Source organism: Ottowia sp., assembly GCF_047601385.1.
Lineage (GTDB): Bacteria > Pseudomonadota > Gammaproteobacteria > Burkholderiales > Burkholderiaceae_C > Ottowia.
Genome location: NZ_JASGJP010000001.1, coordinates 1,965,015 through 2,019,685 on the forward strand (window position 1 = coordinate 1,965,015; position 54,671 = coordinate 2,019,685).

Genomic DNA, 54,671 nt, shown 5'->3' on the forward strand with positions numbered 1-54,671 from the left:
AGCGACGTCGCTGCCGAACACTTGCACGGGTGAATTTTTTGAATCATTTTGGCTTCCAGCGCCCGTCTGGCAAGCGCCGGCAGCTTCTTTTTTTATAGTATTCCACTGCGCCGCATCGAACGGCCGCAGGCGCTCGAAGGCGAAGCGGCGCTGCCCGCCAGCAGGCAGGCCCAGCACCAGCTGCGCGGCCTCGATGACGATGGTGCCGCTGCCGCAGCAGGGGTCGTACAGCGGCACGTCGGCCACGCGGCGCTCGGCCGGGCGCCACCAGCCGCTGGCGGCCAGCATGGCGGCGGCCAGGGTTTCCTTCAGCGGCGCGTCGCCCTTGTCCTGGCGCCAGCCGCGCTTGAACAGCGGCTCGCCGCTGGTGTCGATGTACAGCGTGGCGTGCGTGGCCGACAGGTGGGCCTGCACGCGCGCGTCGGGCCGCTGGGTGTCGATGCTGGGGCGCACGCCGCCGGCCTGCTGGCGGAAGCGGTCGGCCACCGCGTCCTTGATGCGCAGGGTGGCGAAGTTCAGGCTGCGCAGCGGGCTGGCCTGGGCGGTGACGTCCACGCGGAAGGTCTGGCGGGGGGTGAACCAGCCTTCCCACGGCACATCGGCAGCCAGCCGGTAGAGGTCATGCTCGTCGCGGTACGGCGCTTCGGCCAGCTCGATGAGGACGCGCTGGGCCAGGCGGCTGTAGAGGTTCAGGCGCAACGCCAGCGCCCAGTCGCCGCGCACGCGCACGCCGCCGCGTGCGGTGAGCAGGTCGTCGCCTACCAGGCCGGTGAGGCCGTGCACCTCGTCGGCGAGGAAGGTTTCTACGCCGCCGGCGCAAGGGAGGAACAGGGTGAGTTGTTTTTCGTTGGTCACTCAATCACCTGTCTTGTGTTGGATGCGCTGTTGGCCGGGATGTGCGCCCGGCGGCGCACCTACTTTCTTTGCTTCGCCAAAGAAAGTAGGTCGCCCGCCGGGGCGAATTCCCGGCCAGCGGCACTTCCAACCCAAAGACCATCTCAGGCCGCCGCCCGCCGCAAGCTGGCCACCGGAATGCGCAGCCCCTCCCGGTACTTCGCCACCGTGCGCCGCGCGCAGTCGATCCCCTGCTCCTTCAGCATCTCGGCGATCTGGCTGTCCGACAGCGGCCGCGCCGCGTCCTCGGCCGCGATGAACTGCTTGATGAGCGCACGCACCGCGGTACTGCTGGCGTTGCCCCCCGCCTCGGTGCCGAGCGCGGAGCCGAAGAAGTACTTCAGCTCGAACGTGCCGCGCGGCGTCGCCATGTACTTGGCGGTGGTCACGCGCGAGATGGTGGACTCGTGCACGCCCAGCTCGTCGGCCAGTTCGCGCTGCACCATGGGCCGCATCGCCAGCTCGCCGTGGATGAAGAAGCTGCGCTGCCGCTCGACGATGGCGGTGGCCACGCGCAGGATGGTGTCGAAGCGCTGCTGGATGTTCTTGATGAACCAGCGCGCCTCCTGCAGACGCTGCGACAGCGCCTGGTGGCTCTCGCCACCCCTGCCGCCGCGCAGCGCGTTGGCGTAGAGGTCGTGCACGCGCAGGCGCGGCATCACGTCGGGGTTGAGCTGCACGCGAAAGCGCGTGCCGACGGCACTGACGATGACGTCGGGCACGACGATGTTGCGCTGCACGTCGGCGAAGGGACGGCCGGGCTTGGGGTCGAGCCGGGCGATGGCCTGCATGGCGGCGCGCACGGCTTCCTCGGACTCGCCGATGAGCTGGGCCAGCTTCTTCGCATCGCGCTTGGCCAGCAGCTCGACGGCGCCGTGCTGGGTGCAGACCTTCAGCGCCGTGGCCAGGCGCGCCTGCTCGTCGGCGCCCACGCCGCGCTCGGCCTGGCGGCTTTTCAGTTGCAGCGACAGGCACTCGGCCAGGTTGCGCGCGCCGACGCCAGCGGGCTCCAGCGATTGCAGCAGCTTCAGCGCCATCGTGAAGCGGTGCACCAGCTCTTCCAGCTGCTCCAGGTCGTCGCTCTCGTCGGTCAGGGTGGCGGCCAGCTGCGCCAGCGAGTCCTCCAGGTAGCCGTCGTCGTTGAGCGATTCGATCAGGAAGCGCAGCGCGGCCATGTCCTCGGGCGACAGGCGCAGGGCCAGGGCCTGGCGGTGCAGGTGCTCGGCCAGCGAGGTCTGGCCGCCGCCGCGCTCGCCGGGGTCGAGCTCGTCGTCGCCGTCGGCCGCGCCGGCGCCCCGCGCCGGCGCCTCGCCGCCCCATTCACCGTCGTCGGGCGAAACGTCGACGCTGCCGTCGCCGTCCCAGCTTTCGGCATCGAAATCGGCCTCAGAGCTTGCGGGATCAGCGTCGCCAGCTACGCTTTCAGTAGCGCTCTCGCTGGCGCGGTCGCCTTCGCTGACGCGCGTGTCGGCGCGCGACAGGCCGAACTCCTCGCGCGCGGCGCCGTCGTCGTCGCGCTCCAGGAAAGGGTTGTCGTCGAGCATCTGCTCGATCTCGCTGGCCAGCTCCAGCGTGGACAGCTGCAACAGGCGGATCGACTGCTGGAGCTGCGGCGTCAGGGCCAGGTGCTGCGAGACCCTGAGGGAAAGCCCGGGCTTCATCCGAGCCGCCGCCGGGCCGCCCCAAGGCGGCGAGCGCCCCCCGGGGAGGCCGCCAGCCAAGCGAAGCAGCAGAACGTGGGAGACATGTTCAAAGCCGGAAGTGCTCGCCCAGGTAGACGCGCCGCACGTCCGGGTTGTCCACGATCTGCGCCGGCGTGCCGGCGGCGAGCACACGGCCTTCGTTGATGATGACGGCGTGGTCGCAGATGCCCAGCGTCTCGCGCACGTTGTGGTCGGTGATCAGCACGCCGATGCCCCGCGCCTTGAGGAAGGCGATGATGCGCTGGATCTCGATCACGGCGATGGGATCGATGCCGGCGAACGGCTCGTCCAGCAGGATGAAGCGCGGCTGCGTGGCCAGCGCCCGGGCGATCTCCACGCGCCGCCGCTCGCCGCCCGACAGCGCCGGCGCGGGCGAGTCGCGCAGCTCGTTCACGTGCAGTTGGTCCAGCAGCTCGGTCAGGCGGCGCTCGATCTCGGCCCGTGGCAGCGGGCGGCCGTCCTCACCTTGCTGCAATTCGAGCACGGCGCGCACGTTCTCGGCCACCGTGAGCTTGCGGAAGATCGACGCCTCCTGCGGCAGGTAGGACAGGCCCAGGCGCGAGCGGCGGTGGATCGGCATCTGCGCGATCGGCTGGCCGTCGATGCTGATCTGCCCGGCGTCGGCGCGCACCAGGCCGACGATCATGTAGAACGAGGTGGTCTTGCCGGCGCCGTTGGGGCCGAGCAGCCCGACCACCTCACCGTCGTGCACGTCCAGCGACACGTCGTGCACCACACGGCGGGCGCCGTAGTTCTTGCGCAGGCCGCGCACCTCCAGCCGGCTGGCGCCCTGGCGCGGATCGGCCGGGGCCAGCCCGTTCATGGCAGCCACGGGCACGGCGGCGTTCATGGGGCCGGCCCCGGCCCGGACAGCGCACCGGACGGCCGCAGCGGCACCGGCGCTGACGCGGCTGACGCGGGTGCCGACGCCGGCTTGCGCGGCGCCAGCACCGCCGTCACGCGCCCGCCCGCCGCCGCCGAGGGCGCCCCGGCCGCGCGCGTCGGGCTGTCCACCGTGTACACCTCGGTGAGGTTGTTGTAGACGATCACCGCGCCCTTGACCTCGTCCTGCAGGCTGGCGCCGGCCAGACGGCGCATCTCGGCGCGGCGCAGGAAGCGCACGGTGTCGGTCTTGCCGTCGTATTCGATGGTCTCGCCCTCGCCCTCGATGAACTCGTTCAGGCCCTCGCGCTTCTGGCGGAAGAAGGCGCGCTGGCCGGGCTCGGCGAGCATAGTGCCGAACTGGTTGCCGGCGGCGTCCTGGCGCACCTCCAGCCGCGTGCCGCGCATCACGATGCTGCCCTTGGTCACGACCACGCGGCCGGTGAAGGTGGACAACTGCTTCTGGTCCTCGTAGCGCAGCGCGTCGGACTCGACGTGCATCGGCTGGTCGCGGTCGGCCCGCTCGGCCCAGGCCGGCGCGGCAGCCAGCAGGGCAAGCAGCACCGCAAACAGGGCGCGGCCGGCGGTCGGGGTGACAGGAGGCTTCATGAAGGGCACGCTTTTTGCTTTTATTCCTGAACGATTGTACGTCCTGCCCCACGTGCGCCCACGTGCGAAGGCCCGCCGAAGCGGGCCGTTCGGAAGCGGAGTGGACCCAGCGGATCAACCGCCCTTGCGGGCCTGCTCGATCAGCGTATTGGCGATGCGCAGCATGTTGTCGAAGCCGCTGGCCATCGAGCCGTCGGTGTAGTAGCGGCCGGCGATGCCCAGCGCCGGCGTGCCCTCCACGCCGTAGGCTTCCTGCAACTGCACGGCGCGGCGCAGCTTGCCGGCGACGCCGAAGGACTTGTAGGCCTCCTCGAACTTGGCGCGGTCCACGCCCTGCTCGGCGATCCAGGGGAACAGCACCTCGGGTTTGTCCAGGCGCTTGCGCTCGACCTGCAGGGCGTCGAACACCTTGCCGTGCACGGCGCCGCCGGCCTTGCCCATGGCCTCCAGCGCGTAATAGATGCGCTGCAACGGCTCGAAGCTGCTCTGGAAGCCCACGTGAACCAGGCGCACCGCCACGTCCTTGGGCGCGGTCTTCTTCCAGTTGCCGAAGACGGGCTCGAAGTTGCGGCAGTGCGAGCAGGCGTAGGAGAAGAACTCGAGCACCTCGACCTGCCCGGCCGGCGCCTCGACCGGGGCGCGCTGCTTCAGCTCGATGTAGCCCTTGCCGCCCGGCTGGGCCAGCGCCGGAAGGCCCGGCAGCAGGGTGGCAGCGGCGCCCAGCGCGAATTCACGACGTTTCATGTGACTCTCTCTTAAAAGTACGGCCCGATGGAGCTTGCGCCCGGCGCGAAGTTCCCGCGCCGGAGTGAACGATCAGCGCTGCACGCGCACGAGTGCCGAATCGAAGCCGTTGCCGTCCAGCCGCTCCTTCACGCGGTCGGCGGCGTCCTTGTTCTGGAACGGCCCGACGCGCACGCGGTACACGGTGCGGCCGGCCTGCTCGCGCTCGGTGACGCGTGCCTGCACGCCCATCAGCGACAGACGGGCGCGCTGCGCCTCGGCATCGTCGGTGGTACGGAAGGCACCGGCCTGCACGAAGTAGGTGAACGGATCGGCCGTGGCCGCCGGGGCCGGCGGCTGGCCGCCGGCGCGCGCGGCGGCGAAATCGCCCAGCGGGTCGTTGGACGAGGGCCGGATCTGCACCGCGGTGCCGGGCCGCGCGGTGGCGTCGACGGGCTTCTCGGCGGTGCGCGCGGCGGGTTTGCTGGCGGCGGCGCGCGGCGCCTCGACCTCGGCCGGCGCGGGCACGGCGGCGGAACGGTTGCCGGCCTGGCGGGTTTCGGCCGGCGCCGGGATGGGCGCCGGCTCGGGTGCGGGCGCCACCGCGCCGCCCGCCGCGCCGCCGCCGGCGCGCGCGCCGTTGCGGCCGCGCAGCGGCGCGTTCGGGTCCCAGTCCTTGTTCTTCTCGGCCTCGGCGGCGTCCTGGCCGCTGGTGCGCGTGGCGTTCTTGTTGACGAACGGCACCGGCACCTTGGCCACGTAGATGGCCACCCCCAGCGCCACCGCCAGGCCGACCATCACCCCGAGGATGATGCCCAGGAAGGTGCCGCCGCGCTGCTTGATTCTCGTCATGATGGGAACTGCTACCGCCTTACATCTTGGCCGGGGCCGACACGCCCAGGACCGACAGGCCATTGTGCAATACCCGCGCGGTGGCGGCGACCAGGGCCAGGCGGGCGAGTTTCACGGCCTCGTCGTCCACCAGGATGCGCTCGGCGTCGTAGTAGCTGTGGTAGCTGGCGGCCAGCTCGCGCAGGTAGAAGGTGACGTCGTGCGGCGCGAAGTCCTGCGCCGCCGCCGCCAGCACGTCGGGGTATCTCGCCAGTTGCAGCATCAGCGCCTGGGCGGCGGGCGTGTCCAGCGGCGTCAGGTCCGCGCCGGCCAGGCTGGCGGCGTCGCCGCCCCAGCCGGCCAGCACCGAGCAGATGCGCGCGTGCGCGTACTGCACGTAATACACCGGGTTGTCATTGTTCTTCTGCACGGCCAGGTCGACGTCGAAGGTGTATTCGGTGTCGGGCTTGCGGCTGAGCAGGAAGAAGCGCACGGCGTCGGCGCTGGTCCACTCGATCAGGTCGCGCAGGGTGACGTAGCTGCCGGCGCGCTTGCTGATCTTCACCTCCTGGCCGCCGCGCACCACGCGCACCATGGTGTGCAGCACGTAGTCGGGGTAGCCGGCGGGGATGCCGACGTTCGCCGCCTGCAGGCCGGCGCGCACGCGGGCGATGGTGCCGTGGTGGTCGGTGCCCTGGATGTTGATGGCCTTGGCGTAGCCGCGCTCCCACTTGGCGATGTGGTAGGCCACGTCGGGCACGAAGTAGGTGTAGCCGCCGTCCGACTTGCGCCCGTCCGCCGTGGTCACGGCGGACTTTTTCATGACGCGGTCCTTGTCGTCGCCGTAGTCCGTGGTGCGCAGCCACAGGGCGCCGTCCTGCTCGTAGGTCTTGCCGTTGGCGATGAGGCGCTGCACCGTGGCCTCGACGCGGCCGCTGCTGTACAGGCTCGACTCCAGGTAGTACTCGTCGAACTTCAGGCGGAACGCCTGCAGGTCCTTGTCCTGCTCATGGCGCAGGTAGGCGACGGCGAACTGGCGGACGCCGGCCAGGTCCTCCACGTCACCGCTGGCTGTGAAGGCGCGGTCGTCGGCCTGCACGGTTTTCCTGGCCAGGAAGTCGGCGGCGATGTCCTGGATGTAGTCGCCGTTGTAGGCGGCTTCGGGCCATTCGGCGTCGCCCGGCTTGAAACCCTTGGCGCGCAGCTGCACCGAGGTGGCCAGGGTCTCGATCTGCACGCCGGCGTCGTTGTAATAGAACTCGCGGTGCACCTGCCAGCCCTGGGTGGCGAACAGGTTGCAGAGGGCGTCGCCCAGCGCCGCCTGGCGGCCGTGGCCGACGTGCAGCGGGCCGGTGGGGTTGGCGCTGACGAACTCGACCATCATCCTCTCGCCGCGCGCGGGCCGGCTGCCGTAGCCGGCGCCGCCCGCCAGCACCTCGCGCACCACCTGCTGCTTGGCGGCGGGCTTCAGGCGGATGTTCAGGAAGCCGGGGCCGGCGATCTCGATGGCGCTGACCCACTGCCGGAACGCCGGCGCGGCCTCCAGCGCGGCCTTCAGCTGCTCGCCGAGCTGGCGCGGATTGGCCTTGAGCGGCTTGGCCAGCTGCATGGCGGCGGTGCAGGCCAGGTCGCCGTGGGCGGCCTGCTTGGGGGACTCGAAGGCGGCCCGGGCGCCGGCGCCGGGCGATATCTGGTCCAGCTCGGCCGCCAGCGCGGCGAGCAGGTCGTTCTTGACGGATTGCATCGGCGGATTTTAGGGGCGGCCCCGTCATCGCCCCGCCCGCGGCCGGCGTTATGCTGAGCAGTCCGTGATGACGGGCTACTCCCAAACCCCTCTCGTGCAGGAGCACACCATGAAGACACTGCTTTCCGTGCTGGCCGCCGCCGGCCTCGCGCTCTCCGTCGCCGCCGCCCAGGCGCAGACCCCCGCCGCGGATGCGCCGGCCAAGGCGCCCACGGCCCAGCAAAGCAAGATGAAGACCTGCAACGCCGAGGCGAGCGACAAGAAAGGCGAGGAGCGCAAGGCGTTCATGAAGCAATGCCTGTCGGCCAAGAAAGCCACCCAGCAGGACAAGATGAAGACGTGCAGCGCCGATGCCAAGGCCAAGAGCCTCAAGGGCGACGCACGCAAGAGCTTCATGAAAGGCTGCCTCTCCAACGCGCCGGCAGCCACCTGAACTTGGCTTGCCGCAGCCATCGAGCCCCGCCAGCGCGGGGCTTTTTCGTCGCCGGGCCGCCCCAAGATGAAAAGGCCCCCTCGGGGGGCAGCGGACCACGCGCAGCGGGGGAGCGTGGGGGGACACGCTTCATCGCCGGGCCGCCCCAAGATGAAAAGACCCCCTCAGGAGGCAGCGGACCACGCGCAGCGGGGGGCGTGGGAGCATTTTCATGCACTGGCGTAGCATGGCGCGGTGCGCCGCGTCTTCCCGCTCCTGCTCGCGCTGAGCCTCGTCGCCGGCTGCGCGACCGCGCCTTTGGCGCCCGCCGAGGCCGCGCGCCTGGCCGCTCTGCTGCCCGCCGATGCGCTGCTGCTGGGCGAGCAGCACGACGCGCCCGAACACCAGCAGTTGCAGCGCCGCACCCTCCAATGGCTGGCCGCACGTGACGAACTGGCCGCGCTGGCGATCGAAATGGCCGAGCAGGGCCGCGGCACCGCCGGCCTGCCGCGCGGCGCGAGCGAAGCCGAGGTGCGCGCCGCGCTGGCCTGGCCCGAGCAGGGCTGGCCATGGGAGCGCTACGGCCCGACGGTGATGGCCGCGGTGCGCGCCGGCGTGCCCGTGCTGGGCGCCGACCTGCCGCGCGCGCGCCTGCGCGAGGCCATGGCCGACGCCACGCTGGACGCCCGCCTGCCGCCGGCCGCGCTGCAGGCGCAGGCCGAGCGCATCCGCGAGGGCCACTGCAACGCGCTGCCCGAAGCGCAGATCGCGCCGATGACGCGCGTGCAGATCGCCCGCGACCGCGCCATGGCCGACACCGTGGCCGGCGCGCGCCAGCGCGGCCGCACGGTGCTGCTGGTAGCGGGCAACGGCCACGTGCACCGCACGCTGGGCGTGCCCGCGCACCTGCCGGCGGATTTACAGTCAAAAGTGGTTGTAGCGCGTTCCAGACAAGCGCCGGAAGCTACCGATTCAGGAGCAAAAACCAGCCAGGCCGATGCCGGCGCCGACCTGCTGTGGCCGACGCCGCCGCGCGACTACTGCGCGGCATTCAGGCGCCCTCAATAGCGCCGAGGATCGTTCGGGCGGCGATCGTGGCGGTTGGGCACGCCGTCGCGGTCGCGGTCGCGCCCATGGCGCGGCTGCGCATGACGCGGCTGCGGGTCCCAGCGCGGCGCCTGATAGACCCAGCGATCGCCCTGCGCGGCCCACGCGGGCGCCACGTAGGCGTAGCCGGGCCGCTCGCGCACCCAGTAGCCGCGCGTCCACACGTAGTGGCCGTGGCGCCACTCGTAGTGGCCGGGCGCCCACGCCCAGCCGGGACGCGGGGGCGGCACCACCTCCGCGCGCGGCGGGGGCGGCGGACCGATCTGCACCGAGATGTAGGCCTGCGCCTGCGCGGCCGTGGGCAGGGCCAGGCCCGCCAGGCCGCCTGCCGCCACCGTGGCGGCCAGCAGCGCGGATTTGATCGTTGCGGTGTTCATGCATTGACTCCTTTCAGTGACCAGCGGCGACGAATCCATCATCGGCGCCTTCTGCCAATAGCGGGCGAGGCCGGCGCGAAGTTGACCGAACCGCATGTAAAACCCGGCTTTACAAAGGGCCCTGCCAGGCGCGCCTGCGACAATCGCGCCCGATGCAAGCCACCGACACCCACATTCTGACCCTGTCGTGCCCCGACCAGCGCGGCATCGTGCACGCCGTCTCGGGCTTCCTGCTGGAGCGCGGCGGCAACATCGAGGAAGCGGCGCAGTACAACGACCACGGCACCGGCCTGTTCTTCATGCGCGTGCAGTTCTCCTGCGGCGATCTGAGCGCCGACGCGCTGCGCGCGCAGATCGGCGCGCTGGCCGAGCGCTTTTCCATGCGCTGGCAGCTGCACCAGGCGGCGCAGCCGATGCGCGCGGTGATCTTCGTCAGCAAGGAGGGCCACTGCCTGAACGACCTGCTGTTCCGCTGGAAGAGCGGGCTGCTGCCGCTCGACATCCGCGCCATCGTCAGCAACCACCGCGACTTCTACCAGCTGGCGGCCAGCTACAACGTGCCGTTCCACCACATCGCGGTGACCAAGGCCAACAAGGCGCACGCCGAGGAGCGGCAGCTGGAGATCATCGAGGCCGAGGGCGCCGAGCTGGTGGTGCTGGCGCGCTACATGCAGGTGCTGTCGGACGACATGTGCCAGCGGCTGGCGGGGCGCGCCATCAACATCCACCACAGCTTCCTGCCCAGCTTCAAGGGCGCCAAGCCCTACTACCAGGCGCACGACCGGGGCGTGAAGCTGATCGGCGCCACCGCGCACTACGTGACGGCCGACCTGGACGAAGGCCCCATCATCGAGCAGGACGTGGCGCGCGTCGACCACAGCGCCACCGTGGAGGACCTGACCGCCGTCGGCCGCGACACCGAGAGCCAGGTGCTGGCGCGCGCCGTCAAGTGGCACAGCGAGCACCGCGTGCTGCTGAACGGCCACCGCACGGTGGTGTTCCGCTGAGCCTTCAGCCCCGCGCACCGAAGATCGCCGAGCCCACGCGCACCATCGTGCTGCCGGCGGCCACCGCCGCCTCCAGGTCGGCGCTCATCCCCATCGACAGGGTGTCCAGCCCCAGGCCAGCCGCGTTCAACTGCTCGAAAAGGGCTCTGGCGCTGGCGTGGACTGCGCGGGCAGCTCCGAAATCAGGAGCAGGCTCGGGGATCGTCATCAGCCCGCGCAGGCGCAGCCGGGGCAGCGCGGCGACGGCGCGGGCCAGCGCCAGCGCCTCGGCCGGCGCCACGCCCGACTTGCTGGCGCCGCCGTCGATGTTGACCTGGATGCACACGTTCAGCGACGCCAGGCCCTCAGGCCGCTGGGCCGAGAGGCGCTCGGCAATCTTCAGCCGGTCCACCGTGTGCACCCAATCGAAGTGCTCGGCCACCAGGCGCGTCTTGTTGCTCTGCAGCGGGCCGATGCAGTGCCACGCCAGCGCGGCGCGCAAATCGGCCAGGGCGGCGATCTTCTCCACCCCTTCCTGGACGTAGTTCTCGCCGAAGGCGCGCTGCCCGGCCTCGGCGGCCTGGCGCACGTCGGCGGCTCCGAAGGTCTTGGACACCGCCAGCAGCGTGACATCCTCCACGCCGCGGCCGGCCAGTTGGCAGGCTGTGGCGATACGTGCACGCACGTCTTGGAGCTTGCGGGCGATCGTCGTCATAATGCCCGCAGCGTATCAAACTGAAACGTCGGTTTCACCGTTTACATCCTTCAAGGCTCGCCGTGGACATTACCCAGCTGCTGGCATTCAGCGTCAAGAACAAGGCATCCGATCTGCACCTGTCGGCCGGCCTGCCGCCCATGATCCGCGTGAACGGCGACGTGCGCCGCCTCAACGTGGACCCGCTGGACCACAAGCAGGTGTTCGCGATGCTCTACGACATCATGAACGACACCCAGCGCAAGGTGTACGAGGAAAACCTGGAGGTGGACTTCTCGTTCGAGATCGAGGGCCTGGCGCGCTTTCGCGTCAACGCCTTCAACCAGAACCGCGGCGCCGCCGGCGTGCTGCGCACCATTCCCAGCAAGATCCTGACGCTGGAGCAGCTCGCCTGCCCCAAGATCTTCGCCGACCTGGCGCTCAAGCCGCGCGGGCTGGTGCTGGTCACCGGCCCCACGGGCTCGGGCAAGTCCACCACGCTGGCGGCCATGGTCAACCACCTCAACGAGATGGAATACGGCCACGTGCTGACGGTGGAAGACCCGATCGAGTTCGTGCACGAATCCAAGAAGTGCCTGGTCAACCAGCGCGAGGTGGGCCCCATGACGCACAGCTTCGCCAACGCGCTGCGCTCGGCCCTGCGCGAGGACCCGGACGCCATCCTGGTCGGCGAGATGCGCGACCTGGAGACCATCCGCCTGGCCATGACCGCCGCCGAGACCGGCCACCTCGTGTTCGGCACCCTGCACACCAGCAGCGCCGCCAAGACCATCGACCGCATCATCGACGTCTTCCCGGCCGAGGAGAAGGAGATGGTGCGCGCCATGCTGTCCGAATCCCTCCAGGCCGTGATCTCGCAGACGCTGTGCAAGCTCAAGGACGGCACCGGCCGCGTGGCGGCGCACGAGATCATGCTGGGCACGCCCGCCATCCGCAACCTGATCCGCGAGGCCAAGGTGGCGCAGATGTACTCGTCGATCCAGACCGGCAACAGCATGGGCATGCAGACGCTGGACCAGAACCTGACCGAGCTGGTGCGCCGCAACGTCATCAGCGCCGCCGAGGCCAGGTCGAAGGCCAAGATTCCAGAGAATTTCCCTGGTTAACGCCCGCCAGACAAGCGCCAGCAGCTATAAATTCAGGAGTTCACATGGAACGCGACCAAGCCAGCAAGTTCATCAACGACCTGCTCCGGCTCATGCTCACGCGCAAGGGCAGCGACCTGTTCATCACGGCCGACTTCCCGCCCGCCATCAAGGTGGACGGCAAGATCACCAAGGTCTCGTCGCAGAACCTCACCGCCGCCCACACGCTGGCGCTGGTGCGCGCGGTGATGAACGACAAGCAGGCGGCCGAGTTCGAGCGCACCAAGGAGTGCAACTTCGCCATTTCGCCGGCCGGCATCGGGCGCTTCCGCTGCAACGCCTTCATGCAGCAGGGCCACGTCGGCATGGTGATGCGCGTGATCCCGCAGGAGCTGCCCACCATCGACGGCCTGGGCATGCCCCAGGTGCTGAAGGACGTGGCCATGTCCAAGCGCGGCCTGTCGATCCTGGTGGGCGCCACCGGCTCGGGCAAGTCCACCACGCTGGCGGCCATGGTGGACTGGCGCAACCTCAACAGCCACGGCCACATCATCACGGTGGAAGACCCGGTGGAATTCGTGCACCCGCACAAGAACTGCATCGTCACCCAGCGCGAGGTCGGCCTCGACACCGACGACTGGGAGGCGGCGCTGAAGAACTCGCTGCGCCAGGCGCCCGACGTCATCCTGATGGGCGAAATCCGCGACCGCGAGACCATGGAGCACGCCGTCGCCTTCGCCGAGACCGGCCACCTGTGCCTGGCCACGCTGCACGCCAACTCGGCCAACCAGGCGCTGGACCGCATCATCAACTTCTTCCCCGAGGAGCGGCGCGCCCAGCTGCTGATGGACCTGTCGCTGAACCTGCGCGCCCTGATCTCGCAGCGCCTGATCCCCAAGCAGGACGCCAAGGGCCGCACCGCGGTGGTCGAGGTCATGCTGAACTCGCCGCTGATCGCCGACCTGATCTTCAAGGGCGAGGTGGGCGAGATCAAGGACGTGATGAAGCGCAGCCGCGAGCTGGGCATGCAGACCTTCGACCAGGCGCTGTTCGACGCCTTCGAGGCCAACCTCATCACCTACGAGGACGCGCTGCGCAACGCCGACTCGATGAACGACCTGCGCCTGCAAATCAAGCTGACCAGCAAACGTGCCAAGGACCGCGACCTGGCGGCCGGCACCGAGCACTTGCAGATCGTCTGAGTTCCCTACGGCCCGGGAGCACTGCTCAGCGCGGGGTCGCCGCCGCCAGTCCCGCGAGCATGCCCGCCGTGACCACCACCAGCCCCAGCACGGCCAGGCCCGACGGTTTCTCGCCCAGGAACAGCCAGGCCTGGGCGACGGCAAACACGGGCACGAGCGCGGCGAAGGAGGAGCCCAGCGGCGGCCCCAGCAGCGCCACCGCCTTGCTGTAGAGGTACAGGGCGAGGACGGACACCATCGCCCCTTGATAAAAGGCTTGCGCCAGCACCTCCCCTGGAGGTGCACCCAGCAGGGACAAGCCTTTCACCGCGAAGTACCACGGGCTGTAAGCCAGTGCCGACACCACCGAAACCACCGCGGTGGCGTGCAGCGCGCCCACCGCGAACACCTTGGTCGAAACGGTATAGACCGCCCACAGCACCCCCCCGAACACAAACAGCCCGATCGCGGCGCCGCTTCCCGCCGCGCCGCGCAACTCCGGATACCCGGCCAACGCGATGCCGGCCAGGATGGCGCCTACGGCAGCCCAGCCGCGCTTCGACAAGCGCGTCTTCAGGCAGCACGCGCTCAGCAGGACCGAGCAGGCGATCATGGTCCCCGGCGTCACGATCGCGAACAGGCCCACGGGCGCCCGTGCCAGCCCGTGCGAGACGACCAGCATGTAGGGCGCGCCAATGCCGGCGACCATCAGCACCACCGCCAACGGCCCCAGCCCCGCGAAGCCCGCGCGGAGCACGACAGGCCACAGCAGCGCCCCCGACACGGCGAACCGCAGAAACGTGACGTCGTACATATCCAGCGAGGAGTGCGCGACGCCGAAGCGCGTCATCACCGGAAAGCCGCCCCAGATCAGCGCCGCCGCCAATCCGCAACCGATGCCCAGCCAGCGCGGGCGACGTTCTGTGTTCAACTCAGGCTCCTCTGGATGGCCCGCCGGCGGCGCGGCCACATTCGCACTTACGTTTTCCATCTTTGACAATGATGTCATGTTTGACTGATATGTCAATGATGGGAGGCGCCACGCACCATCCCGAGCGGACATGAAAGGAAGGCATTGGCAGGCGTCAAGCAGTTCGACGAAGAGGCGGCGCTCGCGGCCGCGCTGGAGCTCTTCTGGCGCCAGGGCTTCGCCGCGACCTCGATGCCGGCGCTGGCCCAGGCCACGGGTGTGCAGCGGGGCTCGCTCTACAACGCCTATGGCGACCGGGAAGCGCTCTTCCTGAGGGCCTTCGACCTGTACGCGGCGCGCTTCCTGGAAGCGGCCGCCGCCAGCCTCCAGGGCGACGATGCCGGGCAGATGCTGACCCGGTTCTTCGATGCAGCCGTCGCCAACATGACTACGGGATCACCCTCGCGCGGCTGCCTGACGACCAAGACCGCGACCGATGGCAGCATGGACAGCGAGCGCATCCGGGCGCGGGTACAGGACTTGCTGAACCGTCTTACGGCCCTGGTGGAAGCGGCGCTGCAACGCCCCGCGATCCGCGGGCAACTGGCCTCGGAACCAGCGGAGGCTGCCGCCATCGTCGTCACCTTCACCCGCGGACTTGCCGTGATGGAACGCGTCCACGGCGACCGGGCCGCGCTGCTGCGCACGGCCTACGCCCTGGTACGCCTGCTGATCACAGGCGCCGCGAAGCCACCATCGACGGCGCCCACGGCCCGATCGCGGCGCGCGGCAGGCACCTAGAATGAATGCACGCGCCTTTCGGCAGCGCACGAACACCGTCTCATGAGCACCCCGATCAATCCCCGCAGCTACGACCCCACGCCCGCCCGCCGCGTCGCCTTTCTCGGCCTCGGCGTGATGGGCTACCCCATGGCCGGCCACCTGGCGCTGGCCGGCCACGAGGTCACCGTCTACAACCGCAGCGCTAGCAAATCAGAAGCATTCACCGCACAGCTGGCGGGCGCTGGCAAGGTAAAACGCACCGAAACCCCGGCGCTGGCGGCGGCCGGCGCCGACATCGTGTTCTGCTGCGTCGGCAACGACGACGACCTGCGCTCGGTGGTGCTGGGGAAGCACGGCGCCTTCGCCGGCATGCGGCCCGGCGCGGTGTTCGTGGACCACACCACCGCCTCGGCCAACGTGGCGCGCGAGCTGGATTCGGCGGCGCGCGCGCTGGGCCTGCACTTCATCGACGCGCCCGTCTCCGGCGGCCAGGCCGGCGCGCAGAACGGCCAGCTGACGGTGATGTGCGGCGGCGAGCCGGCGGTGTTCGAGCAGGTGCGGCCGGTGGTGATGGCCTTCGCGCGCGCTGTCACGCTGCTGGGCCCGAGCGGCGCCGGGCAGCTGACCAAGATGGTCAACCAGATCTGCATCGCCGGGCTGGTGCAGGGCCTGTCGGAAGCCATCGCCTTCGGCCAGCGCGCCGGGCTGGACATGGCGCAGGTGCTGGAGGTCATCGGCAAGGGCGCGGCGCAGAGCTGGCAGATGGACAACCGCGGCAAGACCATGGTCGAAGGCAGGTTCGACTTCGGCTTCGCCGTCGACTGGATGCGCAAGGACCTGGGCCTGGTGCTCGACGAGGCCCAGCGCAACGGCGCCCTGCTGCCCGTCACCGCCCTGGTGGACCAGTTCTACGCCGACGTGCAGCGCCACGGCGGCCACCGCTGGGACACCTCCAGCCTGATCACGAGACTGAAGTAGCGTCGCAAACCGCGTTCTGCGCCGCCGGCCCTCATGCGTTGCCGGGGAGCGAGAGAAAGGCTTCTATCCGCGCGCTGGCACCTATCGCCGGCAGCGCGCACAACCTCCACGATTCGGATGGCCGCGGAGCAGGCCATGCCAGCGCACCCGGGAAAGGGGTGGCGCGCAACAGCGCGCAGCGCGTGGAGCCTGGGGGTGAGCCTACTTCACCGGCGGGAGCGTCTGAACCTGTAGGGGTTGCGCCGGCTGCACGATGGTCGGCTGCGTCACCGGGTGGGTGACCACGCCGTCGCCCACGGCCGCGCCGCCGGCGGCGCTGGTGGCCGGGGCCACCGCGGCCGAGCCCGGGGTAACGGCGTCCACGCTGGACACCGGGGCCGGGGCGGCGCTGGTGCCGGTCGGGTCGCTCGGGTGCAGCGCCGCCTGCTCGCTGATGAAGTCGACCACCCGCACCACGCGCTGCACGCCGCCGGTGGTGCGCGCCACCTCGGTGGCCAGCTCGGTCTCGCGCTTCGTCAGGCGGCCCATCAGGTAGACCGTGCCGCGCTCGGTCACCACCTTGATGCTGTTGCCGGGCACGCCGTTGGCGTTGAGCAGGTTGGTCTTGACCTTGCTGGTGAGCAGGGTGTCGTTGGCACGCTGGCCGAAGGTGGAGTCGGGCATCACGGCCAGCTCGTTGACCACGCCCATCACCTCGGGCACGCTGGCCGCCGCCGCCTGCGCGCGCTGGCGGTCCTCGGCCGTGGGCACCTCGCCGGTGAGCAGCACCTTGCGGTAGAAGCTGACGACGGACACGTTGCCGCGCCGGCCGAGCGCGTCCGACACGCGCGAGGCGGCGCGCAGCTCGATGGTCTGGTCGTCCAGCTGCGTCTGCGGGCTGCGCCGGTCGGTGGCCACGATGCCGCCGACGGCGGCGGCGCCGCCGACCACGGCCGCCGCGCAGCCGGCCAGGAGGGTGCCGGCAACGGCCAGCGCGGCGCCCAGGGCGGCCAGACGGTGGTGTTTCTTGTTCATGCGGAACTCTCTTCTTCGCCAAGCAATTGTTGATCGAGGCAGTCGCACAGGCAGTGCAGCACCAGCTGGTGCGCCTCGTGGATGCGGGACGTGCGCTCGTGCGGCACGCACACGTGGACGTCGGTTTCGCGCAGCAGGCGTCCCAGCTCGCCGCCGCCGCGGCCGGTGAGCGCGATCACGCTCATCTCGCGCTCGTGCGCGGCCTGCGCGGCGCGCACCAGGTTCACGGCATTGCCGTTGGACGAGAGGATCAGCAGCGCGTCGCCGCTGCTGCCGAGCGCGCGCACCTGGGCCGCGAAGGCGTCGGCCCACTCGCCCCGGCGGGCCACGGCGGTCAGGGTGGCGGCGTCGGTGCCCAGCGCCAGCGCGGGCAGCTCGGGGCGCGGGCGCTCCACCCCGCCGATCATCAGCGCCGCCAGGTACTGCGCCAGCGCGCCGGAGGCGCCGTTGCCGCAGGCCAGCACCTTGCCACCGCCGGTGACACAGGCCAGCAGCGCCTGCGCGGCCTCGGCCGCGGGCCGGGCCAGGCTCTGCGCCCACTGGTATTTCAGGTCGGCGCTGTCGATGAACTGCTGTTGAATGCGTTGCTCGAACATCGGCGCCGATCATAACCGGGCATGCGCCCTCGCGGTGCAAATTTAGGAGCACGGTTGCCAATTGATGCAGGCTCAGCCGGCATCGGCATCGAAGGCGCCGCGCAGCCACTCTATGCGGTCGCCGTCGATGGCCACCACGTCGAAGCGGCAGGGCGGCGGGCTGCGGTGGCGCAGCAGGTAGTGGCGCGCCGCCAGCACGATGCGGCGCTGCTTGGCGGCGCCCACGCTGGCCGCGGCGCCGCCGCGCGAGGCGTCGGCGCGGGCGCGCACCTCGGCGAACACCAGGGTGCCGTCGGGCTCGCGCAGGATGAGGTCGATCTCGCCGCCGCCGCGCCCCGGCGTCCGATAATTGCGCTCGACGAGCCGCAGCCCCTGCGCCAGCAAATGGGCCAGCGCGGCGTCCTCGGCGGCGTTGCCGCGCACGCGCGTGGTGGCGCTGCCGGGCCAGGAAAATCTCAGCGCGGCCATGCGTGGCGGCGGCTCCATAAAGGCATCTGCATGTCGGTCGCGTCGCCCATCGGCAAACCCTCGTTCGATCCGGCCCTGCAGGCGGCGCGGCAGGCCGCCGGGCCGCAGCATTATCCGGCCGGGGCGCTGTACGTCGTCGCCACGCCGATCGGCAACCTGGCCGACATCACGCTGCGCGCGCTGCACGTGCTGGCGCTTGCCGACGCCATCGCCTGCGAGGACACGCGCCACACCCAGCCGCTGCTGCGCGCCTACGGCATCGACGGCAAACCGCTGCTGGCGCTGCACGAGCACAACGAGGCCGAGGCGGCGCAGGCCGTGATCGAGCGCCTGCGGCGCGGCGAGCGCGTGGCGTGCGTCAGCGACGCCGGCACGCCCGCCGTCAGCGACCCTGGCGCGCGGCTGGTGGCCGCCTGCGCGGCGGCCGGCCTGCGCGTGGTGCCGCTGCCGGGCGCCAGCAGCGTGACGGCGGCCATCAGCGCGGCGGGGCTGGCGGAAGGCAGCTTCGTGTTCGCCGGCTTCCTGCCCGCCAAGGCGGGCGAGCGGCAGGCGGCCGTGGCGGTGCTGGCGCGCGAGCCGCGCGCCGTGGTGCTGCTGGAGGCGCCGCACCGCATCGCCGCCCTGGCCGAGGCGCTGGCGGCGCTGGGCGAGCGCCGCGTCACCGTGGCGCGCGAGCTGACCAAGCAGTTCGAGCAGATCGCCACCCTGCCCTGCGCCGGGCTGCCGGCCTGGCTGGCGGCCGATGCGCAGCGCCAGCGCGGCGAGTTCGCGCTGGTGCTGCACACGGGCAGCGCCGCGCCGCCCGAGGACGAGAGCGACCGCGTGCTGAAGCTGCTGCTGGCCGAGCTGCCGCTGAAAACCGCCGTGCGCCTGGCCGCCGAGCTGACCGGCGCGCCGCGCAACGGCCTGTACGAGCGGGCGCTGGCGCTGAAGGCGGCCGGCAGGCCGCCATGAATCAAATCGGCCTCCAGCGCTTACTGGGCAAGCGCCAGCAGCTATCAATAACATAGCTTCTACCTAGATGCCGCCCCCGCCCGCCATGACTTTCGTCACTTCTCCCGGCGCGGCCTGGCCCCTACCATGCGCCCATGATCCCGCCCGTGCGCCCCGCTGCCGCCAGCCCGCCCCGGCTGCTGGTGGTGGACGACCACGAGCTGGTGCGCCTGGGCCTGGTCACCCTGATCGCCGCCGAGGCCGCCGGCGGCCCGGCGCCCGAGGTGCTGGAAGCCTGCTCGCTGGCGCAGGCCCTGCATCTCTACAGCGTGCATGGCGAGGGCATCGCCCTGGTGCTGCTGGACCTGCACCTGCCGGACGCGCACGGCCTGTCCGGCCTGCGGACTTTCCTGGCCCGGTTTCCGCGCGCGCCCGTGGTGGTGCTGTCGGGCAGCAGCGACCCGGCGCTGATGCGCGAGGCCGTCGCCGCCGGCGCGCGGGACTTCCTCAGCAAATCGAGCCAGCTGGACGAGGTGCTGGCCTACGTGCAGGGGCTGGGCCACTGCGGCGCGGCGCGGCCGGCGCCGGCCGACGGCCGGCTGGTGCAGACGCTGGACGGCGAGCGCCTGCGGCTGACGCAGCGCCAGGCCGAGCTGCTGGACTGCCTGCTCACCGGCCAGTCCAACCGCGAGATCGCCGAGCGCGTGCACCTGGCCGAGGGCACGGTGAAGAACCACGTCTCCGCGCTGCTGCTGCTGTTCGGCGTGCGCTCGCGCGCCCAGCTCATCAGCCGGCTGCGGTGACCAGGGCAGCCCCGCTTGCCTGCGCGTGACGCCCCTGCCCAGGCGCCCGCGCCGTTGGCCGACCGGGTGCTGCAGGCCCAGGTGGCCGCGCTGCTCGGCGGCTACCGCAGCGCCTTCGTGGTCAGCCTGGTGGTGTCCTTCAGCTACGCCGCCGTCTACGGCTGGCTGGCGCGCGATCCGTTGATCTGGGGCTGGCTGGCGCTGCGCCTGGGCTCGATGGCGTTCTACCGCGCGCTGACCGCCGCGGCGACCGCCACGCCCGAGGCCAGCCGCCGCTGGCTGCGCCTGTACCTGTGGGCCTTCCTCTACCACGGCGCGGTGTGGGGCCTGGTGCCGTGGCTGTTCATGCCGGCCGGCGACTTCGTCGCCAGCCTGCTGACCACGCTGCTGCTGACCATGCTGTGTGCCGGCGGCCTGCCCAGCGTGGCGCCGAGCTGGCCGGCGGTGCTGGCCTTCGTGCTGCCGATCATGCTGAGCCTGATCGCCGCGCTGCTGTGGCGCGCCGGCGACCCGCGCGAAGACTTCCTCGCCCTGTGCGCCGTGCTGTACCTGCTGATGGCGCTGCGCACCGGGCGCCAGCACCACCGCCTGCTGACCGAGTCGCTGACCGTGCGCTTCGAGAAGGAAGACCTGGCCGACGAGCTGGCGCGGCAGGCGGCCATCGCCGAGCGCGCCAGCGCCGAGAAGACGCGCTTCTTCGCCGCCGCCAGCCACGACCTGCGCCAGCCGCTGCACGCCATCGGCCTGTTCGGCGCGGTGATCGAGCGCGAGCTGCACGGCCACCCGCAGCACGCCAACACCCAGCGCCTGATGCGCGCCGTGGACGCGCTGGGCAGCTCGCTCGACACCATGCTCGACGTCTCGCGGCTGGACGCCGGCGTGATCGCGCCGGACCTGGTCGACCAGCCGCTCAACCCCGTCTTGCAGGCGCTGGGCGCCATCTTCATGAGCCGCGCCGACGAGCGCGGCCTGCAACTGCGCCTGCGCGCCACGCCGCTGTGGGTGCGCACCGACGGCGAGCTGTTGCAGCGCCTGCTGGCCAACCTGATCGAGAACGCCCTGAAGTACACCCCGCGGGGCGGCGTGCTGGTGCTGGCGCGGGCGCGCGGCGCGCAGGTCTGGATCGACGTGGTGGACACCGGCATCGGCATCGCGCCCGAGCACCAGGAGCCCGTGTTCGCCGAGTTCTACCAGGTCGGCAACCCGGGGCGCGACCGCTCGCGCGGGCTGGGCATGGGCCTGTCCATCGTGCGGCGCCTCTCGCTGCTGCTGGGCCACCCGGTGCAACTGCATTCGCGGCCGGGGCGCGGCAGCCGCTTTCGCGTCGTGCTGCCGGCCGCGCCGGCCGCCCCCGCGCCGGGCCCGGGCCTCGGCACCGCCGCCACGCCCGCGGCGGCGCCCAGCGGCGCGCGCGTGCTGCTGGTGGAGGACGAGGACGACATCGCCCACGCCATGCAGGCGCTGCTGCACGCGCACGGCATGCATCTGGCGCATGCCGCCACGCCCGCGCAGGCGCGGCAGTTGCTCAACCAGGCGCAGGCGGCCGGCCGCCCTTTCGACGCGCTGATCTGCGACCTGCGCCTGGCCGACGGCGCCGACGGCCTGGCGCTCGCGCTGTCGCTGCGCGGCGGCCCCGGCCAGGCGGCGCTGCCCGCGCTGCTCGTCACCGGCGAGACCGCGCCCGGCCCCTTGCAGCGCGTGCGCGAGGCCGGGCTGCCGGTGCTGTTCAAGCCGGTGGCGGCGCCGGCGCTGCTCGGCGCGCTGGCGCAGGCGCTGGACCAGCGCCCGAAACCATGAGACCTTCGGCACTGGCGCGGCCCGCCTTCGGGCACACACACGCTGACCAGCCCGGCCGGGGCCGCGCAGCCCGCCATGCCGACGATGAATGGTGTGCGCGCCCCGCGCGATGCGGCCCAGGCCCAGGCCCATGCCGAACGCACGCTGCCGAAGGGCAGCGGCGGCCGGCACCAAAGCCTGGACGAGTTGTCCGACTTGTCGGAAGCCGAGCTGGAAGCCCTGGTGCGCCGGGCAGGCGCGCGAGGCGCGGGGCGCCGAGAATACAAGACAAATCGACCTCAAACGCTTACCCAGCAAGCGCAAGCAGCTATCTTTAGAATAGCATTCAGTGCGCCGCCAGCACCTCGGGCGGCACCACCGCTCCGCGCAGTTGCAGCAGCACGCTCCAGGGCCTGCGGTTGAGGTGCGTGTCGGGCAGCAGGGCCTCGGCCTCGCCTTCGGGCGGCGGCGCCTGCCCGGCGGCGCGGCGGGCATGCTCGGATTCCAGGTAGGCGGCCCACAGCCGGCCGGAGCCGTCGCCCTCCAGCCCCAGGCGCCGCAGCGTGACCGACTGCACCACGTTGCCGCCCACGGCCTCGATGCCGGCCGAGTCGCGCCGCACCACCAGGTCGCAGTGCATGCTGACGGCGCGCGCGGCCAGCGCCTGCCGCAGCCGGCCGAAGGTGTCGAGCGCGCGGTCGCGGTCGCGCGCGAAGCACAGCAGGTCGCCCACGCGCGGGGCGGTGGCGCCCAGGTCGCAGGCGCGGTAGGCGTAGGCGGTGGCGCCGCCGCGCGCCTCGGCCTCGGTGCTGGCGAAGGCGGCACGCACGTAGTCCTGGTGGCTGGCGGAATAGCGGAACTGCCGCTCGCTCAAGGCCGCCTGGCGCATGACGTGGCCGATGAACACCGCCGACCAGGGCTGGTCCACCAGCGTCGCGCGCAACTGGGCCGGCGACGGGCGGGCGCCCAGCGCCGCCGGCAGGCCCGCCGAGGCGGAGCGCCAGTAGCCCCAGACCCGCTGCCAGGTGGGGCGGTCGGAGTCGGGGGCGCGGTCCTGCTCGGCCTCGGCGAAGCCCTGGCGGATGAGGCCGCCGCCGGCATCGATCACCGCGCCGCCCATCAGCGCGTGCTCGCGCAGCGCGGCGGCGGCCAGCATGTGCGCCAGCGGCGGGCTGGGCTGGCGCATGGTGTCCTGGCAGGCGTCACCCGCCTGCGCCCAGGCGGGGCCGGCCGCGAAGGCGGCGCACAGCCAGGCGGCACGGCGGCGGGAAACGGCACGGGAGCACATGGCCGCACGGTAGGCACCGCCGGCCCGGCGGGCCAGTGCCGAAGGTCATGGCCATCCACCTCAACCCGGCATGCACGCGCCCGGCAGATGCATGGCCATGACTTTAAGCACTGCTGCCCCAAGCGATGCCCGCCTAGAGTGGGGCGCGCGCCAGCGCATGACCTTCATCGAGAGCAAACAGCCATGAAATACCCCGCCACCACCTTCGCGCTGACCCTGCTGCTGTGCGCCGCCCCGGCCGCACGCGCGGCCGCACCGGCCAGCGTGATCATCACCGGCCACGATCCGCTGAGCAGCACGTGTTCGGGCGGCATGGTCGCCGTGGTGCAATTGCAAGCTACCAGCGTCGGCGTGCCGGACGCGCACGTCAACTTCGCCATCACCGCGCCCGGATTCGCCGGCTATACGTGGACGGGCAGTGCCGCGCCGTCACCGGGCGCGCCGGTGGGTTGGGGTCTGAGCTACCCCTCCGTCTGGGGCCTGAACGTTGCGGCGAACACGCCCATCACGGCGACCCTGTACACCTACGCCAGCGCCACGCTGAGCAACCCGATCTACAGCTCGTCCATCACTTGGGATTGCACCACGGGCGTGGCGCAGCCGGTGGTCAATACCGACCTGACGCCCAGCGACGGCGTGTGCGGCGCCGCCGCCGGCGTGGCGGCCGGCAGCGCGCCGGCCGCCGGCCTGTGCAGCGCCGGCAGCCCGTCCGCGGTCACCGGCGGCGGGCCCTGGAGCTGGAGTTGCAGCGGCGGCAACGGCGGCGGCGCCGCCGCATGCACGGCGCCCGCGATGGGCGTCAAGACCTACAGCGCCCCGTCCCCCACCGGCACCGGCACCATCACCGCCCAGCTCTCCGGCGGCGGCGACGCCTGCGGCTTCGCGCCAGGCACGCGCTACGTCGCGTCGGAGCCGGCGGCCACGCCCGCCACGCCGCCCGGCGTGGCGTTCCCGCACGGCCTGTTCGACTTCAGCGCCACCCAGTGCGGCAGCGGCGAGGGAACGAGCAGCATCACCCTGGACGTCACCTACCCCGAGGCCCTGCCCGCCGGCACCCGCTACTACAAATGGGGCCCCACGCCCGGCAACGCCACGCCGCATTGGTACGAGATGCCGGCCACCATCTCCGGCCGCACGGCGAGCTTCACCATCACCGACGGCGGCCTGGGCGACGACGACCTGCAAGCCAACGGCACCATCGTCGATCAGGGCGGGGCGGGCGTCGGCGGCGCTGGCACGGGTGCCGGCGTGACCGGCATACCCGCCCTGAGCGAATGGGCGCTGGTGCTGATGGCCTCGCTGCTGGCGCTCGCCGGCATCCAGCGCGGCAAGCGGCGCCGCTGAATCTAGCGGAAGAACGCGTAGGCCACGCCGATCGCCACCACCAGCCCCACCGCGTCGGCCAGCAGCGCGCAGGGCAGCGCGTGGCGCGTGTGCTTGACGCCGACGCTGCCGAAATAGACCGCCAGCACGTAGAAGGTGGTCTCGGTCGAGCCCTGCACGATGGCGGCCAGCTTGCCGGCGAAGGAATCGACGCCGTAGGTCTGCATCACGTCCACCATCAGCCCGCGCGCGCCGGCGCCGGACAGGATCTTCATCAGCCCCACCGGCACGGCCGGCAGAAAATCGGTCGGCAAACCGAGCGCGGCCACGGCCCAGGCGATGCCGCCCATCAGCAGGTCCATCAGCCCGGCGGCGCGGAACACGGCGATGGCCGCCAGCATCGCCACCAGGTAGGGGACGATGCCGACGGCGACGCCGAAGCCCTCCTTGGCGCCATCGACGAAGGCGTCGTACACGTTCACGCGGCGCAGCGCGCCAGCCACCAGGAACAGCAGCACCACCGACAGGATGGCGCCGCTGCCGATCAGCCCCATCCAGCGAGTTGCCGCGTCGGCGGGCAGGCCGGCCAGCCACCAGCTCAAGGCGCCCGCGCCGGCCGCCAGCCCGCCCAGCGGCGCCAGCAGCCCGGCGCGCAGCAGCGGAATGCGCTGCGCCAGCGCCACCGCCACCAGCGCGCACACCAGCGTGATGCCGGTGACGATGAGCGTGGGCAGGAAGATGTCCGCCGCGTTGAAGCCCGCCAGCCCCTCCTTCACGGCCATGGTCTGGCGGATGGCGATGACGGAGGTGGGGATCAGCGTCAGCCCGGCGGTGTTGAGCACCAGGAACATGATCTGCGCGTCGGTCGCCGTGTCGGGCCGCGGGTTGAGCGACTGCAACTCCTGCATGGCCTTCAGGCCCAGCGGCGTGGCGGCGTTGTCCAGGCCGAGCAGGTTGGCGCTGATGTTCATGGTCATCGCGCCCTGCGCCGGGTGGCCGGCGGGCACGCCGGGGAACAGGTGGCGCAGGGCCGGGTTCACGGCGCGGGCGAAGGCGGCGATCATGCCGGCGCGCTCGCCGATCTTCATGAAGCCGAGCCACAGCGCCATCACGCCCGTCAGGCCCAGGGCGATCTCGAAGCCGGTCTTGGCGGCGTCGAACAGCGCCGTCATCAGGCGCGGGAACACGCCGAAGTCGCCCAGCAGCGTCTGCGCCAGCGCCGCCGCGAAGGCGCTGACGAAGAAGCCCAGCCAGACGTAATTCAGAACCAAATCGGCCTCCAGCGCTTGACTGGCAAGCGCCAGCAGCTATGAACTATATAGCGAAAACTTGCTTGACGGGCCGTGATGTTGATCCACCGCCCAAGGCCAGGCTACCCAAAGAGCCTGACGGCCGCAGAGCAGGCCATGCCAGTGCACCCCTGGCCGGGGTCTCCCCGGCCAGGGGGTGCGCCCCCGGAGAGGGGGGGTGGCGAAACATCGCGCAGCGAGTGGAGCCTGGGGGTGAGCGTCATTCACCATGGCATTTCTTGTATTTTTTTCCGCTGCCGCAGGGGCACGGGTCGTTGCGGCCGACCTTCGCCTCGTTGCGCACCGGCGCCGTGCGCGGGCCCAGGCTGCGGGCGATGTCGAACAGGTCGTACACCGCCCACAGCGCCTCGCCGAAGGCCTCGAAGCGCGCCTCGCTGACGCTGGGCGGGCCGTCGGGCTCGTGCAGGTTCATCGCCGGCGCGGCGCTGTCGTCGTCCGTCAGGGCGGCGATGCAGTCCAGCGCGTCGGCCATGGCGGCGGCGATCTCCTTGTCGCGCGGCGGCGCCCAGTCGTCGGCCCAATATTCGACGGCGAACAGAAAGCCCGTGGCCCACAGTTGCGCCATCGCGGGCGGCGGGCCGTCCTGCTCGCGCAGCACCTCGGCGCGCTCGGCCTCGGGCAGGCTGGCGATCAGGCCGCGCCAGTCGATCACGGCGGGGCTCAAGGCGCGCTCGTCGTCGAGCGAATCCACCGGCGCCTGCAAGGCGGCGCGCAACTGCGATTCGCGCTCCAGCCAGCCCATCAGGAAGCGGGTGCGCTCGTTGGGGCTGGCGAACAGCTCGTCGGCGCCGCAGCGGAACAGCGCGGGCAGCCATTCGTCCTCGCCGACGTCGCGGCGGGTGCACAGCAGCGCGGTCAGCGCGCCTTCGCAGAACTCCCACTGCGGCACGAACTCGTGGCGCTCGCCCAGGTCTTCGAGCACCTCCTCCAGCGTGTCGAGCGTGGCGGCGGCAGCGTCGTCGAGGTCGTCGTCGGAGGCGGGCGGTGTGGGTTCAGCGGTCATGGCGTGGCGGGGTGTGGCAAAGGTGACGCATCGTAGCCTCAGCGCCTGCGCAGCCCGAGCCAGATCACCACGCCCACCACCAGCAGCGCCCCCAGCACCTGCACCGGCGCGATGGCCTGGCCCAGCACCGCCCAGGCCAGCACCAGGGCGAACACGGGCTCGACGTTCATGATGGCCGAGTTGCCCACCACGCCCAGGCGCGGCAGCACGGTGAACAGGATGGTGATGCCGGTGCCGTACAGCAGCGTCAGCAGCGCCAGCCCCCACCAGCCGGTGCTGCCTGCGGGCCAGGCGAAGCCGCCCGTGGCCAGCGCGCCGGCGGCCGCCAGCACGCCGACCATGCTCATGGTGCCGAAGGTGCGCACGCGCCCGTCCAGGCCGCCGGCCTCGTGCTGCGTCAGCGCCAGCGCCAGCCCGAAGGCCAGCGACGCGCCGAGCGCGAAGCCCACGCCGACGCCGATCCGCCGCCACTGCCCCGCCGCGCCCAGGCCGGAGGCGGCGCCCAGCACGTCCAGCGCCAGCACCAGGCCGAACAGGATCACGGGCATGGCCAGCAGCACGGCGCGCTCGGGCCGGTGCTGGTAGAGCACGCGCGCCCACAGCGCGGTGGTGAGCGGAAAGCTGTTGAACACCAGCAGCGCCAGCGCCACCGGCAGCCGCGCCACGGCGGAATACAGGCACAGGCTCTGCACCGCCACCAGCGCGCCGATGGCGGGCAGCGCCTTGCGCTGGCGCGCGTTCAGCGACAGCGGCACGCGCCGCGCCAGCAGCAGCGCGCCCACCACCAGCGCGGTGGACACGCTGCGCACCGTGACGGCCGTCGCCACGCTCAGGCCGTCGTTGAAGGCCAGCCGCGCCGCCACGTGGTTGGCGGCCATCAGCAGCGCGATCAGCAGCAGGGCGAAGAAGCCGAAGCCGGGAGCGCGGATGGAAAAGGTCACGGATACAGGTGCCTGACGCGCGCATGCAGCCGCGACAGGCCCAGCAGCGCGTCGGTGAAGGGCGTGGCCACGCCGGTCAACTGGCCCAGCTCGCGCACCGAGGCCACCAGCGCGTCCAGCTCCACCGCGCGGCCGGCCTGCACGTCCTGCAACATCGAGGGCGTCATCGCGCCCAGCTTGCGCGTGACGGCGTGGCGGTCTTCCGGCGTCTGGTCGATGGGCACGCCGACGCACGCGCCGATCTCGCGCGCCTCCAGCATGACGGCGCTGAGGAAGCCGCGCACCAGCTCGTCGTCCAGCACGCGGTCGGAGGTGGCGCCGGTCATGGCGCAGACGGGGTTCACCGTCATGTTGCCCCACAGCTTGAACCAGACGTCGCGCTGGATCTGCTCGGACAGCGCGGCGTCGAAGCCCGCGCCTTGCAGCAGCGCCGCCAGCGCCTGCACGCGCGCGCCGGCGCCGCCCGCCGGCTCGCCGACGATCAGGCCGCGGCCCGCGCGGTGGCGCACCACGCCCGGCGCATCCAGCGCGCAACTGGCGTGCACCACGCAGCCCACCACCTGCGCGGCCGGGATGGCCCGCGCGATGGCGCCGCCCGGGTCCACCGAGGCCAGCGTGCGCCCCGCCAGCGCGCCGCCGAAGCCGTGCAGGAACCACCAGGGCACGCCGTTCATGGCCGTCAGCACGACCGTGTTCGGGCCGATCAGCGGGCCGATGGCGCGCGCCACCTCGGCCAGGGCCGGCGCCTTGACGGCGACGACGATCAGGTCCTGCGCGCCCAGCTCGGCCGGCTGGTCGGTGGCGGTGACGGGGAAGGCGCGCTCGTCATCCCCCGCGCGCAAGCGCAGGCCGTGCGCGCGCAGCGCCGCCAGCGTGTCGCCGCGCGCCACCACGTTGACCGCGTGGCCCGCAGCGGCCAGCCCCGCGCCGATCCAGCCGCCGATGGCGCCGGCGCCGTAGATGCAGATGTTATTGAACAAATTGGCCTCCAGCGCCCGCCAGTCAAGCGCGAGCAGCTTCAGTTTTTATAGCTATCGTCGATCCGGTCGATCTGCCGCACCAGGGCGTCGAACACGTCCTGCCCGGCGCCGTGGCGCGGGTCGAATTGCAGCGAATCGCGCGTGCACTTCGCGGCGATCGCTTCGGGCACGGGCAGCGGCGCGCCCATGCTCTGCGTGGCCAGCTGGATCTCGCAGGCGCGCTGCAAGGTCCACAGCACGGCGAAGGCCTGAGGCAGCGTGCGGCCCCAGCTCAGCAGGCCGTGGTTGCGCAGAATCACCGCCTGCTTGTCGCCGATGCTGGCCAGCACGCGCGGGCCTTCCTCGGCGTGGATGGTGATGCCCTCGAAGTCGTGGGTCGCCACCATGCCGTGCAGCTGCGCGCTGTAGAAGTTGCTCTGCGACAGCCCGCTGGCCAGCGAGGCCACCGCCACGCCGGCGGTGGTGTGCGTGTGCATCACGCAGTGCGCGCCCTCGATGCCGGCGTGGAGGGTGCTGTGCAGCACGTAGCCGGCGGGGTTGATGGGGTGGCGCGCGCCGTCCAGCACGTCGCCGGCCAGGTTCACCTTGACCAGGTTGCTGGCCGTGACCTCGGTGTAGTGCAGGCCGAAGGGGTTGATGAGGAAGTGCGGAGACCCGCGGGCTCCTTCCGTCGCCGTGCCGCCTGTGGCGCTGTCGGGCACGCGCAGCGTGATGTGGTTGTAGATCATCTCCGTCCAGCCCAGCAGGGCGAAGATGCGGTAGCAGGCGGCGAGCTGCCGGCGGGCGCTCAGTTCATCGGGGTGCATGGCGCTCAGTAGACGCTGCCGGCCACGGGCGCCGGCGCGGGCGCGCCGCCCTTGAAGCGCGCGGCCAGGGCGCTGGTCTGGCGGGCGAGGATCTGCGTGTCCAGCCCCACGGCGACGAACAGCGCGCCCAGGTCGAGGTAGTGGCGCGCCTGCGCCTCGTCGGAGGACAGGATGCCGGCGGCCTTGCCGGCGCGGCGGATGCGGGCGATGGCGTCCTCGATGGCGCGCTGCACCTCGGGGTGGCCGGGGTTGCCCACGTGGCCCATCGACGCCGACAGGTCGGCCGGGCCGATGAACACGCCGTGCACGCCCGGCGTGGCGGCGATGGCGTCCAGGTGCTGCAAGGCCAGCCGCGTCTCGGCCTGCACCAGCAGGCCCACCTGTTCGTTGGCCTCCTTGGCGTACTGCGGGTAGCGGCCCCAGCGCGAGGCGCGCGCGCCGGCCATGCCGCGGATGCCGCCCTGCCCGTCGTCCTGCGGGTAGCGCGTGGCGCGCGCCAGCGCGGCGGCCTGCTCGGGCGTGTCCACCATCGGCACCAGCAGCGTCTGCACGCCCAGGTCGAGGTACTGCTTGATGAGCGCGGCGCCCGCCTCGCCGTGGCCGAACGGCACGCGGGCGATGGGGTGCGACGCGGGGTAGGCGGCGGTGGCCTGCAACTGCGCCAGCACGTCGGTCAGGCCGTTGGGCGCGTGCTCGCCGTCGAGCAGCAGCCAGTCGAACCCGGCGCCGGCGCAGATCTCGGCGGTGTAGGCGTTGGCCAGGCCCAGCCACAGGCCGATCTGCGGGCGGCCCTCGGACAGGGCCTGCTTGAAAGCGTTGACGGGGGTTTGCATGATTCCTTTCAGTTGTCCATGACGCCAGGCACCACCCGCAGCCCATGGCGCGGTGCGGTATCGCTCCCTCTCCCCTTGCGGGAGAGGGCCGGGGAGAGGGGCTGTCTGGTACTGGCGTTGCGCTGGTTGCCGCCCCCTCTCCCCAACCCCTCTCCCGCGAGGGGAGAGGGGCTTGTGATCCGTGCAGGGTTGGGGTTCATTTCAGATGAATTTGAATTGCAGGCGGCCCAGCGGGCCGTAGTCGGCGTCGAACACGTCGCCCGCCTTGGCCGCTACCGGCCGCGTGAAAGAGCCGGCCAGCACGATCTGCCCGGGCTGGAGCGACTCGCCCCAGGGCGCCAGCTTGTTCGCCAGCCAGGCGATGCCGATGGCCGGGTCGCCCTGCACGCCGGCGGCCAGGCCCGTCTCCTCCACCATGCCGTTCTGGCGCAGGATGGCGCCGACCCAGGGGCGGTCGATGGCGCGCGCGTCGGCGCGGCCGGCGCCGACCACGATGCCGCCGTTGGCGGCGTTGTCGCTGATGGTGTCGTACACCTTGCGCATGGCCTTGGTGTGGCGGTCGAACTGCTCGATGCGCGCGTCGATGATCTCGATGGCGGGCGTCACGTAGTCGGTGGCGGCCAGCACCTGCTCCACGTCCACGTTCGGGCCTTGCAGCGGCGACTTCAGCACGAAGGCCAGCTCCACCTCCACGCGCGGGGCGATGAAACGGCGGGCGGGAATTTCCAGCACCTGGCCGGGCGTGGCGGTGAACAGCATGCTGTCCAGCAGCGTGCCGTAGTCGGGCTCGTCGATCTGGCTGCTGATCTGCATGGCGCGCGAAGTCAGGCCGATCTTGTGGCCGATGACGCGGCGCCCCTCGGCGATCTGGCGCGCCACCCAGGCGCGGCTGACGCGGTAGCCGTCCTCCACGGTCATGCCGGGGAAGCGCTTGGAGAAGTGCTCCACGGGCACGCGGGTGGTTTCGCTGTGGTGCAGCTCGCCCGCGAGCTGCTGGATCTGGTCGTCGGTCAGCATGGGTCAGGTCTTGTTGAACAGGGGATGCAGGGTGCTGTGCTTGGCGTCGAAGACTTCGGGGCCCACGTCCACCTGCACCGTCAGGCCGATGTGGCGCGTGGCCATTGCAGAGTCCAATCGGGCCCTGGCGCTCGCCAACAAAGCGCTACCAGCTCTCTTTTGTGTAGCATCCGAGCGCCCGCGGCCCATGCGCAGGTTGAGGTACATGAAACCGTATTCGCCCGGGTCGTCCGTCGCCACGCCGGTCTTGCCGTCGCCCGCCGCGCGCCCCGCCGCGCCGCCGTCGCTGACGGCGAAGTGCGGCGCCGGGTAGGCCAGCACGCGCGTGCCGCCGGTGGGGAACACCTGTTTGCCGTCCTCGTCACGCACGGCCAGCATGGCGTCGGCCAGCTCGCGGCACAGGGCGGGCATGTCGACCACGGCGTCGAGGTTGCCGGTGTAGAGCACGACGAGGTGCGGCATATCAATGCCCTCTGGCGCCAAGCATCGCCGGCAGCCCACAAAATCCAAAGGGCCTGAAGGCCGCGGAGCAGGCCATGCCAGCGAACGCCATGCCCGGACCTGCGCCGGGCATTGGCGTTGTCCCCCCTCCCGCAGGAGAGGGGGGAAGGCGCCGAAGGCGACTCAGGGGGGTGTTCATAGTCTTGGGAAAGCCTTGTACGCCCCGGCGCGCGAGGCCTCGGGCGGCGGCACCGCGCCGCCGTCCTGCGGCGTGACGGGGAATACGGCGTTGATCTGCCCCGTGCCGGAGGCGCCGAAGTAGGGCGTGACCACTTCCACCTGGCCGTCGTAGGCCGACCAGCCCAGGGCGCCCAGCAGCATGGCGGTGTCGTGCATGAAGCCCTCGCCGTGGCCCTTGCTGGCGTACTCGGGCAGCATGGCGCAGAAGTCGGCCCACTCGCCCTTTTGCCACATCTGCACCACGTCGTGGTCGAGCCGCTCCAGGAACGGGCTCCAGACCTTGAAGGCGTAGTCCGGCGCCATGCCGTTCTGCGCGAAGCGGTGCGACAGCGAGCCGCTGGCCATGAAGGCCACCTTGCCGTCGTAGTGCTTCTCCACCGCCTCGCGCATGGCCCAGCCCAGGCGGGCGCTGTCGTTGAGGTAGTGGCTGGTGCACAGCGCCGACACGCAGATGGCCTTGAAGTGGCCGTCGGCGTTCATGTAGCGCATGGGCACCAGGGTGCCGTATTCGGGTGCCAGCGTGGTCTGGTCGTGCGCCAGCGTCTCCACGCCGTGCTCGTTGCACACCTGCGCCAGCAGGCGCCCCAGCGCGGGGTTGCTGGGGCAGTCGTAGGCCATGTTGCTGATGAAGTGCGGCAGCTCGTTGCTGGTGTACACGCCCTGCCAGTGCGGCGCGCAGTTGAGGTGGTAGCCCGCGTTGACCAGCCAATGCGTGTCGAACACGACGATGGTGTCCACGCCCAGTTCGCGGCAGCGCCGGCCGATCTCGAGGTGGCCGTCGATGGCGTCCTGCCGCGTGCCCTGGCGCGGGCCGGGCAGCTCGCTCAGGTACATGCTGGGCACGTGGGTGATCTTGGCGGCGAGGGCCAGTTGTCCCATGGGTTCGTCTCCGTATGGTTGATTTCTAGGGGCTGACCAGTTCGATGGTGGGGAAGTAGGTGCGGTAGCGTGTGGCGTCGCGCGTCAGCAGGGGGCGGCCTTCGGCCTGCGCCTGGGCGCCGATGAAGAAATCGGGCAGCACGCCCGTGCGGCTGCCGCCCCGCTGGCGGTAGCCCCGGAAGGCCAGGGCCGCCTCGCGCGCGGCGGCGCGGCTGATGTCGAGAACGGCAATCGACTGCTCGCTCAGGAAAGCATCCAGATCGAAATCCAGGGCGGGATAGCCGACCAGTTCCGCGTAGACCACGATGTTGATGGCCAGCCCCTGGTCCCGGCCCAGACGCAAGCGCTGCGCCGACCACGGCATCCAAACCGGGTCGCGCTTGAAGAGGTCCAGCAGGACGTTGGTATCCACCAGTGTCACGGGCGGTTCCAGTCGTCTCCACGGGTGATGCGCATCCACTCATCGGTGCTGGGCCCCCCTTTGATGACGCCGATCCACTTGGCCAGCGGATCGTCCTCGGGAATGGGCAGCGGCGCCTTTTCGGCGACCAGCAGCTTGCGCAGGGCCGTCAGGCCGGCCTCGGTCTTGCTCAGACCGTGGCGCTCGCAGTAGTCGAGAAATTCGGCCTCCAGGGCCTTGGGCAGACGCAGCGTCAGCATGGCGGCTCCTTTGTTGACATACGAAATGGATAAATTGTATGCCGTCAAACTTCAGTTGTCATACGACGTGGTGCGGCGCGTGGATGCATATCACTCGGCGGTGATGCCGGCCTTGCGGATCACCACGGCGTAGCGCTCGATCTCGCTGCGGATGAAGGCGCCGAACTCCTCCGGCGTGCCGGACTTGTCGGCAATGCCGCCCTGGCGCAGCGCCTCGGCCACGCTGGGGGCGCGCAGCGCCTGGTTGACCTCGCGGTTGAGGCGCTGCACCACGGCGTCGGGCACGCCGGCGGGCGCCAGCATGCCGTTCCACGAATTGGACTCCACCGCCGCGCCCTGCTCGGCCAGCGTGGGGATGTCGGGCGCGTAGACCGAACGCCTGGCCGTGGCCATGCCGATGGCGGCCAGCTTGCCCGATTGCACGTGGCCGCGGAACTCGGGCCAGTTGCCGAACATCATCGACACCTGGCCGCCCAGCAGGTCGGCCAGCGCCGGCGCCTGGCCCTTGTAGGGCACGTGCACGATGCCGGGCGTGCCCAGCGCGGTCTTGAGCATCTCGCCCGCCAGGTGGGCCGAGGTGCCCTGGCCGAACGAGGCGTAGCTCAGTGGCTTGCCGGCCTTGGCCTGCGCCGCGATGTCGGCCACGGTCTTCAGGCCGCTGGCCGGGTGGGTGGCCAGCACATGCTCGGACAGGCCCATCAGCGCCACCGGGCGCAGGTCCTTCCGGCTGTCGTAGGGCAGCTTCTTCAGCAGCGTGTGGTTGACGCAGAAGCTGTTGGCCACGGTGACGAAGGCGTAGCCGTCGGGCGCCGACTTGGCGACGCCGTCGACACCGATCACGGTGCCGGCGCCGGGCTTGTTCTCGACCACCACGGGCTGGCCCAGCGTGCGGGCGATCTCGGTGGCGACGAGGCGCGTCACCGCGTCGGTGGTGCCGCCGGGCGTGAACGGCACCACCCAGCGGATGGCTTTCGACGGCCAGGCATTCTGCGCATGCGCCAGCCAGGGCGCGGCCAGCGCGGCGGCGCCGGCTTGCAGGCAGCGGCGGCGGGTAAGTTCAGGCAGGTTCATAGGCATTCCTTGCATGAAGACCGTCAGACGCCCCAGTGCGGGATGTGGTGCGAGCCCAGCGACACGGCGACGTTCTTGGGCTCCAGGAAGACCTCGTAGCTCCAGGTGCCGCCCTCGCGCCCGGTGCCCGAGGCCTTGGTGCCGCCGAAGGGCTGACGCAGGTCGCGCACGTTCTGGCTGTTGACGAAGCACATGCCGGCCTCGATGGCGGCGGCCACGCGGTGGGCGCGGCCGATGTTCTCGCTCCACACGTAGCTGGACAGGCCGTATTCGATGTCGTTGGCCAGGCGAACAGCGTCCGCCTCGTCCTTGAACGGGATCAGGCAGGCGACGGGGCCGAAGATCTCCTCCTGGGCGATCTTCATGCGGTTGTCCACGTCGGCGAACACGGTGGGCCACATGTAGTTGCCCTTGGCCACGCGGGCCGGCAGCTCGGCCGCGTAGCCCGGGCGGTCCAGGCCGCCGCACAGCAGCGTGGCGCCCTCCTTCGGGCCCAGCTCGATGTAGCCGCGCACCTTGGCGAGGTGGCCCTGGCTGATCATCGGGCCGACGATGGTCTTCTCGTCCCGCGGGTCGCCGACGACGATCTTCTTCGCCCGCTCGGCGAACTTCGCGGCGAAGTCGGCATAGATGCTCTGCTGCACCAGGATGCGGCTGCCGGCGGTGCAGCGCTCGCCGTTGTTGCTGAAGATCATGAACACGGCGGCATCCAGCGCGCGGTCCAGGTCGGCGTCGTCGAAGATCACGAACGGGCTCTTGCCGCCCAGCTCCATGCTGAACTTCTTCAGCCCCGCCGTCTTGACGATGCGGTTGCCGGTGGCGGTGGAGCCGGTGAAGGAGATGGCGCGCACGTCGGGGTGGGCGCACAGCGGCTCGCCCGTTTCCTTGCCGAAGCCGTGCACCACGTTCAGCACGCCGGCGGGGATGCCGGCCTCCAGCGCCAGCTCGCCCAGGCGCGCGGCGGTGAGGGGGCTCAGCTCGCTCATCTTCAGCACCGCCGTGTTGCCGAAGGCGAGGCACGGCGCGACCTTCCAGGTGGAGGTCATGAAGGGCACGTTCCACGGGCTGATCAGCGCGCACACGCCGACGGGGTGGAACAGCGTGTAGTTCAGGTGCGTGGGCGTGGGGTAGGTGTGGCCGTCCACGCGCACGCACATCTCGGCGAAGTAGCTGAAGTTGTCGGCCGCGCGCGGCACCAGCTGCTTGCCGGTCTGGCTGATGGTCTGGCCGGTGTCGTCGGTCTCGGTCTTCGACAGCTCGGGCACGTGCTGGGCGATCAGCTCGCCCAGTGCGCGGATCTTCCTGGCGCGCTCGGGCGCGGGCAGGCCGGCCCAGGCGGGGAAGGCGGCCTTGGCGGCGGCGACGGCGGCGTGCACCTCGGCCTCGCCGCCCGATGCGACCTCGGCCAGCACGTCCTGCGTGGCGGGGTTGACGGTCTCGAAATACGTGCTGCCGGCGACCGCTTTGCCGTTGATGAGATGATCGATTTTCATAGCTGCTCGCGCTTGTCTGGCGGGCGCTGGCGCCCGATTTGGTTCAAAACCTGGGCTCGGAAACGATGGTGTTCTGCAGGGCCCCGATGCCCTCGATCTCGCACACCACGACGGCGCCCGCGGGGCAGTCCACCACGCCGTCCGGCGTGCCGGTCAGGATCAGGTCGCCGGGGTGGAGCGTCATGAAGCTGCTGAAGTATTCGATGAGCGTGGGCACGTCGAAGATCATGTCGGCCGTCGTGCCCTGCTGCGTCACCTGGCCGTCGACGGTGGTGCGCAGCTTCAGGCGCATCGGGTCGGGCACGTCGGCGGCGTCCACCAGCCAGGGGCCGATGGGGGTGCAGGTGTCGCGGTTCTTCACGCGCAGGTTGGGGCGGTACCAGTTCTCGAGGTAGTCGCGGATGGCGTAGTCGTTGGCCACGGCGTAGCCGCGCACGAAACCGTAGGCGTCGCCCTTCTTCACGCGGCGCGCCTCGCGGCCGATGACCACGGCCAGCTCGCACTCGTAGTGCATGTTCCGCACGCCGTCGGGCCGCACGGTGAAGGCGCGGTGGCCGATGAGCGAGGCCGCGCCCTTGGCGAAGGCCAGCGGCTCCTCGGGCGGCTTGAAGGCCAGCTCCTTCGCGTGGTCGGCGTAGTTGATGGCCAGCGCCAGCACGCTGCGCGGGCGGTGCGGCGGCATGGGGGCGAGCGGCGGCAGCCAGACCACCTCGTCGAACGACAGGCGGCGGCCGCGGAAGGCGGGCGTCAGCAGTTCGAGCCGGCCGTCGGATTCGACGGCGTCGTGCACGGCGCCGGCCCAGGCGATGCGGGCGTGTTTCATGATGAACGGCCCCCCACGCTTGCCGCTGCCGCGTCTGCGCTGCCCCCCGAGGGGGCCCTCGCGCCTTGGGGTGGCCCGGCGTCGCTCGGCTCCCCCACCACCGTGTGGCGCAGCGGCGCGAAGCCGGCGGCGCGGATTTCGACCTGGTCGCCAGGGCGCACCAGCGGGCGGCTGCCGTCGTCCAGGCAGTCGGTGCCGAGCATCAGCACGTCGCCGGGCCGCAGCGTCATGAACGCATTCACGTCGGCCAGCAGCGTGGCGGCGTCGCGCACCAGCGTGGCGAGGTCGAGCGTCTGCGCCAGCGCGCCGTTGACGCGCGCCTCGATCTTCAGCGCGCCCAGATCGACGTCGCCGGCCGGCACAGGCCGCGCGCCGCAGACCAGGAAGCCGTCGCGGTTGCGGAAGCGGACCGCCGGGCGGTAGTAGCTGGCGTGCGGCAGGCTGAGGTCGTTCAGCAGCACGCAGGCGGATACTATGCTTTCAATAGCTGCAGGCACTTGACTGGCATGCGCTGGGGGCCGATCAGACGCATAATCGCCAACCACCAGCCCGAGCGTCGGGCCGATCCACGCCGCGTCCGGCACGGCGACGGCGGCGCCGTCGGGCGCGAAGGTGTTGGCGGTCTTGACGTAGAGCACCGGCGCCTGGGGCGCGGCCTTGTAGGGCGGCTCGGCCATCTTCGGCGCCCACAGCGCACGCTCGCGCCGGGCGTTCAGCAGCAGGCCGTACACGGTGCCGGACGGCAGCCAGCGGGCGGCGGGCGACGTCATGCCGCGGACTCGATCAGCGGGGATGCGGCGTCGGTCATGTCGTCTGTCTCCTGTTGTGCGTCGTCGCCTTGCAGCGCGATCAATTCGTCCAGCAGCGCGTAGAGCTGCGTCAGCCGGGAGCGGCCCAGGTGCGCCTCCAGCACATCGTACTGCGCCTCGATGGCGTGTTGCAGCGAGGCCGCCAGCGCCAGCCCCCCGGGCGTGGCGTGCACCACGCTGCGGCGCGCGTCGCCGGCGTGGCGCTCGCGCCGCACCAGCTCGGCCGCCTCCATGCGCGCCAGCATGCCGGTGAGGCTGGGGCCCAGCAGATGCGCCTCGCGCGCCAGCCGGCCGGTGTCCAGCCCCTCGGCGTGCGCCGGGTCGGCCAGCACGCGCAGCACGCGCCACTGCTGGTCCGACAGGCCGTGCGCGCGCAGCATGGGGCGCCGGCCGTGCATCAGCGCCTCGCGCGCCTTCAGCAGCAGGAGCGGCAGGTTGCGGTGCTTGAAGGCGGGCGTGCGGGTCATTTATTTAATATATTAAATATCCGGCCGGTATGCAAGCCCTTTCGCGTCAGCACGCTACGCTGGCGGCTGGCCCGCCTTCTGGAGCGAAAAAACATGACCCCACTCGACTTCGACGCCCCCGCCGTGCGTAGCCGGTACGCACAAGGAGCGCAACGCCGAGGGGCGGGGCGGGCCGAGCCGTTCTTCAAAGCCCTGCGCGGAACGCTCTAACATGGCCGGCATGAACACGCTGGCTGAACGGCTGGGCACGCGCTGGCCGCTGATCCAGGCGCCGATGGCCGGCGCGCAGGGCAGCCGGCTGGCGCTGGCCGTGGGCGGCGCGGGGGCGCTGGGCTCGCTGCCCTGCGCCATGCTGGCGCCGGATGCGCTGCGCGCCGAGCTGGCCGCCCTGCAGGCCAGCGGCCTGCCCTGCAACGTCAACTTCTTCTGCCACACGCCGCCGGCGCCGGACGCGGCGCGCGAGGCCGCCTGGCGGGCGGCGCTCGCGCCGTACTACGACGAGCTGGGCCTGGACATCGGCGCCGTGCCAGACGGCCCCGGCCGCACGCCCTTCAGCGCCGAGGCGGCCGAGCTGCTGGCGGAATTCAAGCCGCGCGTGGTCAGCTTCCACTTCGGCCTGCCGGCGCCCGCGCTGCTGGCGCGCGTCAAGTCCTGGGGCGCTTTCGTGCTGTCGTCGGCCACCACCGTGCGCGAGGCGCTATGGTTAGAGGAGCACGGCGCGGACGCCGTCATCGCCCAGGGGCTGGAGGCGGGCGGCCATCGCGGCCACTTCCTGAGCATGGACCTGACCGAGCAGCCCGGCACCTTCGCCCTGCTGCCCCAGGTGGTGGCCGCCGTGCGCGTGCCGGTGATCGCCGCCGGCGGCATCGCCGACGCGGCCGGCGTGCGCGCGGCGCGGGCGCTGGGCGCGGCCGGCGTGCAGGTGGGCACGGCCTACCTGTGCGCCGACGAGGCCGCCACCACGCCGCTGCACCGCGCCGCGCTGCAAAGCGAGGCCGCGCGCCACACGGCGCTGACCAACGGCTTCACCGGCCGGCCGGCGCGCGGCATCGTCAACCGCGCGATGCGCGAGCTGGGGCCGATGTGCCCCGCCGCGCCCGAATTCCCCCTGGCCGCCGCCGCCATCGCCCCGCTGCGCGCGGCGGCGGAAAAAGCCGGCCGCACCGACTTCACGCCGCTGTGGAGCGGCCAGAACGCGCGCGGCTGCCGCAGCGCGCCAGCGGCGGAGATCACGCGCGCGCTGGCCGAGGGCTGGGGCTGACCAGCCGGCGGGAATCAGTCGGCCGTCGCGCCCGAAGCCTTGACCACCTTGCTCCACTTGACCCCTTCGGCCTGAATGAAGGCGGCGAACTGCGCGGGCGCATCGCCCACCACTTCGCCGCCCTGCTCGGCGATCTTCTTCCTCGCCTCGGGCTGGCCCAGCACCTTCACGATGGCGGCGCTCAGCTTGTCCAGCACCGGCTTGGGCGTGGCGGCCGGGGCGAACATGCCGAACCACGAGGTGGCCTCGTAGCCGGGCACGCCGGCCTCGGCGATGGTGGGCACGTCGGGCAGCTCGGGCGAGCGCCTGGCGGTGGTCACGGCGATGGGGCGCAGCTTGCCCGAGCGCACGTGCTGGATGGCCGAGGGCAGGTTGTCGAACATGATGGAGATCTGGTTGCCCAGCAGGTCGGTCATCGCCGGGGCGCTGCCCTTGTAGGGCACGTGCAGCAGATCGGCGCCGGTCATGCTGCGGAACAGCTCGCCCGACACGTGGGGCGACGAGCCGGCGCCCGGCGAGCCGTAGGTCACCTTGCCGGGATTGGCCTTGGCGTAGGCGATCATTTCCTGCACCGTCCTGAACGGCTGGCTGGGGTGGGCCACCAGCAGGTTGGGCACCTTGGCCACGAGCGAGAGCGGCGCGAAGTCCTTGACCGGATCGAAGGGCATCTTCCTGTACAGCGACTGGTTGATGGCGTGCGTGCCCACCGTGCCCATGAACAGCGTGTAGCCGTCGGCCGGCGCCTTGGCCGCCAGCGACGCGCCGATGTTGCCGCCCGCGCCGGGCTTGTTGTCCACGATCACGGACTGGCCCAGCTCGGTGGTCAGGCCCTGGCCCAGCACGCGCGCCAGGATGTCGGTGGTGCCCCCGGCCGAGAACGGCACGATGATCGTGATGGGCTTGGCGGGGTAGTTCTGGGCGGCCGCGCCCAGGGGCAGCGCGGCGGCCATCAGCCCGGCCAGCAGGGCGCGGCGGGTGGTGCGGGAGGTGGCGGTCATGGTGGATTTCCTTTTGTCTCGGGGAAGGAAGGGGGCGGTCTGGTGCCGCGGCTAAGGGCGCGAAGCGGAAAAGCTCAGGAACGCTGTTTCACACGCGCTCCAGAATGACGGCGATGCCCTGCCCCACGCCGATGCACATGGTGCACAGCGCGTAGCGCCCGCCCCGGGCGTGCAGCTGGTTCACGGCCGTGGTGGCCAGGCGCGCGCCGCTGGCGCCCAGCGGGTGCCCCAGGGCGATGGCGCCGCCCCAGGGGTTCACGCGGGGGTCGTCGTCGGCCAGCCCCAGGTCGCGCAGCACCGCCAGGCCCTGCGCGGCGAAGGCTTCGTTGAGCTCGATGACGTCGATCCGATCCAGCGTCAGGCCCGTGAGCGCCAGCACCTTGCGCGCGGCGGGCGCGGGGCCGATGCCCATCACGCGCGGGGCCACGCCGGCCACCGCCATGCCGAGCACGCGCGCCTTGGGGGTCAGGCCGTATTGCCGGGCGGCCTCTTCATTGGCCAGCAGCAGCGCGCAGGCGCCGTCGTTCACGCCGCTGGCGTTGCCGGCGGTCACGCTGCCGTCGGGCCGCACGACGCCCTTGAGCGACGCCAGCTTCTCCAGGCTGGTTTCGCGCGGGTGCTCGTCCTTGTCCACCACCACGGGGTCGCCCTTCTTCTGCGGGATGGTCACCGGCGTGATCTCGCGCGCCAGGTGGCCGGCCTTCTGCGCGGCCACGGCCTTGAGCTGGCTGGCCAGGGCCATCCTGTCCTGCGCGGCGCGCTCGATCCTGTGGTCCACGGCCACGTTCTCGGCCGTCTCGGGCATGGCGTCGACGCCGTACTGCGCCTTCATCAGCTTGTTGACGAAGCGCCAGCCGATGGTGGTGTCGTACACCGCGTTGGCGCGGCTGAAGGCGCTCTCGGCCTTGGGCATGACGAAGGGGGCGCGGCTCATGCTCTCGACGCCGCCGGCGATCATCAACCGCGCCTCGCCGGCCTTGATGGCGCGCGCGGCGCTGCCGACGGCGTCCAGGCCCGAGCCGCACAGGCGGTTGAGGGTGGCGCCGGGCACGTCGACGGGCAGGCCGGCCAGCAGCGCGGCCATGCGGGCGACGTTGCGGTTGTCCTCGCCGGCCTGGTTGGCGCAGCCGTAGAGCACGTCGTCCACCGCCGCCCAGTCGACGCCGGGGTTGCGCGCCATCAGCGCCTTGATCGGCATGGCGCCCAGGTCGTCGGTGCGCACGCTGGCGAGGGCGCCGCCGTAGCGGCCGATGGGGGTGCGGATGGCGTCGCAGATGAAGGCTTGGGTCATGGCATCTCCAGAAGATTACTATTGAAAAGTGAGCTGCCAACGCTTGCCCAGTAAGCGCTGACGGCCATTTTGACTCTTATCGCCGGATGGGCAGGCCGACGATGCGTTCCAGCTCGGCGTGCGTGAGGCCGTCCACGGTGTCGATCAGCCGCAGGCCCTCGCGCGTGCATTCGAGCGTGCACAGGTCGGTGTAGACGCGCGTGACGCAGGCCAGCCCGGTGAGCGGGTAGGTGCAGGCCCGCACCACCTTGCATTCGCCGGCCCTGGTGAGCAGGTCCATCATCACCCAGGTCTGCCTGGCGCCCACGGCCAGGTCCATCGCGCCGCCCACGGCGGGGATGGCGCCGGCCTCGCCGGTGCTCCAGTTGGCGAGGTCGCCCGTGGCCGAGACCTGGAAGGCGCCCAGCACCGCGACGTCGAGGTGGCCGCCGCGCATCATCGCGAAGCTGTCGGCATGGTGGAAGTAGCAGCCGCCGGGCAGCAGCGTCACCGGCTGCTTGCCGGCGTTGGTCAGGTCGTAGTCTTCCTGGCCCTCGGCGGGCGCGGGGCCCATGCCCAGGATGCCGTTCTCGCTTTGCAGCACCACCTCGCGGCCGGCGGGAATGCAGTTGGCCACCTGGGTCGGCATGCCGATGCCGAGGTTGACGTAGGCGCCGTCGAAGATGTCCTGCGCCACGCGCCGGGCCAGCGCCGTCTTGCTTCTTTTTTGATAGCTGCTCACGCTTGCTGCTCCTGCTCCGGGTGCCTGTCAGGCCGCATTCCTGAAACCGCCGGCCCTGGTGGCCACGCGCTCGATCCGGACCACCTTGTTCACGTAGATGCCGGGGGTGACGACGGCCTCGGGGTCGAGCTGGCCCAGCGCCACGATCTCGTGCACCGAGGCCACGGTGAAGCGCGCGGCCATCGCCATCACGGGGCCGAAGTTGCGCGCCGACATGCGGTAGGTCAGGTTGCCCCAGCGGTCGCCGCGCTCGGCCTTGATGAGGGCCACGTCGCCGTGGATGGGGTACTCCAGCACGTAGTGCCTGCCGTTGATCTCGCGCGTCTCCTTGCCCTCGGCCAGGGACGTGCCGTAGGCCGTGGGGCAGAAGAAGGCGCCGATGCCCGCGCCGGCCGCGCGCATGCGCTCGGCGAGGTTGCCCTGGGGCACGAGTTCCAGCTCGATCCTGCCGCCGCGGTACAGCTCGTCGAACACCCAGCTGTCGACCTGGCGCGGGAAGCTGCAGATGATCTTGCGCACCCGCCCGGCCTTCAGCAGCGCGGCCAGCCCGGTCTCGCCGTTGCCGGCGTTGTTGTTGACCACGGTGAGCTCGCGCGCGCCCTGGGCGATCAGCCCGTCGATCAGCTCGGTGGGATTGCCCGAGGTGCCGAAGCCGCCGATCAGCACCGTGGCGCCGTCCTGCACGCCGGAGAGCGCCTCGGCAACGGAGTCCGCAATCTTGTCGATCATGTATCTGGTCCCGGAAACAGGGGGGTGGCGAGGCGCAGTTTGCCTCATGAAGGGCCGCCGCTCGACCTAGGTGATAACCCAGGGGCCGGCGGCCACGGCGCGCGGCGGCGCGTGCGCGGCCGCCGACGCGGTTTGCCTGCAAAATTGGCCCATGGCCCACGGCGCCCTCATCCAGACCCTCGCAGCCGCCCTCGGCCTGGCGCTGGTGCTGGGCTTCGTCGCCGCGCGGCTGCGCGTGCCGGCGCTGGTGGGCTACCTGCTGGCGGGCGTGATCATCGGGCCGTTCACCCCCGGCTTCGTGGCCGACAGCGACATCGCCGGCCAGCTGGCCGAGATCGGCGTGATGCTGCTGATGTTCGGCGTCGGCCTGCATTTCTCCCTGCAAGACCTGCTGGCCGTGCGCCGCATCGCGCTGCCGGGCGCGCTGGTGCAGATCGCGGCGGCCACGCTGATGGGCGCCGGCCTGGCCACCTGGTGGGGCTGGCCGCTGGGCGCGGCGCTGGTGTTCGGGCTGGCGCTGTCGGTGGCCAGCACGGTGGTGCTGCTGCGCGCGCTGGAACACCTGGGCCTGCTGGACACGCACACCGGCCGCATCGCGGTGGGCTGGCTGGTGGTGGAAGACCTGGCGATGGTGCTGGTGCTGGTGCTGCTGCCGCCGCTGGCCGAGGCGCTGGGCGGCCGGGCCGGCGCCGCGGCGGCGGGCACGGCGGCGCCAGGCGCCTCGCCGATCTGGCACGCGCTGGGCGCCACGCTGCTGCAGGTGGGCGGCTTCGTGGCGCTGATGCTGGTGGTGGGGCGGCGGCTGTTCCCGTGGGTGCTGTGGCAGGTCGCGCGCACCGGCTCGCGCGAGCTGTTCACGCTGTGCGTGGTGGCGGCGGCGGTGAGCATCGCCTTCTCGTCGGCGGCGCTGTTCGGCGTCTCGTTCGCGCTGGGGGCGTTCTTCGCCGGCATGGTGATGCGCGAGTCGGAGTTCAGCCACCGCGCGGCGCAGGAATCGCTGCCGCTGCGCGACGCCTTCGCGGTGATCTTCTTCGTCTCGGTGGGCATGCTGTTCGACCCGGCGGTACTGATCGAGCGGCCCTTGCAGGTGCTGGCGGTGGTGCTGATCATCGTGCTGGGCAAGTCCTTCGCGGCCTGCGCGCTGGTGCTGGCCTTCCGCTACCCGCTGGCGACCGCGCTGACGGTGAGCGCCAGCCTGGCGCAGATCGGCGAGTTCTCCTTCATCCTGGTGGTGCTGGGAACCAAGCACGAGCTGCTGCCGCCCGAGGCGCGCAGCCTGGTGCTGGCCGGGGCGCTGATCTCGATCGCGCTCAACCCGCTGAGCTTCCGCGCCATCGCGCCGCTGCTGCACTGGCTGCACGCGCATTCGGCGCTGGCGCGGCGGCTGGAGCAGCGCGACGACCCGCTGGCCGAGCTACCGATGGGCACCGAGGCGCGCTTCCTCTCGCGCCAGGTGGTGCTGGTGGGCTACGGGCGGCTGGGGCGGCGCCTGGCCGCGCAGCTCAAGGCCAACGACGTGCCCTTCGTGGTGGCGGACCAGAACCGCGAACTGGTCGAGCGGCTGCGCGAGCAGGGCCTGGCCGCCGTGTGGGGCAACGCGGCCGAGCCGGCGGTGCTGATCCAGGCCCACATCGCGCGCGCCCGCGTGCTGGTGGTGACCACGCCGGACACGCTGAACATCCGCCAGATGATCGCCACCGCGCGCACGCTGAACCCGCCCATCGAGATCGTGGTGCGCGGCCACAACGAGACCGAGGCGCAGCTGCTGGAGCAGGAGGCGGCCAAGGTCTACCTCGCCGAGCCGGAGCTGGCGCGGGCCATGTCGCGCGACGTGCTGGCGCGCGCGATGGCGCCGGCGGCGCCGGTGGCGTCGGAGACCGGCGGGCTGCGGCCCTGGTAGCGTATTGGCCCGTCATTCCCGCCTGCGCGGGAATGACGATAGCAGTCAAATCGGCCTCCAGCGCTTGCCGGACGGTCGCTAGCAGCTATCAACTGAGTAGCAATCATCGCGGCCGGACGAGCCGGCTACGATCACCGCATGGCCAAGGACAAGACCACCTACACCTGCAACGAATGCGGCGCCAGCAGCCCGCGCTGGCTGGGCAAGTGCCCGGCCTGCGGGGCGTGGAATTCGCTCGTCGAGACGGTGGCCGAGCCAGCTGCGGCCGGCGGCAGGAACCGCCTGGGCGGCGCCTTCGCCGCGCTGGCGCCCGCCGCCGCCGTGCAGCCGCTGGCCGCCATCGAGGCCGTGGACGTGGCGCGCTCGCCCACCGGCCAGCCGGAGCTGGACCGCGTGCTGGGCGGTGGCATCGTGGCCGGCGGCGTGGTGCTGATCGGGGGCGACCCGGGCATCGGCAAATCGACTTTGCTGTTGCAGGCGCTGGATGCCTTGCAGCGCTCGGGCCTGCCCAGCCTCTACGTGACGGGCGAGGAAAGCGGCGCCCAGGTGGCGCTGCGCGCGCGGCGCCTCGGCATCACCGGCTCGCAGGTGGCGGTGCTGGCCGAGATCCAGCTGGAGAAGATCCTCGCCACCCTGGCCGCGCAGCAGCCCGCGGTGGCCGTCATCGACTCGATCCAGACTGTCTACAGCGACCAGCTCACCAGCGCCCCCGGCAGCGTGGCGCAGGTGCGCGAGTGCGCGGCGCACCTCACGCGCTGGGCCAAGGCCAGCGGCTGCGCGGTGGTGCTGGTGGGCCACGTCACCAAGGACGGCCAGCTCGCCGGCCCGCGCGTGCTGGAGCACATGGTGGACACGGTGCTGTACTTCGAGGGCGACACGCACAGCAGCTTCCGGCTGATCCGCGCCATCAAGAACCGCTTCGGCGCCGTCAACGAGATCGGCGTGTTCGCCATGACCGAGCGCGGGCTGAAGGGCGTCTCCAACCCCAGCGCGATCTTCCTCAGCCAGCACGCGCAGCCGGTGCCCGGCAGCTGCGTGATGGTCACGCTGGAGGGCACGCGGCCGATGCTGGTGGAGATCCAGGCGCTGGTGGACGGCGGCGGCCCGAGCCCGAGGCGCCTGTCGGTGGGCCTGGAGCGCGACCGCCTGGCGATGCTGCTGGCGGTGCTGCACCGCCACGCCGGCGTGGCCTGCGCCGACCAGGACGTGTTCGTCAACGCCGTAGGCGGCGTGCGCATCAGCGAGCCGGCGGCCGACCTGGCGGTGATGCTGGCCATCACCAGCAGCCTGCGCGGCAAGCCGCTGCCCAAGGGCTTCCTCGCCTTCGGCGAGGTCGGCCTGGCGGGCGAGGTGCGCCCCGCGCCGCGCGGGCAGGAGCGGCTGAAGGAGGCGGCCAAGCTGGGCTTCTCGGTGGCCGTGGTGCCCAGGGCCAACGCGCCGAAGAAGGCCGAGCGCGCCTTCGAGGGCCTGACGATCCACGCCGTGGAGCGGGTGGACGAGGCCATGGCGCTGGTGCGCGGGCTGGACTGAATGCTACTGTTTTCATAGCTTCCGGCGCTTGTCTGGCGGGCGCTGTGGCCATTTTTCATATTCAGTGACAATGCACGCATGAATGTCCGACCCCTCCTCACCCTGGCCGGCGCCGTGGCGCTGGGCGCGCTGGCCTGGCGCGGCGGCGGCTGGCAGGGCATCGCGGTGATGGCCAGCGCGCTGCTGCTGTGGTTCCTGCTGTACTACACGCGGCTGCTGACCGTCATGAAGCGCGCCGCCGACCGCCCCGTCGGCTACGTCGGCAGCGCCGTCATGCTCAACGCCAAGCTGAAAGCCGGCCAGCCGCTGCTGCACGTGGTGGCGCTGACGCGCGCGCTCGGCCAGCGGCTGTCGGCGCCCGACGCGCAGCCCGAGGTCTACCGCTGGACCGACCCGGGCCAGTCGCACGTCACGGCCGAATTCGCGGGCGGGCGCCTGAAGGCGTGGCGGCTGGAGCGCCCGCCGGAGGCCGCCGAGCCGCCGCCCGCGGCTTAAAATCGCCCGGCTTTTCAGTTCCTCCGATCCGACCCCACAAGGACACCCGCATGAGCACCCCCGCCCTCTCCATGGCCGACCGCGACGGCAAGATCTGGCTCGACGGCCAGCTGGTCGACTGGCGCGACGCCAAGATCCACGTGCTGACGCACACGCTGCACTACGGCTGCGGCGCGTTCGAGGGCGTGCGGGCCTACGACACCGCCGGCGGCACCGCCGTCTTCCGTTTGCAGGAGCACACCCAGCGCCTGTTCAACAGCGCCAAGATCCTGCGCATGCAGATCCCCTTCACGCCCGAGCAGCTGAACGAGGCGCAGAAGGCCGTGGTGCGCGCCAACGGCCTGAAGAGCTGCTACCTGCGCCCGCTGGTGTGGATCGGCTCCGAGAAGCTGGGCGTCAGCCCCAGGGGCAACACCATCCACGCCATGGTCGCCGCCTGGGAATGGGGCGCCTACCTGGGCGAGGAAGGCATGAAGCGCGGCATCCGCGTCAAGACCAGCAGCTACACGCGCCACCACGTCAACATCACCATGACGCAGGCCAAGGCGGTCAGCAACTACAGCAACTCGATCCTGGCCAACATGGAAGCGCTGGACGACGGCTACGATGAGGCGCTGCTGCTCGACGCGGCCGGCTTCGTGTCGGAAGGCGCGGGCGAGAACATCTTCCTGGTGAAGGACGGCACCATCTACACGCCCGACCTCTCGGCCGGCGCGCTCAACGGCATCACCCGCAACACGGTGCTGCACATCGCCCAGGATCTGGGGCTGGAGGTGGTGCAGAAGCGCATCACGCGCGACGAGGTCTACATCAGCGACGAGGCGTTCTTCACCGGCACCGCGGCCGAGGTCACGCCCATCCGCGAACTCGACCGCGTGCAGATCGGCGCCGGCCAGCGCGGCCCGGTGACGGAGAAGATCCAGGGCGCGTTCTTCGACATCGTGAACGGCCGCAACGCCAAGTACGCCCACTGGCTGGCCAAGGTCTGAGCGAGGAATCCCCCATGAGCACCCCCGTCGTCGAACTGCGCGCCGCCGACCTGAACGAGCAGGGCGGCGTGTTCTGCCCCAGCCCCAAGGCCGGCATGAAGCTGTGGAACTCGCACCCCCGGGTCTATCTGGACGTGGCCCACACCGGCGAGGCCAGGTGCCCGTACTGCGGCACGGTGTACCGGCTGGCCGCGGGCGAGGTGGTCAAGTCGGGGCACTAGCCAAATCGGCCTCCAGCGCTTGCCCAACAAGCGCTGGCAGCTATTTAATCAGGAGCGCTAAGCGCCGGGCAGCACCTCGCGCCACACGTCTTCGGGCTCGGTGGACAGCCGCTGGAACACCAGCACCACGAACCACACGCTGAGCCCGATCGACGCATCGCGCAGGGCCGAGTTGGCGGCCACCGCCAGCAGCATCGACAGCAGCGCCACCACGCCCAGGCGGCCGCTCATGTCGTGGCGGCGCCAGGCGCGCGGCAGGCCGGCGGCCACCAGCCACAGCAGCAGCAGCGCGCCCGGCACGCCGGCCTGCGCGCCCATCCACAGGAAGTCGTTGTGCGGCATGTTGGCGCTGGCCAGCTCGGGCTCCACGCGCGCCTTCCACTGCTCGCTCCAGCCGCCGATGCCCCAGCCGGCCACCGGGCGCTCGCGCACCATGGCCAGCGTCTCGGTGTACATGCGAAAGCGCACGCCCCAGCTGCTGTTTCGCGTCACCTGCTCGCCGGCGTAGGCGCTGGCGACCTCGTGCGCGCCCTGCGCCACCCGGTCGCGCACGCCCGGCACCAGCAGGCCGGCGCCCAGCGCCAGCGCGGCGACCAGCGCCACCGCCAGCAGCAGGCGCCGGCGCTGCGCGCGCCACTGGTGCAGCAGGCCGGCCAGCAGCCCCACGATGACGACCAGCCACGCCGTGCGCGAGTACAGCGCCGCCCCCAGCGCGCCCATCGCCCCCAGCGCCAGCACCAGCGCCCAGACGCGCTGGCGCCCCGAGAGCAGCGGCGGCAGCAGCAGCCCGGTGCTGGCCGCCAGCGCCAGCAGCACGGCGTTGGCGAGCGACTTGTTGCCGCCGTAGCGCACGATGCTGTCCCACAGCACGCCGGGAGGCAACCCCACCGCCAGGTGCAGCGCCGTCAGCGCCAGCGCCACGGCGATGCCCAGCCAGAAGCCGCGCAGGGCCCACACCGCCTCGTCGCGTGACAGCGCCAGCGCCAGCGCCAGCGTGAGCACGATGCGCAGCGCGTGGAAAGCGTTGGAGGCCGTCTCGGGGTAGTGCGGGCCGAAGGCCAGCACCAGCAGCCCCCAGCCGAGGAACAGCCCGGCCGGCCACCTGTTGGGCTCGCCGCGCAGCCGCCGCAGACGCACGCGCCAATCGCCCTGCCAGGCCATGGACGCGGCCAGCGCGGCGAAGGCGGCGTAGTTCAGGCCAATGGGAAAGAAGGCGGCGAATCCCCAGAACAGGGCGACCCAGCAGACCACGGAAACACGAGGCATGGGCGGCAATTGTAGTTTTGCCCCCCGAGGCCGCCCGGCAGGAAAAAAAGAAAGCCGCCTCGCGGCGGCTGATGAGTCAAAGCCTGAGTTCTCTTCTTGTAGCCTCGTGGCGAGCCGCCCTGCGGTACTTCTGGACGACCCGCAGCGAATCGGTGTGACAGCGATGGATACAACTGTATACGCTGGTGGATACGAAAGCACTCCCGCATTCAGGGGATTCCCGGGATTTTTCCAATTCTTATGGATTAATCACCCTCGAAAAATGTCACACGAGCGGCAAATGCAGCGTGAAGCGCGCGCCGCCGCCTTCGCGGTTGCCGCAGCGCACCTGGCCGCGGTGGCGCTCGGCGATGGACTTGACCAGCGCCAGCCCCAGGCCGACGCCGCCCTCGCGCTCGCTGGCGCCGGGCAGGCGGTAGAACGGCTCGAAGATGCGCTCGCGCTGGGCGGGCGGCACGCCGGGGCCGCGGTCGTCCACGTGCAGCACGGCCTGGCCGCCTGCCGTGCCCAGCTCGGCGGCGACCTCGCTGGCGCGGCCGGTGCGGCCGCCGTGGCGCAGCGCGTTCTCCAGCAGGTTGCGCACGGCGCGCCGCAGCAGCTTGGCGACGCCGGGCACCACCACCTCCAGCGTGCCGGGGCCGAGCGTGAGTTCGACGCCCACGCGCGCGCATTCCTCGGCCAGCAGGCCGATCAGGTCCACCGGCTCCACCGTGCCGAGGTCGGCCTCGCGCGCGTCCAGGCGGCTGGCCAGCAGGATCTCGTCCACCAGCTGGTCCAGCTCGGCGATGTTGCGCGAGATCTCCGCCCGCGCGCTGGCGCCGGCGGCGGTGCCGGACAGCCCACCGCCGGGCCGCCCCAAGGCGGGCCCGGCCCCCTCGGCGGGCAGCGCACCCTGCGCGGCAGGGGAGCGTGGGGGCCCCATCAGCTCCAGCGCCATGCGGATGCGCGCCAGCGGTGAACGCAGCTCGTGCGAGGCATTGGCCAGCAGCGACTTCTGCGATTGCAGCAGCGCGGCCTGGCGGTCCATCAGCTGCTCGATGCGAGCGGCGGCGGCGTTGAAGCGGCGCGACAGGTCGGCCACCTCGTCCTGCCCGTCCTCGGCCACGCGCGCCGACAGATCGCCCTCGCCCCAGCGCTGCACGCCGCGCTGCAAGGCTTCCAGCCGCTGGGTGAGCCGGCGCACGATGGGGAACAGGCCCACGGCGGTGGCCAGCCCCACCATGCCGAGCAGCCAGAAGATGCCGGTCTGCGGGTGCAGCCAGGGCGGCGGCACGCGGCGGTCCTGGCGCGGGCCGAACTCCATGGTGAAGCGGCGGCCGTCCTCCATGGTGATCAGGAACTCGGCCGCCTCGCCGGGCCGGCTGGTGCGCAGCGCGGTGCCGCGCCCGACGCGCGCCTGGTCCACGCTGCTCAGGGTCACCTCGCGCGGCAGCGGCACGCTGCGCTGCTCCTCGGCCACGCGCCAAGCCCAGGCGGCGGCCAGCACCACCACCACCACGCCGGCCAGCGCGGCCAGCCAGATGCGCACGTAGAGGTGGCGGGTGAACAGCTTGATCATGGATTGACCGCCCGCGTCAGAGCCGCACGGCGGCCGACGCAGACGCCGGGGCTGGAGGCCGCGGAGCAGGCCATGTCAGCGACATCCGCGGAACCGGCTTGGCCGGGCCGCTGGATGTGCCCACTGGAGGGGGGTGGCGAAGCGGAACGAAGTCCGCGCAGCCTGGGGGTGGGCATCGTCAATCCTGCTGTTTGGCGAACACGTAGCCGACGCCGCGCACGGTGAGGATGCGCTTGGGGTTCTTCACGTCGGCCTCGATGGCGGCGCGGATGCGGCCCATGTGCACGTCGATGCTGCGGTCGAACGCCTCCAGCTCGCGCCCGCGCACGGCCTCCATGATCTGCTCGCGCGTCAGCACGCGGCCGGCGCGCTCGGCCAGGGTGACGAGCAGGTCGAACTGGTAGCTGGTCAGCTCGGCCCTCTGCCCGGCCACGGTGACGATGCGCGCGTCGCGGTCGACCTCCAGCGCGCCGAAGCGCATCAGCGTGCGCTCGGGCGCGTCGCCGGGCTGCCGGCGCCGCAGCACGGCGCGGATGCGCGCCAGCAGCTCGCGCGGCTCGAAGGGCTTGGGCAGGTAGTCGTCGGCGCCCAGCTCCAGGCCGACGATGCGGTCCATCGGGTCGCCCTTGGCGGTGAGCATCAGCACCGGCACGCGCGCCACCTCGCCGGGCAGGGCGCGGATGCGGCGGCACACCTCCAGGCCGTCGATGCCGGGCAGCATCAGATCGAGCACCACCAGATCGAACGGCTTGTCCTGCACCGCCGCCAGGCCGCTCTCGCCGTCGGCCGCGTGGGTGACGGCATAGCCCGACTGCGTCAGGTATTCCTGCACCATCGCGGCCAGGCGGGCGTCGTCCTCGATCATCAACAGGCGCTGGGTGTGCATTCAATAACCTCCGTGCTTCGCGCTGCGGTGCGAGCCCCCTTCGGAGCGGCCGGGCGGGGGCTCATGCCGTCCTCAAAGAACCAAAGATGTTCATGATCGCCCGCGCGGGGCAGCCCGCTTTGAACCGGGGGTAAAGATAAGTAAACCGCGCCTTGGCGCCGAGTACTATTATTTTCATAGCTGCCAGCGCTCGTCAGACGGGCGCTGGAGGCACTTTTGGCTCTGAACTCCGCACGCGCGCAGCCAACGCCACCAGCACCAGCACCGGCAGGCCCAGCAGCGCGGTGCTGGTGAAGAAGCCCGCGTAGCCGAAGGCATCGACGTAGTCGCCCGAGAAGCCGGCGATGAGCTTCGGCAGCAGCAGCATCAGCGAGGAGAACAGCGCGTACTGCGTGGCCGAGTAGCTGACGTTGGTCAGGCTCGACAGGTAGCCCACGAACGCCGCCGAGGCGATGCCCGAGGCCAGGTTGTCGGCCGACACCACGGCGATCAGCGCCGGCACGCTGTGGCCGAAACCCGCCAGCCACGCGAACAGCAGGTTGGTGAACGCCGACAACACCGCTCCCAGCATCAGGATGCGCATGACGCCGAAGCGCAGCGCCAGCGCGCCGCCGACGAAGGCGCCGGCCAGCGTCATCGCCACGCCGTAGACCTTGGTCACGGCCGCCACCTCGTCCTTGGTGTAGCCCATGTCCACGTAGAACGGGTTGGCCATGATGCCCATCACCACGTCGCTGATGCGGTAGACGGCGATCAGCGCCAGGATCAGCGCCGCGTGCCACTGGTAGCGGCGGAAGAAGTCGGCGAACGGCTCGATGAGCGCGCCGCGCACCCATTCGGCGGCGTCGCGCGCGGGCGCCAGCGGCAGCGGCAGCGGCTCGGGCGAGACCAGCACCGTGGCCACGCCCACCAGCATCGACGCCGCCATCACGAAATAGGCCAGCTGCCAGGCCGCGTTGTCGTAGCCCGCGTTCGCGCCCTGCGCGCGCGCCGCCAGCCACAGCACGCCGGCGCCGGCCCAGATCATCGCCAGGCGGTAGCCGGTCTGGTAGGTGGCGGCCAGCGCGGGCTGCGCCTGCGTGGGGGCGGATTCGATGCGGTAGGCGTCCAGCGCGATGTCCTGCGTGGCCGAGGCGAAGGCCACCGCCAGCGCGCACCACACCAGCGGCGCCAGCGCCGCGCGTGGGTCGGCCAGCGCCATGCCCACCAGCGCCGCCATCACCCCTGTTTGCGACACCAGCAGCCAGCTGCGCCGGCGGCCCAGGGCACGCGTCAGCAGCGGGATCGGCACCCGGTCCACCAGCGGCGCCCAGGCCCACTTGAAGCCATAGGCCAGGCCGACCCAGCTCAGGTAGCCGATGGTGGAGCGGTCCACCCCCGCCTCGCGCAGGCGGAACGACAGCGTGCCCAGCACCAGCAGCAGCGGCAGGCCGGCGGAAAAGCCCAGCGTCAGCATGCGCAGGCTCTCGGGCGCCAGGTACACGCGCACGGCGCTGCGCCAGCCGGGGCGCGCGGTGTCGGAAGTGTTCATCGCGGACTATTATTCACGCGCCATGTGCCGCCTCTGCGACGCCCGGACAACAAGCCGCTCGGCAGCGCCGCCGGCGCCCGGCCCGGCACCAGGGGCCGCAGGCGCGGCTACCAGCGGGCAGGCAGGGGCTTCAGCAGCACCAGCCGGCGCTCGCGGGTGGCGATGTAGCCGCCCACCTGCAGATCCTTCAGCAGCCGGCTGACCATCTCGCGCGAGCAGGCCAGGTGGCTGGCGATCTGCTGGTGCGTCACGCGCTCGGCGAGCACGCGCTGACCCTGCGCGTCGGCGGGGCCGGCCAGCGCATCCAGCAGGCGCGTGAGCCGGCCGTAGACGTCGATCAGCGCCACGCTGCGCGCGTTCTCGGTGGCCAGGCGCGCGCGCCGGATCAGGCGCGCCATCATGTCGAGGGCGAAGTCCGGCTGCTCGGCGATGTAGCCCAGCAGGGTCTGGCGCGTGATCAGGGCGCACACCGAGGCTTCGGCCGCCTCCACGCTGGCCGAGCGCGGGCCGCCGTCCAGCGACATCTCGCCCACGTACTCGCCCGGGCCGTACAGGCCGAGCGTCAGCTCCTTGCCGCTTTCGCTGGCGATGAAGGCCCGCAGGCGGCCCGAGCGCACGATGTAGAGCGTGTCGCCGCGCTCGCCCTCCTGGATGATGAGCGTGCCGCGCCGGAAATGGCGCTCGGTGCCGCGCGCCGCCAGCGCCTCGACGTGCGCGTCGGCGTCTTCCGGCGGCAGCGGCACCCCAGGTGGTAAAGAAAGAGGAGAAGCGTTACCGAATGCGGGCATTCCCCATCATACAAAGCGCAGCCCGGCGGGCGCGCCGCACCGCGCGCCGCGGTCTTCGGCGCGCAGGGCCGGCACCACGGGCGGCAGCGCCAGCACGCTCTGCACGAGCTGCCGGATGCCATGGGCGCCGGTCTTGCTGCGCAGCGACCGCACCTGGGTGCGCACGGTGGACTCGGCCACGCCGTGCTGCACGGCGATCTCGTCCACCTCCCGGCCATCGCACAGCGCGCGCAGCACGGATTCCTCGGTCGGCGTCAGGCAGTGCTCGCGGGCGAACATCTGCAGCGCCAGGTTGTCGCCCACGCGCTGGCGCGCCATCACCAGCATGACGCTGGCCTGCGGCCCTTCGAACTCATGCACGAGCGGGATGACCGCCACCGGCAGGCAGTGCCCGCCGTGGGTCAGGTACAGCAGGCGGCGGCGGCCTTTCGCCGCGCCCTGGATCGCCGCCATCAGCTGCTCGCCCAATTGGGCATTGCAGGCCGCCACGGCGCCGTCCTGGTTCGAGAACAGCAGGCGGCCCGTGGCCAGCTCGTGCCGAGCCAGGTGGTTGGCGTGCTGGATGCGCCCCTGGACATCGACCACCACCAGCCCGTAGTCGATCTCGTCCAGC

57 protein-coding genes (2 of these 57 cut by a window edge) are annotated in these 54,671 nt (G+C 71.5%); 17 read left to right on the forward strand and 40 right to left on the reverse strand.

The genetic code is table 11. From position 1 onward, the window contains the following. The 7 genes from QM772_RS09545 to argS form a co-directional block, all read right to left on the reverse strand. On the reverse strand, positions 1–855 hold the 5' portion of the coding sequence (locus QM772_RS09545; RefSeq protein ID WP_415135819.1) for a THUMP domain-containing class I SAM-dependent RNA methyltransferase. It extends 522 nt beyond the left edge of the window; the window shows 855 of its 1,377 coding nt (coding positions 1–855); the start codon lies at positions 853–855; the stop codon falls past the left edge of the window. Positions 856–998: 143 nt separating this feature from the next. Next, positions 999–2,555 (reverse strand): RNA polymerase factor sigma-54, encoded by a 1,557-nt coding sequence (rpoN, locus tag QM772_RS09550; protein WP_415135821.1) that lies wholly within the window; start codon positions 2,553–2,555, stop codon positions 999–1,001. An 88-nt stretch (positions 2,556–2,643) separates the two neighbouring features. Continuing rightward, positions 2,644–3,420: an LPS export ABC transporter ATP-binding protein gene (gene lptB / locus QM772_RS09555; RefSeq protein ID WP_415139538.1), complete on the reverse strand. Its 777-nt coding sequence runs from the start codon at positions 3,418–3,420 to the stop codon at positions 2,644–2,646. A gap of 23 nt (positions 3,421–3,443) precedes the next feature. Then, positions 3,444–4,088: a lipopolysaccharide transport periplasmic protein LptA gene (gene lptA / locus QM772_RS09560; protein ID WP_415135823.1), complete on the reverse strand. Its 645-nt coding sequence runs from the start codon at positions 4,086–4,088 to the stop codon at positions 3,444–3,446. Between the two features lie 114 nt (positions 4,089–4,202). Beyond that, positions 4,203–4,832 carry a thiol:disulfide interchange protein DsbA/DsbL gene (locus QM772_RS09565; RefSeq protein WP_415135825.1) on the reverse strand — a complete coding sequence of 210 codons (630 nt, stop codon included), beginning with the start codon at positions 4,830–4,832 and terminating at the stop codon, positions 4,203–4,205. Positions 4,833–4,904: 72 nt separating this feature from the next. Further along, the gene (locus QM772_RS09570; RefSeq protein ID WP_415135827.1) at positions 4,905–5,663 is read right to left on the reverse strand and encodes an SPOR domain-containing protein; all 759 of its coding nucleotides are present in this window, start codon (positions 5,661–5,663) and stop codon (positions 4,905–4,907) included. A 19-nt stretch (positions 5,664–5,682) separates the two neighbouring features. Next, positions 5,683–7,386, reverse strand: coding sequence for an arginine--tRNA ligase (gene argS / locus QM772_RS09575; protein WP_415135829.1), 1,704 nt, complete (start codon positions 7,384–7,386; stop codon positions 5,683–5,685). 109 nt (positions 7,387–7,495) lie between these two features. Between argS and QM772_RS09580 the strand changes: the two genes are divergently transcribed. Next, positions 7,496–7,819 (forward strand): PsiF family protein, encoded by a 324-nt coding sequence (locus QM772_RS09580; RefSeq protein ID WP_415135831.1) that lies wholly within the window; start codon positions 7,496–7,498, stop codon positions 7,817–7,819. A gap of 234 nt (positions 7,820–8,053) precedes the next feature. Then, positions 8,054–8,866: a ChaN family lipoprotein gene (locus tag QM772_RS09585; RefSeq protein ID WP_415135833.1), complete on the forward strand. Its 813-nt coding sequence runs from the start codon at positions 8,054–8,056 to the stop codon at positions 8,864–8,866. Here the strand turns inward: QM772_RS09585 and QM772_RS09590 are convergent. After that, positions 8,860–9,282 carry a YXWGXW repeat-containing protein gene (locus QM772_RS09590; RefSeq protein WP_415135835.1) on the reverse strand — a complete coding sequence of 141 codons (423 nt, stop codon included), beginning with the start codon at positions 9,280–9,282 and terminating at the stop codon, positions 8,860–8,862. The genes QM772_RS09585 and QM772_RS09590 overlap by 7 nt on opposite strands. 152 nt (positions 9,283–9,434) lie before the next feature. Here QM772_RS09590 and purU point away from each other — a divergent pair, with 152 nt between their 5' ends. After that, positions 9,435–10,289 (forward strand): formyltetrahydrofolate deformylase, encoded by an 855-nt coding sequence (gene purU / locus QM772_RS09595; protein ID WP_415135837.1) that lies wholly within the window; start codon positions 9,435–9,437, stop codon positions 10,287–10,289. 4 nt (positions 10,290–10,293) lie between these two features. Here the strand turns inward: purU and QM772_RS09600 are convergent, their stop codons facing one another. After that, positions 10,294–10,983: a YggS family pyridoxal phosphate-dependent enzyme gene (locus tag QM772_RS09600; RefSeq protein WP_415135839.1), complete on the reverse strand. Its 690-nt coding sequence runs from the start codon at positions 10,981–10,983 to the stop codon at positions 10,294–10,296. 62 nt (positions 10,984–11,045) lie between these two features. On the opposite strand from QM772_RS09600, the gene QM772_RS09605 reads away from it, so the two are divergent. Beyond that, positions 11,046–12,089 carry a type IV pilus twitching motility protein PilT gene (locus QM772_RS09605; protein WP_415135841.1) on the forward strand — a complete coding sequence of 348 codons (1,044 nt, stop codon included), beginning with the start codon at positions 11,046–11,048 and terminating at the stop codon, positions 12,087–12,089. A 44-nt stretch (positions 12,090–12,133) separates the two neighbouring features. Continuing rightward, complete coding sequence (locus QM772_RS09610; RefSeq protein ID WP_415135843.1) at positions 12,134–13,270, forward strand: PilT/PilU family type 4a pilus ATPase; 1,137 nt, start codon at positions 12,134–12,136, stop codon at positions 13,268–13,270. A 25-nt stretch (positions 13,271–13,295) separates the two neighbouring features. Here QM772_RS09610 and QM772_RS09615 read toward each other — a convergent pair whose 3' ends face one another. Beyond that, positions 13,296–14,180, reverse strand: coding sequence for a DMT family transporter (locus tag QM772_RS09615; RefSeq protein ID WP_415135845.1), 885 nt, complete (start codon positions 14,178–14,180; stop codon positions 13,296–13,298). Between the two features lie 144 nt (positions 14,181–14,324). Here QM772_RS09615 and QM772_RS09620 point away from each other — a divergent pair, with 144 nt between their 5' ends. Both QM772_RS09620 and QM772_RS09625 read left to right on the forward strand, forming a co-directional pair. Continuing rightward, a complete protein-coding gene (locus QM772_RS09620) occupies positions 14,325–14,960 on the forward strand; it encodes a TetR/AcrR family transcriptional regulator (protein ID WP_415135847.1) in 636 nt (211 codons plus the stop codon). Between the two features lie 42 nt (positions 14,961–15,002). Then, positions 15,003–15,920, forward strand: a complete 918-nt coding sequence (locus QM772_RS09625) for an NAD(P)-dependent oxidoreductase (RefSeq protein ID WP_415135849.1) — start codon at positions 15,003–15,005, stop codon at positions 15,918–15,920. A 201-nt stretch (positions 15,921–16,121) separates the two neighbouring features. Here QM772_RS09625 and QM772_RS09630 read toward each other — a convergent pair whose 3' ends face one another. The 3 genes from QM772_RS09630 to QM772_RS09640 form a co-directional block, all read right to left on the reverse strand. Next, entirely contained in the window at positions 16,122–16,934 is an 813-nt protein-coding gene (locus QM772_RS09630; RefSeq protein WP_415135851.1) for a BON domain-containing protein, read from the reverse strand. Then, positions 16,931–17,530: an SIS domain-containing protein gene (locus tag QM772_RS09635; RefSeq protein WP_415135853.1), complete on the reverse strand. Its 600-nt coding sequence runs from the start codon at positions 17,528–17,530 to the stop codon at positions 16,931–16,933. The genes QM772_RS09630 and QM772_RS09635 overlap by 4 nt, the downstream gene beginning before the upstream one ends. A gap of 72 nt (positions 17,531–17,602) precedes the next feature. Beyond that, positions 17,603–17,998, reverse strand: a complete 396-nt coding sequence (locus tag QM772_RS09640; protein ID WP_415135855.1) for a YraN family protein — start codon at positions 17,996–17,998, stop codon at positions 17,603–17,605. A 30-nt stretch (positions 17,999–18,028) separates the two neighbouring features. Here QM772_RS09640 and rsmI point away from each other — a divergent pair, with 30 nt between their 5' ends. From rsmI to QM772_RS09655, 3 genes are all read left to right on the forward strand, one after another. Beyond that, positions 18,029–18,952, forward strand: coding sequence for a 16S rRNA (cytidine(1402)-2'-O)-methyltransferase (gene rsmI / locus QM772_RS09645; RefSeq protein ID WP_415135857.1), 924 nt, complete (start codon positions 18,029–18,031; stop codon positions 18,950–18,952). Between the two features lie 134 nt (positions 18,953–19,086). After that, complete coding sequence (locus tag QM772_RS09650; protein ID WP_415135859.1) at positions 19,087–19,734, forward strand: response regulator; 648 nt, start codon at positions 19,087–19,089, stop codon at positions 19,732–19,734. A 15-nt stretch (positions 19,735–19,749) separates the two neighbouring features. Further along, positions 19,750–21,531 carry a hybrid sensor histidine kinase/response regulator gene (locus tag QM772_RS09655; RefSeq protein WP_415135861.1) on the forward strand — a complete coding sequence of 594 codons (1,782 nt, stop codon included), beginning with the start codon at positions 19,750–19,752 and terminating at the stop codon, positions 21,529–21,531. Positions 21,532–21,856: 325 nt separating this feature from the next. Here QM772_RS09655 and QM772_RS09660 read toward each other — a convergent pair whose 3' ends face one another. Further along, positions 21,857–22,798: a DUF2272 domain-containing protein gene (locus tag QM772_RS09660; protein WP_415135863.1), complete on the reverse strand. Its 942-nt coding sequence runs from the start codon at positions 22,796–22,798 to the stop codon at positions 21,857–21,859. A gap of 183 nt (positions 22,799–22,981) precedes the next feature. On the opposite strand from QM772_RS09660, the gene QM772_RS09665 reads away from it, so the two are divergent. Next, complete coding sequence (locus QM772_RS09665; RefSeq protein WP_415135865.1) at positions 22,982–24,142, forward strand: IPTL-CTERM sorting domain-containing protein; 1,161 nt, start codon at positions 22,982–22,984, stop codon at positions 24,140–24,142. 2 nt (positions 24,143–24,144) lie between these two features. Here the strand turns inward: QM772_RS09665 and QM772_RS09670 are convergent, their stop codons facing one another. The 16 genes from QM772_RS09670 to hpaR all read right to left on the reverse strand — a co-directional run bounded on the left by QM772_RS09670 (position 24,145) and on the right by hpaR (position 37,894). Next, positions 24,145–25,392 (reverse strand): nucleoside recognition domain-containing protein, encoded by a 1,248-nt coding sequence (locus QM772_RS09670; RefSeq protein WP_415135867.1) that lies wholly within the window; start codon positions 25,390–25,392, stop codon positions 24,145–24,147. A 238-nt stretch (positions 25,393–25,630) separates the two neighbouring features. Continuing rightward, positions 25,631–26,434 carry a UPF0149 family protein gene (locus QM772_RS09675; RefSeq protein WP_415135869.1) on the reverse strand — a complete coding sequence of 268 codons (804 nt, stop codon included), beginning with the start codon at positions 26,432–26,434 and terminating at the stop codon, positions 25,631–25,633. Positions 26,435–26,472: 38 nt separating this feature from the next. Next, a complete protein-coding gene (locus QM772_RS09680) occupies positions 26,473–27,375 on the reverse strand; it encodes an EamA family transporter (protein WP_415135871.1) in 903 nt (300 codons plus the stop codon). Continuing rightward, positions 27,372–28,355: a 2-dehydropantoate 2-reductase gene (locus QM772_RS09685; RefSeq protein WP_415135873.1), complete on the reverse strand. Its 984-nt coding sequence runs from the start codon at positions 28,353–28,355 to the stop codon at positions 27,372–27,374. The genes QM772_RS09680 and QM772_RS09685 overlap by 4 nt, the downstream gene beginning before the upstream one ends. A 38-nt stretch (positions 28,356–28,393) precedes the next feature. Next, entirely contained in the window at positions 28,394–29,161 is a 768-nt protein-coding gene (locus QM772_RS09690) for a class II aldolase/adducin family protein (RefSeq protein ID WP_415135875.1), read from the reverse strand. Between the two features lie 5 nt (positions 29,162–29,166). Further along, a complete protein-coding gene (locus QM772_RS09695; RefSeq protein WP_415135877.1) occupies positions 29,167–29,994 on the reverse strand; it encodes an aldolase/citrate lyase family protein in 828 nt (275 codons plus the stop codon). 201 nt (positions 29,995–30,195) lie between these two features. Then, on the reverse strand, positions 30,196–31,011 hold the full coding sequence (gene hpaH, locus QM772_RS09700) for a 2-oxo-hept-4-ene-1,7-dioate hydratase (RefSeq protein ID WP_415135879.1): 816 nt from the start codon (positions 31,009–31,011) through the stop codon (positions 30,196–30,198). 3 nt (positions 31,012–31,014) lie between these two features. Further along, positions 31,015–31,473: a 5-carboxymethyl-2-hydroxymuconate isomerase gene (locus QM772_RS09705; RefSeq protein ID WP_415135881.1), complete on the reverse strand. Its 459-nt coding sequence runs from the start codon at positions 31,471–31,473 to the stop codon at positions 31,015–31,017. 174 nt (positions 31,474–31,647) lie between these two features. Continuing rightward, entirely contained in the window at positions 31,648–32,571 is a 924-nt protein-coding gene (gene hpaD / locus QM772_RS09710) for a 3,4-dihydroxyphenylacetate 2,3-dioxygenase (RefSeq protein ID WP_415135883.1), read from the reverse strand. Positions 32,572–32,596: 25 nt separating this feature from the next. Beyond that, a complete protein-coding gene (locus QM772_RS09715; protein WP_415135885.1) occupies positions 32,597–32,992 on the reverse strand; it encodes a type II toxin-antitoxin system VapC family toxin in 396 nt (131 codons plus the stop codon). Further along, the gene (locus tag QM772_RS09720) at positions 32,989–33,231 is read right to left on the reverse strand and encodes a hypothetical protein (protein ID WP_415135887.1); all 243 of its coding nucleotides are present in this window, start codon (positions 33,229–33,231) and stop codon (positions 32,989–32,991) included. Before QM772_RS09720 ends, QM772_RS09715 begins: the two co-directional genes overlap by 4 nt. A gap of 90 nt (positions 33,232–33,321) precedes the next feature. Further along, entirely contained in the window at positions 33,322–34,302 is a 981-nt protein-coding gene (locus QM772_RS09725) for a tripartite tricarboxylate transporter substrate binding protein (protein ID WP_415135889.1), read from the reverse strand. A 23-nt stretch (positions 34,303–34,325) separates the two neighbouring features. Continuing rightward, positions 34,326–35,795 carry a 5-carboxymethyl-2-hydroxymuconate semialdehyde dehydrogenase gene (gene hpaE, locus QM772_RS09730; RefSeq protein WP_415135891.1) on the reverse strand — a complete coding sequence of 490 codons (1,470 nt, stop codon included), beginning with the start codon at positions 35,793–35,795 and terminating at the stop codon, positions 34,326–34,328. A gap of 43 nt (positions 35,796–35,838) precedes the next feature. Next, positions 35,839–36,618: a fumarylacetoacetate hydrolase family protein gene (locus QM772_RS09735; protein WP_415135893.1), complete on the reverse strand. Its 780-nt coding sequence runs from the start codon at positions 36,616–36,618 to the stop codon at positions 35,839–35,841. Then, positions 36,615–37,388: a fumarylacetoacetate hydrolase family protein gene (locus QM772_RS09740; protein WP_415135895.1), complete on the reverse strand. Its 774-nt coding sequence runs from the start codon at positions 37,386–37,388 to the stop codon at positions 36,615–36,617. The genes QM772_RS09735 and QM772_RS09740 overlap by 4 nt, the downstream gene beginning before the upstream one ends. Then, positions 37,385–37,894 (reverse strand): homoprotocatechuate degradation operon regulator HpaR, encoded by a 510-nt coding sequence (gene hpaR / locus QM772_RS09745; protein ID WP_415135897.1) that lies wholly within the window; start codon positions 37,892–37,894, stop codon positions 37,385–37,387. Before hpaR ends, QM772_RS09740 begins: the two co-directional genes overlap by 4 nt. Positions 37,895–38,114: 220 nt before the next feature. Here hpaR and QM772_RS09750 point away from each other — a divergent pair, with 220 nt between their 5' ends. After that, positions 38,115–39,155, forward strand: coding sequence for an NAD(P)H-dependent flavin oxidoreductase (locus QM772_RS09750; protein WP_415135899.1), 1,041 nt, complete (start codon positions 38,115–38,117; stop codon positions 39,153–39,155). 14 nt (positions 39,156–39,169) lie between these two features. On the opposite strand, the gene QM772_RS09755 is transcribed toward QM772_RS09750, so the two are convergent. From QM772_RS09755 to QM772_RS09770, 4 genes are all read right to left on the reverse strand, one after another. After that, positions 39,170–40,153, reverse strand: a complete 984-nt coding sequence (locus QM772_RS09755) for a tripartite tricarboxylate transporter substrate binding protein (protein ID WP_415135901.1) — start codon at positions 40,151–40,153, stop codon at positions 39,170–39,172. An 88-nt stretch (positions 40,154–40,241) separates the two neighbouring features. Continuing rightward, positions 40,242–41,444, reverse strand: a complete 1,203-nt coding sequence (gene pcaF / locus QM772_RS09760) for a 3-oxoadipyl-CoA thiolase (protein ID WP_415135903.1) — start codon at positions 41,442–41,444, stop codon at positions 40,242–40,244. A gap of 76 nt (positions 41,445–41,520) precedes the next feature. After that, positions 41,521–42,165, reverse strand: coding sequence for a 3-oxoacid CoA-transferase subunit B (locus QM772_RS09765; protein ID WP_415135905.1), 645 nt, complete (start codon positions 42,163–42,165; stop codon positions 41,521–41,523). A 27-nt stretch (positions 42,166–42,192) separates the two neighbouring features. Further along, entirely contained in the window at positions 42,193–42,894 is a 702-nt protein-coding gene (locus QM772_RS09770; protein WP_415135907.1) for a 3-oxoacid CoA-transferase subunit A, read from the reverse strand. 151 nt (positions 42,895–43,045) lie between these two features. Between QM772_RS09770 and ybaL the strand changes: the two genes are divergently transcribed. The 5 genes from ybaL (at position 43,046) to QM772_RS09795 (ending at position 48,029) form a co-directional block, all read left to right on the forward strand. Next, positions 43,046–44,794, forward strand: coding sequence for a YbaL family putative K(+) efflux transporter (ybaL, locus tag QM772_RS09775; protein WP_415135909.1), 1,749 nt, complete (start codon positions 43,046–43,048; stop codon positions 44,792–44,794). A gap of 138 nt (positions 44,795–44,932) precedes the next feature. After that, entirely contained in the window at positions 44,933–46,324 is a 1,392-nt protein-coding gene (gene radA / locus QM772_RS09780) for a DNA repair protein RadA (RefSeq protein WP_415135911.1), read from the forward strand. Positions 46,325–46,402: 78 nt separating this feature from the next. Next, a complete protein-coding gene (locus QM772_RS09785) occupies positions 46,403–46,819 on the forward strand; it encodes a glycerate kinase (RefSeq protein ID WP_415135913.1) in 417 nt (138 codons plus the stop codon). A gap of 50 nt (positions 46,820–46,869) precedes the next feature. Continuing rightward, positions 46,870–47,808: a branched-chain amino acid transaminase gene (locus tag QM772_RS09790; protein ID WP_415135915.1), complete on the forward strand. Its 939-nt coding sequence runs from the start codon at positions 46,870–46,872 to the stop codon at positions 47,806–47,808. A 14-nt stretch (positions 47,809–47,822) separates the two neighbouring features. Further along, positions 47,823–48,029 (forward strand): zinc-finger domain-containing protein, encoded by a 207-nt coding sequence (locus QM772_RS09795; protein WP_415135917.1) that lies wholly within the window; start codon positions 47,823–47,825, stop codon positions 48,027–48,029. Between the two features lie 57 nt (positions 48,030–48,086). On the opposite strand, the gene QM772_RS09800 is transcribed toward QM772_RS09795, so the two are convergent. The 6 genes from QM772_RS09800 to QM772_RS09825 form a co-directional block, all read right to left on the reverse strand. Next, a complete protein-coding gene (locus QM772_RS09800) occupies positions 48,087–49,295 on the reverse strand; it encodes an O-antigen ligase family protein (protein ID WP_415135919.1) in 1,209 nt (402 codons plus the stop codon). A gap of 265 nt (positions 49,296–49,560) precedes the next feature. After that, a complete protein-coding gene (locus tag QM772_RS09805; RefSeq protein ID WP_415135921.1) occupies positions 49,561–50,853 on the reverse strand; it encodes a sensor histidine kinase in 1,293 nt (430 codons plus the stop codon). Between the two features lie 178 nt (positions 50,854–51,031). Next, positions 51,032–51,739, reverse strand: coding sequence for a response regulator (locus QM772_RS09810; RefSeq protein ID WP_415135923.1), 708 nt, complete (start codon positions 51,737–51,739; stop codon positions 51,032–51,034). Between the two features lie 193 nt (positions 51,740–51,932). Then, positions 51,933–53,270: an AmpG family muropeptide MFS transporter gene (locus QM772_RS09815; protein WP_415135925.1), complete on the reverse strand. Its 1,338-nt coding sequence runs from the start codon at positions 53,268–53,270 to the stop codon at positions 51,933–51,935. A gap of 107 nt (positions 53,271–53,377) precedes the next feature. After that, positions 53,378–54,058 (reverse strand): Crp/Fnr family transcriptional regulator, encoded by a 681-nt coding sequence (locus QM772_RS09820; RefSeq protein ID WP_415135927.1) that lies wholly within the window; start codon positions 54,056–54,058, stop codon positions 53,378–53,380. A 6-nt stretch (positions 54,059–54,064) separates the two neighbouring features. Then, on the reverse strand, positions 54,065–54,671 hold the 3' portion of the coding sequence (locus QM772_RS09825; protein ID WP_415135929.1) for a helix-turn-helix transcriptional regulator. The gene runs 92 nt beyond the window's last position; the window shows 607 of its 699 coding nt (coding positions 93–699); its start codon lies beyond the right edge, outside the window; it ends in the stop codon at positions 54,065–54,067.

What these genes read in the sequence shown, in the direction of transcription:
- hpaR (WP_415135897.1), bottom strand. Translation starts at nt 37,894, where the DNA reads ATGACCCGCACGCCCGCCTTCAAGCACCGCAACCTGCCGCTCCTGCTG.
- QM772_RS09600 (WP_415135839.1), bottom strand. Translation starts at nt 10,983, where the DNA reads ATGACGACGATCGCCCGCAAGCTCCAAGACGTGCGTGCACGTATCGCC.
- QM772_RS09690 (WP_415135875.1), bottom strand. Translation starts at nt 29,161, where the DNA reads ATGCACCCCGATGAACTGAGCGCCCGCCGGCAGCTCGCCGCCTGCTAC.
- rsmI (WP_415135857.1), top strand. Translation starts at nt 18,029, where the DNA reads ATGTCGGTCGCGTCGCCCATCGGCAAACCCTCGTTCGATCCGGCCCTG.
- QM772_RS09820 (WP_415135927.1), bottom strand. Translation starts at nt 54,058, where the DNA reads ATGCCCGCATTCGGTAACGCTTCTCCTCTTTCTTTACCACCTGGGGTG.
- QM772_RS09665 (WP_415135865.1), top strand. Translation starts at nt 22,982, where the DNA reads ATGAAATACCCCGCCACCACCTTCGCGCTGACCCTGCTGCTGTGCGCC.
- QM772_RS09790 (WP_415135915.1), top strand. Translation starts at nt 46,870, where the DNA reads ATGAGCACCCCCGCCCTCTCCATGGCCGACCGCGACGGCAAGATCTGG.
- QM772_RS09735 (WP_415135893.1), bottom strand. Translation starts at nt 36,618, where the DNA reads ATGAAACACGCCCGCATCGCCTGGGCCGGCGCCGTGCACGACGCCGTC.
- QM772_RS09640 (WP_415135855.1), bottom strand. Translation starts at nt 17,998, where the DNA reads ATGGCCGCGCTGAGATTTTCCTGGCCCGGCAGCGCCACCACGCGCGTG.
- QM772_RS09705 (WP_415135881.1), bottom strand. Translation starts at nt 31,473, where the DNA reads ATGCCGCACCTCGTCGTGCTCTACACCGGCAACCTCGACGCCGTGGTC.
- hpaD (WP_415135883.1), bottom strand. Translation starts at nt 32,571, where the DNA reads ATGGGACAACTGGCCCTCGCCGCCAAGATCACCCACGTGCCCAGCATG.
- QM772_RS09750 (WP_415135899.1), top strand. Translation starts at nt 38,115, where the DNA reads ATGAACACGCTGGCTGAACGGCTGGGCACGCGCTGGCCGCTGATCCAG.
- hpaE (WP_415135891.1), bottom strand. Translation starts at nt 35,795, where the DNA reads ATGAAAATCGATCATCTCATCAACGGCAAAGCGGTCGCCGGCAGCACG.
- QM772_RS09800 (WP_415135919.1), bottom strand. Translation starts at nt 49,295, where the DNA reads ATGCCTCGTGTTTCCGTGGTCTGCTGGGTCGCCCTGTTCTGGGGATTC.
- QM772_RS09770 (WP_415135907.1), bottom strand. Translation starts at nt 42,894, where the DNA reads ATGATCGACAAGATTGCGGACTCCGTTGCCGAGGCGCTCTCCGGCGTG.
- QM772_RS09590 (WP_415135835.1), bottom strand. Translation starts at nt 9,282, where the DNA reads ATGAACACCGCAACGATCAAATCCGCGCTGCTGGCCGCCACGGTGGCG.
- pcaF (WP_415135903.1), bottom strand. Translation starts at nt 41,444, where the DNA reads ATGACCCAAGCCTTCATCTGCGACGCCATCCGCACCCCCATCGGCCGC.
- QM772_RS09650 (WP_415135859.1), top strand. Translation starts at nt 19,087, where the DNA reads ATGATCCCGCCCGTGCGCCCCGCTGCCGCCAGCCCGCCCCGGCTGCTG.
- QM772_RS09810 (WP_415135923.1), bottom strand. Translation starts at nt 51,739, where the DNA reads ATGCACACCCAGCGCCTGTTGATGATCGAGGACGACGCCCGCCTGGCC.
- purU (WP_415135837.1), top strand. Translation starts at nt 9,435, where the DNA reads ATGCAAGCCACCGACACCCACATTCTGACCCTGTCGTGCCCCGACCAG.
- QM772_RS09725 (WP_415135889.1), bottom strand. Translation starts at nt 34,302, where the DNA reads ATGAACCTGCCTGAACTTACCCGCCGCCGCTGCCTGCAAGCCGGCGCC.
- QM772_RS09625 (WP_415135849.1), top strand. Translation starts at nt 15,003, where the DNA reads ATGAGCACCCCGATCAATCCCCGCAGCTACGACCCCACGCCCGCCCGC.
- lptA (WP_415135823.1), bottom strand. Translation starts at nt 4,088, where the DNA reads ATGAAGCCTCCTGTCACCCCGACCGCCGGCCGCGCCCTGTTTGCGGTG.
- QM772_RS09805 (WP_415135921.1), bottom strand. Translation starts at nt 50,853, where the DNA reads ATGATCAAGCTGTTCACCCGCCACCTCTACGTGCGCATCTGGCTGGCC.
- QM772_RS09635 (WP_415135853.1), bottom strand. Translation starts at nt 17,530, where the DNA reads ATGTTCGAGCAACGCATTCAACAGCAGTTCATCGACAGCGCCGACCTG.
- rpoN (WP_415135821.1), bottom strand. Translation starts at nt 2,555, where the DNA reads ATGAAGCCCGGGCTTTCCCTCAGGGTCTCGCAGCACCTGGCCCTGACG.
- QM772_RS09580 (WP_415135831.1), top strand. Translation starts at nt 7,496, where the DNA reads ATGAAGACACTGCTTTCCGTGCTGGCCGCCGCCGGCCTCGCGCTCTCC.
- QM772_RS09785 (WP_415135913.1), top strand. Translation starts at nt 46,403, where the DNA reads ATGAATGTCCGACCCCTCCTCACCCTGGCCGGCGCCGTGGCGCTGGGC.
- QM772_RS09570 (WP_415135827.1), bottom strand. Translation starts at nt 5,663, where the DNA reads ATGACGAGAATCAAGCAGCGCGGCGGCACCTTCCTGGGCATCATCCTC.
- radA (WP_415135911.1), top strand. Translation starts at nt 44,933, where the DNA reads ATGGCCAAGGACAAGACCACCTACACCTGCAACGAATGCGGCGCCAGC.
- QM772_RS09660 (WP_415135863.1), bottom strand. Translation starts at nt 22,798, where the DNA reads ATGTGCTCCCGTGCCGTTTCCCGCCGCCGTGCCGCCTGGCTGTGCGCC.
- ybaL (WP_415135909.1), top strand. Translation starts at nt 43,046, where the DNA reads ATGGCCCACGGCGCCCTCATCCAGACCCTCGCAGCCGCCCTCGGCCTG.
- QM772_RS09755 (WP_415135901.1), bottom strand. Translation starts at nt 40,153, where the DNA reads ATGACCGCCACCTCCCGCACCACCCGCCGCGCCCTGCTGGCCGGGCTG.
- lptB (WP_415139538.1), bottom strand. Translation starts at nt 3,420, where the DNA reads ATGAACGGGCTGGCCCCGGCCGATCCGCGCCAGGGCGCCAGCCGGCTG.
- QM772_RS09795 (WP_415135917.1), top strand. Translation starts at nt 47,823, where the DNA reads ATGAGCACCCCCGTCGTCGAACTGCGCGCCGCCGACCTGAACGAGCAG.
- hpaH (WP_415135879.1), bottom strand. Translation starts at nt 31,011, where the DNA reads ATGCTGACCGACGACCAGATCCAGCAGCTCGCGGGCGAGCTGCACCAC.
- QM772_RS09630 (WP_415135851.1), bottom strand. Translation starts at nt 16,934, where the DNA reads ATGAACAAGAAACACCACCGTCTGGCCGCCCTGGGCGCCGCGCTGGCC.
- QM772_RS09695 (WP_415135877.1), bottom strand. Translation starts at nt 29,994, where the DNA reads ATGCAAACCCCCGTCAACGCTTTCAAGCAGGCCCTGTCCGAGGGCCGC.
- QM772_RS09740 (WP_415135895.1), bottom strand. Translation starts at nt 37,388, where the DNA reads ATGACGTCGCCCGCCGCCCGCTGGCTGCCGTCCGGCACCGTGTACGGC.
- QM772_RS09720 (WP_415135887.1), bottom strand. Translation starts at nt 33,231, where the DNA reads ATGCTGACGCTGCGTCTGCCCAAGGCCCTGGAGGCCGAATTTCTCGAC.
- QM772_RS09565 (WP_415135825.1), bottom strand. Translation starts at nt 4,832, where the DNA reads ATGAAACGTCGTGAATTCGCGCTGGGCGCCGCTGCCACCCTGCTGCCG.
- argS (WP_415135829.1), bottom strand. Translation starts at nt 7,386, where the DNA reads ATGCAATCCGTCAAGAACGACCTGCTCGCCGCGCTGGCGGCCGAGCTG.
- QM772_RS09815 (WP_415135925.1), bottom strand. Translation starts at nt 53,270, where the DNA reads ATGAACACTTCCGACACCGCGCGCCCCGGCTGGCGCAGCGCCGTGCGC.
- QM772_RS09610 (WP_415135843.1), top strand. Translation starts at nt 12,134, where the DNA reads ATGGAACGCGACCAAGCCAGCAAGTTCATCAACGACCTGCTCCGGCTC.
- QM772_RS09675 (WP_415135869.1), bottom strand. Translation starts at nt 26,434, where the DNA reads ATGACCGCTGAACCCACACCGCCCGCCTCCGACGACGACCTCGACGAC.